55 protein-coding genes (2 of these 55 running past the window's edge) are annotated in these 57,132 nt (G+C 53.3%); 28 read left to right on the forward strand and 27 right to left on the reverse strand.

The genetic code is table 11. The annotated features are described in order from the left end of the window. Together glpD and CPA50_RS05640 are read right to left on the reverse strand one after the other, a co-directional pair. Positions 1-214 carry the 5' end (the start) of a glycerol-3-phosphate dehydrogenase gene (glpD, locus tag CPA50_RS05635; RefSeq protein WP_096781456.1) on the reverse strand. It extends 1,292 nt beyond the left edge of the window, so the window shows 214 of its 1,506 coding nt (coding positions 1-214); its start codon is at positions 212-214; its stop codon lies off the left edge, out of view. 62 nt (positions 215-276) lie between these two features. Continuing rightward, the gene (locus CPA50_RS05640) at positions 277-1,527 is read right to left on the reverse strand and encodes an ABC transporter substrate-binding protein (RefSeq protein ID WP_096781457.1); all 1,251 of its coding nucleotides are present in this window, start codon (positions 1,525-1,527) and stop codon (positions 277-279) included. A gap of 248 nt (positions 1,528-1,775) precedes the next feature. Here CPA50_RS05640 and CPA50_RS05645 point away from each other — a divergent pair, with 248 nt between their 5' ends. Together CPA50_RS05645 and CPA50_RS05650 are read left to right on the forward strand one after the other, a co-directional pair. Further along, complete coding sequence (locus tag CPA50_RS05645; protein WP_096781458.1) at positions 1,776-2,306, forward strand: methylated-DNA--[protein]-cysteine S-methyltransferase; 531 nt, start codon at positions 1,776-1,778, stop codon at positions 2,304-2,306. Then, positions 2,306-3,331 (forward strand): FAD:protein FMN transferase, encoded by a 1,026-nt coding sequence (locus CPA50_RS05650; RefSeq protein WP_227519497.1) that lies wholly within the window; start codon positions 2,306-2,308, stop codon positions 3,329-3,331. The genes CPA50_RS05645 and CPA50_RS05650 overlap by 1 nt, the downstream gene beginning before the upstream one ends. Positions 3,332-3,360: 29 nt before the next feature. Here CPA50_RS05650 and CPA50_RS05655 read toward each other — a convergent pair whose 3' ends face one another. The 3 genes from CPA50_RS05655 to CPA50_RS05665 are packed head-to-tail and all read right to left on the reverse strand — an operon-like array spanning position 3,361 to position 8,683. Then, on the reverse strand, positions 3,361-4,926 hold the full coding sequence (locus tag CPA50_RS05655; protein WP_096781459.1) for a general secretion pathway protein GspF: 1,566 nt from the start codon (positions 4,924-4,926) through the stop codon (positions 3,361-3,363). A 12-nt stretch (positions 4,927-4,938) separates the two neighbouring features. Next, on the reverse strand, positions 4,939-7,440 hold the full coding sequence (locus CPA50_RS05660) for a LamG domain-containing protein (protein WP_096781460.1): 2,502 nt from the start codon (positions 7,438-7,440) through the stop codon (positions 4,939-4,941). Between the two features lie 7 nt (positions 7,441-7,447). Continuing rightward, a complete protein-coding gene (locus CPA50_RS05665; RefSeq protein ID WP_227519498.1) occupies positions 7,448-8,683 on the reverse strand; it encodes a hypothetical protein in 1,236 nt (411 codons plus the stop codon). Positions 8,684-8,909: 226 nt separating this feature from the next. Between CPA50_RS05665 and CPA50_RS05670 the strand changes: the two genes are divergently transcribed. From CPA50_RS05670 to CPA50_RS05740, 15 genes are all read left to right on the forward strand, one after another. Further along, the gene (locus CPA50_RS05670) at positions 8,910-11,564 is read left to right on the forward strand and encodes a hypothetical protein (RefSeq protein ID WP_227519499.1); all 2,655 of its coding nucleotides are present in this window, start codon (positions 8,910-8,912) and stop codon (positions 11,562-11,564) included. Positions 11,565-11,585: 21 nt separating this feature from the next. Beyond that, positions 11,586-12,335 (forward strand): SH3 domain-containing protein, encoded by a 750-nt coding sequence (locus CPA50_RS05675; protein WP_096781461.1) that lies wholly within the window; start codon positions 11,586-11,588, stop codon positions 12,333-12,335. Then, positions 12,305-12,964, forward strand: a complete 660-nt coding sequence (locus CPA50_RS05680) for an outer membrane beta-barrel domain-containing protein (protein ID WP_096781462.1) — start codon at positions 12,305-12,307, stop codon at positions 12,962-12,964. Before CPA50_RS05675 ends, CPA50_RS05680 begins: the two co-directional genes overlap by 31 nt. 17 nt (positions 12,965-12,981) lie before the next feature. After that, positions 12,982-13,479, forward strand: a complete 498-nt coding sequence (locus tag CPA50_RS05685) for a TlpA family protein disulfide reductase (RefSeq protein ID WP_096781463.1) — start codon at positions 12,982-12,984, stop codon at positions 13,477-13,479. A 20-nt stretch (positions 13,480-13,499) separates the two neighbouring features. Continuing rightward, positions 13,500-13,736 carry a DUF4266 domain-containing protein gene (locus CPA50_RS05690; protein WP_096781464.1) on the forward strand — a complete coding sequence of 79 codons (237 nt, stop codon included), beginning with the start codon at positions 13,500-13,502 and terminating at the stop codon, positions 13,734-13,736. Positions 13,737-13,779: 43 nt separating this feature from the next. Next, complete coding sequence (locus tag CPA50_RS05695; RefSeq protein WP_096782347.1) at positions 13,780-14,883, forward strand: DUF3570 domain-containing protein; 1,104 nt, start codon at positions 13,780-13,782, stop codon at positions 14,881-14,883. A gap of 19 nt (positions 14,884-14,902) precedes the next feature. Further along, the gene (locus CPA50_RS05700; protein ID WP_096781465.1) at positions 14,903-15,448 is read left to right on the forward strand and encodes an AraC family transcriptional regulator; all 546 of its coding nucleotides are present in this window, start codon (positions 14,903-14,905) and stop codon (positions 15,446-15,448) included. 8 nt (positions 15,449-15,456) lie between these two features. After that, a complete protein-coding gene (locus CPA50_RS05705) occupies positions 15,457-17,457 on the forward strand; it encodes a tetratricopeptide repeat protein (RefSeq protein WP_227519501.1) in 2,001 nt (666 codons plus the stop codon). After that, on the forward strand, positions 17,450-20,404 hold the full coding sequence (locus tag CPA50_RS05710) for a tetratricopeptide repeat protein (RefSeq protein WP_227519502.1): 2,955 nt from the start codon (positions 17,450-17,452) through the stop codon (positions 20,402-20,404). Before CPA50_RS05705 ends, CPA50_RS05710 begins: the two co-directional genes overlap by 8 nt. Further along, positions 20,391-20,987, forward strand: a complete 597-nt coding sequence (locus tag CPA50_RS05715; RefSeq protein WP_227519503.1) for a tetratricopeptide repeat protein — start codon at positions 20,391-20,393, stop codon at positions 20,985-20,987. The genes CPA50_RS05710 and CPA50_RS05715 overlap by 14 nt, the downstream gene beginning before the upstream one ends. 15 nt (positions 20,988-21,002) lie before the next feature. After that, positions 21,003-21,320 (forward strand): hypothetical protein, encoded by a 318-nt coding sequence (locus CPA50_RS05720; protein ID WP_096781466.1) that lies wholly within the window; start codon positions 21,003-21,005, stop codon positions 21,318-21,320. Positions 21,321-21,458: 138 nt separating this feature from the next. Beyond that, complete coding sequence (locus CPA50_RS05725; protein WP_096781467.1) at positions 21,459-22,178, forward strand: MotA/TolQ/ExbB proton channel family protein; 720 nt, start codon at positions 21,459-21,461, stop codon at positions 22,176-22,178. A 24-nt stretch (positions 22,179-22,202) separates the two neighbouring features. After that, positions 22,203-22,724 (forward strand): ExbD/TolR family protein, encoded by a 522-nt coding sequence (locus CPA50_RS05730; protein ID WP_096781468.1) that lies wholly within the window; start codon positions 22,203-22,205, stop codon positions 22,722-22,724. After that, the gene (locus CPA50_RS05735) at positions 22,721-23,227 is read left to right on the forward strand and encodes an ExbD/TolR family protein (RefSeq protein WP_096781469.1); all 507 of its coding nucleotides are present in this window, start codon (positions 22,721-22,723) and stop codon (positions 23,225-23,227) included. Before CPA50_RS05730 ends, CPA50_RS05735 begins: the two co-directional genes overlap by 4 nt. After that, positions 23,224-24,216, forward strand: a complete 993-nt coding sequence (locus tag CPA50_RS05740) for an AgmX/PglI C-terminal domain-containing protein (protein ID WP_096781470.1) — start codon at positions 23,224-23,226, stop codon at positions 24,214-24,216. The genes CPA50_RS05735 and CPA50_RS05740 overlap by 4 nt, the downstream gene beginning before the upstream one ends. A 52-nt stretch (positions 24,217-24,268) precedes the next feature. On the opposite strand, the gene CPA50_RS05745 is transcribed toward CPA50_RS05740, so the two are convergent. Then, a complete protein-coding gene (locus CPA50_RS05745) occupies positions 24,269-26,068 on the reverse strand; it encodes a PHA/PHB synthase family protein (RefSeq protein ID WP_096781471.1) in 1,800 nt (599 codons plus the stop codon). A gap of 152 nt (positions 26,069-26,220) precedes the next feature. Between CPA50_RS05745 and CPA50_RS05750 the strand changes: the two genes are divergently transcribed. Together CPA50_RS05750 and CPA50_RS05755 are read left to right on the forward strand one after the other, a co-directional pair. Further along, positions 26,221-26,541 carry a TraR/DksA family transcriptional regulator gene (locus CPA50_RS05750; protein WP_096781472.1) on the forward strand — a complete coding sequence of 107 codons (321 nt, stop codon included), beginning with the start codon at positions 26,221-26,223 and terminating at the stop codon, positions 26,539-26,541. 125 nt (positions 26,542-26,666) lie between these two features. Then, positions 26,667-28,130, forward strand: coding sequence for an SLC13 family permease (locus tag CPA50_RS05755; RefSeq protein WP_096781473.1), 1,464 nt, complete (start codon positions 26,667-26,669; stop codon positions 28,128-28,130). 62 nt (positions 28,131-28,192) lie between these two features. Here CPA50_RS05755 and CPA50_RS05760 read toward each other — a convergent pair whose 3' ends face one another. Together CPA50_RS05760 and CPA50_RS05765 are read right to left on the reverse strand one after the other, a co-directional pair. Continuing rightward, a complete protein-coding gene (locus CPA50_RS05760; protein WP_096781474.1) occupies positions 28,193-29,224 on the reverse strand; it encodes a polysaccharide deacetylase family protein in 1,032 nt (343 codons plus the stop codon). Beyond that, entirely contained in the window at positions 29,221-29,934 is a 714-nt protein-coding gene (locus CPA50_RS05765; protein ID WP_096782351.1) for a DNA-J related domain-containing protein, read from the reverse strand. The genes CPA50_RS05760 and CPA50_RS05765 overlap by 4 nt, the downstream gene beginning before the upstream one ends. A gap of 178 nt (positions 29,935-30,112) precedes the next feature. On the opposite strand from CPA50_RS05765, the gene ttcA reads away from it, so the two are divergent. Continuing rightward, on the forward strand, positions 30,113-31,033 hold the full coding sequence (ttcA, locus tag CPA50_RS05770) for a tRNA 2-thiocytidine(32) synthetase TtcA (protein ID WP_096782352.1): 921 nt from the start codon (positions 30,113-30,115) through the stop codon (positions 31,031-31,033). 49 nt (positions 31,034-31,082) lie between these two features. Here ttcA and CPA50_RS05775 read toward each other — a convergent pair whose 3' ends face one another. The 5 genes from CPA50_RS05775 to ccoG are packed head-to-tail and all read right to left on the reverse strand — an operon-like array spanning position 31,083 to position 36,459. Next, positions 31,083-31,778 carry a sulfite exporter TauE/SafE family protein gene (locus tag CPA50_RS05775; RefSeq protein ID WP_096781475.1) on the reverse strand — a complete coding sequence of 232 codons (696 nt, stop codon included), beginning with the start codon at positions 31,776-31,778 and terminating at the stop codon, positions 31,083-31,085. After that, positions 31,775-32,029, reverse strand: coding sequence for a cbb3-type cytochrome oxidase assembly protein CcoS (gene ccoS, locus CPA50_RS05780; protein WP_096781476.1), 255 nt, complete (start codon positions 32,027-32,029; stop codon positions 31,775-31,777). Before ccoS ends, CPA50_RS05775 begins: the two co-directional genes overlap by 4 nt. A 16-nt stretch (positions 32,030-32,045) precedes the next feature. Further along, positions 32,046-34,466, reverse strand: coding sequence for a heavy metal translocating P-type ATPase (locus CPA50_RS05785; protein WP_096781477.1), 2,421 nt, complete (start codon positions 34,464-34,466; stop codon positions 32,046-32,048). Continuing rightward, the gene (locus tag CPA50_RS05790; RefSeq protein ID WP_096781478.1) at positions 34,463-34,978 is read right to left on the reverse strand and encodes a FixH family protein; all 516 of its coding nucleotides are present in this window, start codon (positions 34,976-34,978) and stop codon (positions 34,463-34,465) included. The genes CPA50_RS05785 and CPA50_RS05790 overlap by 4 nt, the downstream gene beginning before the upstream one ends. 50 nt (positions 34,979-35,028) lie before the next feature. Beyond that, complete coding sequence (ccoG, locus tag CPA50_RS05795) at positions 35,029-36,459, reverse strand: cytochrome c oxidase accessory protein CcoG (RefSeq protein ID WP_096781479.1); 1,431 nt, start codon at positions 36,457-36,459, stop codon at positions 35,029-35,031. On the opposite strand from ccoG, the gene CPA50_RS19425 reads away from it, so the two are divergent. Further along, positions 36,458-36,613 carry a hypothetical protein gene (locus CPA50_RS19425; protein ID WP_179397155.1) on the forward strand — a complete coding sequence of 52 codons (156 nt, stop codon included), beginning with the start codon at positions 36,458-36,460 and terminating at the stop codon, positions 36,611-36,613. The genes ccoG and CPA50_RS19425 overlap by 2 nt on opposite strands. On the opposite strand, the gene ccoP is transcribed toward CPA50_RS19425, so the two are convergent. The 5 genes from ccoP to CPA50_RS05820 all read right to left on the reverse strand — a co-directional run bounded on the left by ccoP (position 36,595) and on the right by CPA50_RS05820 (position 40,357). Next, on the reverse strand, positions 36,595-37,485 hold the full coding sequence (ccoP, locus tag CPA50_RS05800) for a cytochrome-c oxidase, cbb3-type subunit III (RefSeq protein WP_096781480.1): 891 nt from the start codon (positions 37,483-37,485) through the stop codon (positions 36,595-36,597). The genes CPA50_RS19425 and ccoP overlap by 19 nt on opposite strands. Next, the gene (locus CPA50_RS05805; protein WP_096781481.1) at positions 37,482-37,667 is read right to left on the reverse strand and encodes a cbb3-type cytochrome oxidase subunit 3; all 186 of its coding nucleotides are present in this window, start codon (positions 37,665-37,667) and stop codon (positions 37,482-37,484) included. The genes ccoP and CPA50_RS05805 overlap by 4 nt, the downstream gene beginning before the upstream one ends. Before the next feature lie 4 nt (positions 37,668-37,671). Continuing rightward, positions 37,672-38,280, reverse strand: coding sequence for a cytochrome-c oxidase, cbb3-type subunit II (gene ccoO / locus CPA50_RS05810; RefSeq protein WP_096781482.1), 609 nt, complete (start codon positions 38,278-38,280; stop codon positions 37,672-37,674). Positions 38,281-38,294: 14 nt separating this feature from the next. Then, on the reverse strand, positions 38,295-39,725 hold the full coding sequence (gene ccoN, locus CPA50_RS05815) for a cytochrome-c oxidase, cbb3-type subunit I (protein ID WP_096781483.1): 1,431 nt from the start codon (positions 39,723-39,725) through the stop codon (positions 38,295-38,297). A gap of 341 nt (positions 39,726-40,066) precedes the next feature. Beyond that, complete coding sequence (locus CPA50_RS05820; protein WP_096781484.1) at positions 40,067-40,357, reverse strand: antibiotic biosynthesis monooxygenase family protein; 291 nt, start codon at positions 40,355-40,357, stop codon at positions 40,067-40,069. Between the two features lie 84 nt (positions 40,358-40,441). Between CPA50_RS05820 and tusA the strand changes: the two genes are divergently transcribed. Beyond that, positions 40,442-40,681 (forward strand): sulfurtransferase TusA, encoded by a 240-nt coding sequence (gene tusA / locus CPA50_RS05825; protein WP_096781485.1) that lies wholly within the window; start codon positions 40,442-40,444, stop codon positions 40,679-40,681. Between the two features lie 34 nt (positions 40,682-40,715). Here tusA and dsbD read toward each other — a convergent pair whose 3' ends face one another. After that, entirely contained in the window at positions 40,716-42,596 is a 1,881-nt protein-coding gene (dsbD, locus tag CPA50_RS05830; RefSeq protein ID WP_096781486.1) for a protein-disulfide reductase DsbD, read from the reverse strand. 159 nt (positions 42,597-42,755) lie between these two features. Between dsbD and CPA50_RS05835 the strand changes: the two genes are divergently transcribed. The 3 genes from CPA50_RS05835 to pdxB are packed head-to-tail and all read left to right on the forward strand — an operon-like array spanning position 42,756 to position 45,802. Then, positions 42,756-43,337: an elongation factor P hydroxylase gene (locus CPA50_RS05835; RefSeq protein ID WP_096782353.1), complete on the forward strand. Its 582-nt coding sequence runs from the start codon at positions 42,756-42,758 to the stop codon at positions 43,335-43,337. A gap of 6 nt (positions 43,338-43,343) precedes the next feature. Continuing rightward, the gene (locus CPA50_RS05840; RefSeq protein WP_096781487.1) at positions 43,344-44,630 is read left to right on the forward strand and encodes a DEAD/DEAH box helicase; all 1,287 of its coding nucleotides are present in this window, start codon (positions 43,344-43,346) and stop codon (positions 44,628-44,630) included. 17 nt (positions 44,631-44,647) lie between these two features. Further along, positions 44,648-45,802, forward strand: coding sequence for a 4-phosphoerythronate dehydrogenase PdxB (gene pdxB / locus CPA50_RS05845; protein ID WP_096781488.1), 1,155 nt, complete (start codon positions 44,648-44,650; stop codon positions 45,800-45,802). A 70-nt stretch (positions 45,803-45,872) separates the two neighbouring features. Here pdxB and htpX read toward each other — a convergent pair whose 3' ends face one another. The 3 genes from htpX to CPA50_RS05860 form a co-directional block, all read right to left on the reverse strand. Continuing rightward, positions 45,873-46,757 carry a protease HtpX gene (htpX, locus tag CPA50_RS05850; protein ID WP_096781489.1) on the reverse strand — a complete coding sequence of 295 codons (885 nt, stop codon included), beginning with the start codon at positions 46,755-46,757 and terminating at the stop codon, positions 45,873-45,875. An 89-nt stretch (positions 46,758-46,846) separates the two neighbouring features. Beyond that, on the reverse strand, positions 46,847-47,317 hold the full coding sequence (locus CPA50_RS05855; protein WP_096781490.1) for a hypothetical protein: 471 nt from the start codon (positions 47,315-47,317) through the stop codon (positions 46,847-46,849). Between the two features lie 27 nt (positions 47,318-47,344). Then, positions 47,345-48,559 carry a pyridoxal phosphate-dependent aminotransferase gene (locus CPA50_RS05860; RefSeq protein ID WP_096781491.1) on the reverse strand — a complete coding sequence of 405 codons (1,215 nt, stop codon included), beginning with the start codon at positions 48,557-48,559 and terminating at the stop codon, positions 47,345-47,347. 273 nt (positions 48,560-48,832) lie between these two features. Between CPA50_RS05860 and CPA50_RS05865 the strand changes: the two genes are divergently transcribed. After that, positions 48,833-49,324 carry a glutathione peroxidase gene (locus tag CPA50_RS05865; RefSeq protein WP_096781492.1) on the forward strand — a complete coding sequence of 164 codons (492 nt, stop codon included), beginning with the start codon at positions 48,833-48,835 and terminating at the stop codon, positions 49,322-49,324. 3 nt (positions 49,325-49,327) lie between these two features. Continuing rightward, positions 49,328-49,789, forward strand: a complete 462-nt coding sequence (locus CPA50_RS05870; RefSeq protein WP_096781493.1) for a MarR family winged helix-turn-helix transcriptional regulator — start codon at positions 49,328-49,330, stop codon at positions 49,787-49,789. Here CPA50_RS05870 and CPA50_RS05875 read toward each other — a convergent pair. Then, positions 49,755-51,827, reverse strand: a complete 2,073-nt coding sequence (locus CPA50_RS05875; RefSeq protein ID WP_096781494.1) for an ATP-binding protein — start codon at positions 51,825-51,827, stop codon at positions 49,755-49,757. The two genes, CPA50_RS05870 and CPA50_RS05875, sit on opposite strands and share 35 nt — an antisense overlap. Positions 51,828-51,877: 50 nt before the next feature. Next, complete coding sequence (locus CPA50_RS05880; RefSeq protein WP_096781495.1) at positions 51,878-52,651, reverse strand: hypothetical protein; 774 nt, start codon at positions 52,649-52,651, stop codon at positions 51,878-51,880. A gap of 246 nt (positions 52,652-52,897) precedes the next feature. On the opposite strand from CPA50_RS05880, the gene CPA50_RS05885 reads away from it, so the two are divergent. Further along, on the forward strand, positions 52,898-53,908 hold the full coding sequence (locus CPA50_RS05885) for a LysR family transcriptional regulator (protein ID WP_096782354.1): 1,011 nt from the start codon (positions 52,898-52,900) through the stop codon (positions 53,906-53,908). On the opposite strand, the gene CPA50_RS19770 is transcribed toward CPA50_RS05885, so the two are convergent. The 3 genes in view from CPA50_RS19770 to purB are tightly spaced (at most 16 nt apart) and all read right to left on the reverse strand, a layout consistent with a single transcriptional unit that may run on beyond the window. Then, positions 53,897-54,865 carry a GNAT family N-acetyltransferase gene (locus CPA50_RS19770; protein ID WP_096781496.1) on the reverse strand — a complete coding sequence of 323 codons (969 nt, stop codon included), beginning with the start codon at positions 54,863-54,865 and terminating at the stop codon, positions 53,897-53,899. The genes CPA50_RS05885 and CPA50_RS19770 overlap by 12 nt on opposite strands. 4 nt (positions 54,866-54,869) lie before the next feature. Beyond that, a complete protein-coding gene (locus tag CPA50_RS05895) occupies positions 54,870-56,021 on the reverse strand; it encodes a cupin domain-containing protein (RefSeq protein ID WP_096781497.1) in 1,152 nt (383 codons plus the stop codon). Positions 56,022-56,037: 16 nt separating this feature from the next. Continuing rightward, positions 56,038-57,132: the 3' portion of an adenylosuccinate lyase gene (gene purB / locus CPA50_RS05900; RefSeq protein WP_096781498.1), read on the reverse strand. The gene runs 273 nt beyond the window's last position; 1,095 of the gene's 1,368 nt are visible here — the last part of the coding sequence; its start codon lies beyond the right edge, outside the window — the gene reads right to left on this strand; the stop codon is at positions 56,038-56,040.

A 57,132-nucleotide genomic window follows, 5' to 3' on the forward strand; every position in this document is an offset into this window, starting at 1 on the left:
CGGTCAGAGCTTCCCGAACTAACCTGAATTCATAGTGTTCCAGATAGCGCAAACCACCATGAATCAGTTTGCTGCTGTTGGACGAAGTAGCAGAGGCCAGGTCGTTCATTTCACAGAGCAGGACTTTCAGGCCCCGCCCTGCGGCATCCATGGCAATTCCGGTGCCATTGACGCCACCCCCTATAACGACGACGTCAAACGATTGCTGCTGCAAAGAAGAACCTCCGTCAGAAAGTTTTTATCACAGCTATTGTGCCTGAAATACAGGCAGTATTGTTACAAACTCAGCGGCTTGCCTGCCTCTCTGCGTCGGGACTCCCACTCTTCCCGGGTCTGAACAGCGTTATCGCCCTGCATCGACTCGACGATGCTGAAGTAATCCGAGCCGAACGGATCGGCCAAAATCGTTTCCCGGGGTTTGATTTTGACCACATAAACGGACTGTACATTCTGGTGGTCAAAATCACGCCAGTACTGCTCATCTTTCAGAAACGTGTACCTGTGTCCCTCGAGAGCGCGAATCAATGACTGGGTGTTGGTTGTTCCGGCACGCTCCACGGCATCCTTGTACTGATAAACTATGCTATAAGCGGATGCTGCGGCGGTGGATGGCCGCATTTCATAGCGTTTAGAGAAAGTTTCCACGAACTGTTTGCCGCGCGGGTAGTCCAACTCGTAGGGCACATTCCATACCCAGGGACTGCCGCCTACAACGCCCTCCATAATGGTTGGGCCAACCTGCCGGGCCATGCCCAGTGTCAGGTTGGGAACAACCACCTGCATTTTCTTGGTCAGACCCATCTCGTAAGCCACGTTAAGTGCACGAACCATGTCTTCCCCAAACAGAACCAGCATCAATACTTTCGCGCCGCTTGCGTCGGCCTGGCTCAGGGCCTTCTGAAAATCGTTCACAAAGGCTCTGGGAAACGGCGTTTTTACACCGGCATGGCGCTCGGTGTCTTCGGTATCGGTAAATTTTCGCACCGATTCCTCAACTGACCAGCCCCATGTGTAGTCTGCTGTAATATAAAAGTAGTCATCATCGGCGTGATTGCGGTTCAGATATTGGCTGAGAACCTTGGCGGTCATCCAGGCGTTGTAGGGCTCACGGAACATATGGCTATGTGCTTCGCTTCCGGTCGTCGCGTTGGAGTAGGTGAGGGTGCCAAAATAGAGTCGGTTGCGGTCACGTGCAGCCTTGCCTGAGGCAATGGCGACGCCGCTGGATACTCCGCCGAACACCATCTGGGCGCCTTCCACGTCAATCAGTTCTGCAGTATTTTTCGCTCCTTTTCCCGGATCGCTCCGGCTGTTTCGGATAATGAGTTCCAGTTGTTGCCCTCTCACACCGCCTGCCTGATTGATTTCATCCACAGCAAGAAATGCACCCAACCGCTGTTGCAGGCCCTGATCCTTGTAGCGGCCAGTCTGCGGATAGTTCAGGCCGATTTTGAGAGTTTCTGCGGCAACTGTGCTTGCAGCAAGGGTCAGCAGACATGCTGCAAAGAGTGCTTTTCCGGGATTCATGAAAACTCCGTTTGCTTTTATTAGGTGTCACGCGAAGAGCAGGCACCCTGGCTACTATTGTTTATCAGGCGACTGTCTACCGTTCAGGGAGAAGGACAACCATGCATGGGATTATAATCACGGCAAGCAGACTAAAGTGGAAATTCACGTAAAAAATTGTACGCTTGCACCCGTACCGACATGAGCCATACTTCTCTTGCCGGCGAAAGCAGGAGCTATAAAACTCAGGAATCCGGGAGGAACCATCAATGTCGGGCAAAAATGCAGTAGGTGAAACTATCGCCTGGCAGACAGGTCATTGTTACCTCGGTGAGGTTCTGGTCGCGCGTACATCAATGGGTGTATGTGCCGTGTTACCAGGTGGATCTCCGGAGGAGCTGGTCGTGGAACTCGCCCGTCGATTCCCGAATGCCATACTTGAACATGCTAATAATTCCCGGGCTGACTGGTTTTCTGATGTTATGAATTACCTGATTGACAGCCGCAAGCCGCTGTCAGTGCAGCTTGACCTTCGAGGTACGGATTTCCAGTGCAGAGTCTGGCGTGCACTCCAGGAGATCCCCTCTGGCAGTTCCGCCAGTTATGGGGAAATTGCCCGGCGCATGGGGATACCTTCAGCCTCAAGAGCTATAGCCGGTGCATGTGCTGCCAACCCGTTGGCTGTTGTTGTTCCGTGCCATCGTATCCTTCGTAGCGATGGCAGCCTTTCCGGGTATCGCTGGGGGGTCAGGCGTAAGCAGGCAGTATTAAGTCACGAACAAGGGTTGTCTGAGCGTTAATGGAAATAAACAAATTCATGAAGTCCCTGGCTAACAGCCGCGAGGCCTGTTTGCGGCCACTCCTGTGGTTTCTGCTACTGGCTTTTTCGTCGTCTGAAGCCCATGCCCAATGGTACAAGTACTCGGATACCGCGATGACAACGCCGGTAGAGCTGGAATTCTGGTTCAGTGATCAGAGTGCAGCGGATGCCGTGGCTGAAGAAGTTCTGGCGGTATTTCATCAGGTTGACAGGAACATGAGTCGTTATCGGGAAGATTCCGAACTCTCCGGTCTTAATCGCCACGGGGCAGATAACCCGGTAAAGGTCAGTCCCGGTCTTTTTCGGGTATTGAAAAAAGCGCGTGAAGTGTCCGAACTCAGCGGCGGGGCATTTGATGTCAGCTTCGGGTCCGTCGGCTATCTTTACGATTACAGGGCGCACCAGCAACCATCAGAGGAAGATATCCGGTCACGGCTTGGCCATATCCATTATCAGGATGTGGTCCTGAATGAAGACACGCACACGGTTTTCTATCGTCAGAAAGGCCTGTTGGTTGATCTTGGAGGCATTGCCAAAGGTTATGCGGTAGATCTGGGTATTGAGCGCCTTGTGCGTGCAGGTGTCCGCCACGCGCGGCTCAGTGCCGGTGGTGATTTGCGTCTTTTGGGGGACAAACGTGGAACCCCATGGATTGTGGGTGTCCGGGATCCGCGCTCGGAAGATCGCAGTGCTGTTGTGCTACCACTGGAAAATGTCGCCATATCCACGTCAGGTGATTATGAGCGGTTTTTTATCAATGATCAGGGTGAACGTGTTCATCACATACTTTCGCCAGGCACTGGTAAATCTGTACGTGGAGTGCAGAGCGTTACGATCATTGGTGACAATGCGCTGACAACGGACGGGTTGTCTACTGCAGTTTTTGTGCTGGGTCCTGAGAAGGGTCTCGAGATGATCGAAAGGCTACCCGGTATCGATGCGATTATCATAGATGATAAGCGGGTAATGCACTTTTCTGAGGGGTTGGCACCCCCGGAATCATGAAGCTGATGCCGGGGTGCCTGATCGGCGTGTCAGGGTTGAGGCGGAATTGTACCGCTGACGATATTTTCAAAAGCAATTAGCCTGTCCTGACTGGCTGCATTGCCCAGTCCATGGCCCATAAACGTTGAAGCGAAGTCCCCCTGTTCACCGTGCAGTGCCATGTAGTTGAGCAAAACGGTCTGGACGAGCTGGTTTACGTTATTTGCAGCCGGGCTTGATGCTGTTTCCACGGAGCCATCAGCACGCATGAAGCCAATCTGGTTACGTGCGGCAACCGGGCGCCCGGCCGGGTTGTATACAAGGAAAAATGAAGCGGCGGTCTGCTGGTTATCACCGGTCCACTCGCCTTTGCCACGGCCGTCCTCAGAATCATCGATCCGGCCGTTACTGGAGTTGGATCCATCACTGAATACATACAGCATCAGTGGCATTCCTACCCGTGCAGCGTATTCCAGGCACGCACCCATGCATCGGCCAGCCTGTTCATCCCTTCGTTCACCTGTTGCCCGCTCGCCAGTGTGATAATCATAGCCACCCATGGTGATGGTGCCAGCTCCTGCATAGCCGTTAAGCACCAGCTTCATGACAGAGGCTGTTTTGCGGAACTCACTGTTACTATCGAATTCTGCGCTTGAAAATATTCCACCTGGTCCGACGATGTCGGTATCGGCCATAGGGTCGAGTGCTGCCGGATTGCCGAAGCGGTCTGCAAGGTCGGCGCTCTTGATATAGCCACAGCGAACCAGTTCTTTTACCGCTTCATCTGTAGTGATGCGGGTATTCACCTTGCTCATTTTTTTATCGCTGATGCGCTGTATGGATTCCATAACCGCTACAGCATCTTTCTGGTCAAGAATGCCAATCAGATCACCCACGTCTACCAGGCCGGTTACATCGGATGGCTGGTCAATCTTGGTGGGCCTTACCTGGGGGTTGATCAGACTCATGGGTGCCAGAGAGTTACCTCCGGATTCAGTACTTCGGGAGCCGACCAGGGAAAGTAAAGACCCATCCGCGCCGGCTTTGTGGATGCCGTACATGGGGTTGTGAGGATTGTTGCCAGTGTCGTTTTCTGAACGTGCGGCGATTATTGCGCCATTAGTAGCGGCACGGGTGCCAGCGCTGGTGCTTTGCTGGATGCCGCGCAGAAATGCACTGTCGGAATGGAATGCCAGACCCATTTCTTCATTCACAAAGGCTGGGTCGTTTGGCAGCATGTCACCGGGCAGACCCAGTTTGCTATAGCCCGCAGTGCTCAGAAAGTCCATCTGACCACCGGATTTGCCCAGTAGTACGTTGGAACCGGCAATGCTGGCCCCGCCTGCCAGATCAAAACAGATAAAGGGGATCTTGCCTGCGCCCTGTACAGCAATGCCGCAACTGTTCTTCAGGCCTTCCAGATCCGGAGAAAGTGCAGCAGCCGCCATCCTGGGATTTGCGAACAAACTGAACAATGAGGCGCCAAATACGGTTGCGGTGCCTGCCATCATGCCCTGAGCAATGAACTCTCTGCGCGTACGTGGCCGCGAGTGATCATCGTGTAAGAGGGGCTCTCCATTGGCCAGGGGCCGTTTACGGGATTTACGAATAAGCATGAGCTTTGTCCTCTACTGAACAAGGGTGGTGGCGCTGCCAAGCACAGCGGCACAACTTGCTTTAACAATCGTTTCGGTGCGGTCGTTTGAACAACCGCCAGTGCCACACTGGGACAGCTTGTCAATCAGGCTGCTCAGTTCTGTTTCAATTTCCAGTGCGGCCGGCTGTGTAGCCAGATTTTCGCCCACAAAACGCTCTAACAGCCGGTCGGTGATCAGGCTCTTTCCTTCGTGATCAAAGGCGGATCCGACAGCTGCAGAGAAATCAAAGCCAGGGAAAAAGGCTGCTCTTGCCGCACCATCCGAGATAAGGGCATCGCAATACTGAATTGCCATCTGGGTTACAGCCATCTGGTGAGACGATAAAAATCCGCCAATATTTTCAACTGTTGGTAGCTGTTGCTTAACGGTATTGAAAGTATTCAGGACCGCTGGCTGAGTTTTCGCGATACCGGTCATGCGGGCCATGGACTCGTTGATCTCGTCGAAAGTCTTGAGGCCGATGTCTGATGAGGCGGGCAGGTCCGGTGGAGATTCAACGCTGGGCAGCGTGGGCTCTGTACGCGAATAGGTGGTGCTGCCCAGACGGTCAAATGTCAGGAAAAACTCGTCGGTTTCAGGGCCGTTTTCCAGGGCGATTATAGTGCCCAGGCGGGATAGTGGCTGGCCTGTTCCGGGTTCGTAGAACTCGCTGTCGAGGACCACGTCCAGATTGGCCCAGGCCTGACCGACGGCTGCCTCTTTGCCATTTATTCCAAGGCGCATACCCTGAAGCGGGATGCTGGAAGGCTCGACCGTTTCATCGAGGCTTATAAAAAACGGGCTCGTGAAACGATAGCTGAAGCTGTCGAACTGACTGACTTCGAAAACAATGTAGCTTTCGTCCAGATCAACAAGGTCAGATACGCTGAACAGCAGGAAGAACTTCTGGCCAACACCTACTTCAAAGTTGGCCTGAACCTGCTCGGGAGTCAGCGCCCGGTTATGGATGGCGACCAGACGAATGACGCCCTGCCAGGCCGAGTTACCATCGGTTTCATTGCCCAGAACCAGGGCAAAGGTGTCGTCCCACTCGGAGAGCAGGCCTGGATCGTCAGGGTCAATGTCTCCGGACGGTTGGCCGTTTACAAAGATCTGCCGGCCGGTTCCAGGGGAATAGTTTATGACAACGTGTTGCAGGGTCGCCTGCAGGAGTTTATCGCCATCCTGTGTTGCGAATGGAGTGTTTTCATCGCTGGTAGTACTGCGGTGTAAAACTTCATAGCGTTGCAAAGACTGGCTCAGCGTCATGTTACGCGTGGTGGCGGAGCCGGAATAAGTAACAATTCTGGCGTCTTCCTGAGTGATATTGCCGGGGGCCACCCAGGCTTCGATAGCGTATTCACCGGTACCTGTCAGCAGTGTGTGCAGCTTGCTGCTGTCTGCGGTGGAGCCCTGAGCTTTGCCGGCAGGCACAGTACCACCCTGGTCAGTTTGCACGGGCGGGCCCATGTCTATACCCCATCCTCCGACCCAGTCCACATTCCCGCTGAGTGTCAGGTTGAGGGCAGGGGACACACCGCTGGTATCGAATGCTGTCTGGCCTTCACCTGCCTTGAACTCATAAAGAGCGATGATATTTTCTTCAAAGCGCCCGCCTGAGTTGGCCAGAAGGCCATCACTGTCCAGAACCAGGGCTTTACTGGTCACCAGGTTTGGATCGACCGGCTGGAGTTCCTGCAGCGCGGACAACTCCAGTATTTTTGTTTCCATAAGGGCTGCATCATTCGCACAGTCAGCCGACCAGCAATTGTGAGCGTCAAACGCCAGTCGCACCACCAGGCGTGAATTGGCAGGTGTGTTCAGGTTAATCCTGCTCTTGGACTGCTCATATGCGGTTTCAACATTGCTGCTGGCAATATAAGGAGTCTGTCCGCTGTCTCCATGGCAGTCGCTGCAGAAGTCCTGCAGCACCGGGTAGACGGTGTTGCTGAAGTCAGTAGAGTCGGCAGGCAGGCTAACCGTATTCCCGGGATCCTTAATGGCTGGTGCATTAAGTTCTATGGTCTTGGCCGAGTTTGACGTACCTCCGGCCCAGTTCGAAATGTAGGTGGTGAGAATGTCTGCACAGGCGGATTCACTTGTTGTCCAGCAGTTGTGGCCGCCGGCAACCTTGGTAACCATCAGCGACTGGGAAGGGTCGGACAGATTTACGATCGTATTGGCCTGGGCGTAGGCCGTGTTGATATTCTGGCTGTCGACAAATGTGGGTGACTGTCCTCCGGTGCCGTGGCAGGAGCCACAGCGGTTGTCTTGTACGAGGTTGTCCCAGACACTTAGCTTGAAGTTTTGTACATCTTCACTCGCCGCCGCTGGCCCGGTGTAGTTAGCAGCTCCGGAATTGGAGGCCGTATTCGGCAGGGGTTCGGTAGACTCTCCTCCGCAGGCACTGAGAAGTAACGTGCTCAGGGCCAATGTTGCGATGGAGGCCGCTGAGCGCAGAGATTTTTTTTGACGACGGATTTTTTTTATCATGGCTCTCTTACTCCCCGGCACAGTAGACGGCAGACTCTGCGAATACCTGCTTCAGGTCGAAACCTTTGGTCCTGAAGCTGGTTACCATCGCTGCGATCTGGTTATGATCATCGCTGTCCGAAGGTGGTCGAAGACATACGTTGCTGAAGACTTTCTCCACCTGACATTCGGCAAAGGCTTCTGAATTAGCCCACTCCTGGCCCAGACTTTTTGCACCATTACCCGAGCCGGGCAGATTCGGGTCCCATCCCAGACGGCGGTTGGTGCCTTGTCGCCAGTAGTTGTCCCACTGGTCGTCGGGTGTCACATAGCCTTGTTCAAAAGTGGTGGAGTTAATGTGGTACTTTCCCTGTACCCGCGATTTGGTGTCGGGATCTATGTCGTTGACTGTGTTGTAAACCAGCCTGCCAAGAGTTCCATCCGGATCACTGTCCGGGTCGAAGTCAAAGTCGTAGTAGGCAAAAGCCTGGGTCATTGGATCCATACCTGTGTGACAGCCCACACAGTTGTTCAGAAATACTCTGCTATCGCCACCAGGGCTTCTGGAAACATCCTGACGAATCCTGTCCGGAGGCAGGGACACATCGGCAACCTGTTCCAGATCTCTGCACATATGGTTGATCAGGGTGAACCGGAACATCGCCCGGTTGGTGCCGGCGCTGAAAAATGCTCTGGCTGCCGCGCGCGACGTAATTACTCCGGCGGTGGCGCTGGGTGGAAGTCCGTTGAAAGCAGACTGGTTTACCCGCTGGAGAGCGTCTTTAAGAGGTGCGCCACTTTCCTCGAGCTCTTCGTAATGGGTGTTGTTGGATGGGGAATATGAAGTCAGGCCGAGCCCTGAATCGCCGATATAGAGCACGTCGCCAAACAGCACCTCGCGAAAATCTGCGCCATCCCGTACCAGGCCAATTACGGTTGCTGTGTAATCATTAAGTGGAACGAACGGCGACATGTCTTCATTGGTCCAGGGCGCAGCAAAGTTCTTGAGGGTTGCATCGTAGAAAGCCGGATCATCCATTGCGAGCTTTGCGGCTTCGAGAGCGTTCCCATCAGCAATATGACCTTCCATTACATCAAGAACAGAAGCGGACGGTGGCACGCCTGCAATCCTGTCGTGAATCCGCTTGGCCTGTTCCCGTGCACCTGCACCTGCAGTGGTGGCATAGGCGGTGATCAACAGAATCAGGAGTGACATACTGCATGCCTTGAATGCGCCTTGCTGCATTCTTTCCGGGGCTTTCATGTCGATGTCCTCGATGGCTTGGTTTTTAGCTACGGCACAATAGGCGAATTTTACAATTGTTGATAGTTTGTACTTGCAATTAGCATCGAATTTGTGGAGCGGGCCACGCAATTACATTTGCTTACGTAAAATCCGTAGTGCTTTATAAGGCCCACACTTAATTTATGTCATGAATTTCAACTACTGCAGGGTATTAATGCAGTTTTTTTCATTGGAGTCAGGGTGCGTGTCCCAAAAACCGAACAACAACATCATCATGGCCGGGTTGTGTATTGCCTTGATTGCCATGCTTTCCGGCTGTTTGTCCAGTAGTGATAGTCAGCAAGAGGATCCGGTGGTTGTTGAGAACCCGGTTGCCTATATAAAGCGGCCTTTGTTGTTTGATGAGGACAGCGGGGCTCTGATTGAGGACAATCTGGCAGACCCCTCAGAGTTCCGGCCGGGAGCCCGTCTGTTCCTTAAAGCCAGTGCATCGATTGATGCGGTTGCGATGGATGTGTCTTCCCGTGCGTTTTCCGGCCCGGAGTTTCTGGATGATGCCGGTCGCCTTCTCTATGACGTAAAAGATCTTCATGTTTCCCACGATGGTGGCCGCGTTCTGTTTGCCATGCGGGCACCAGAAATAGAAGGAGCCGATGAGGAAGATCAGCCCACCTGGAATATCTGGGAATATGATTACCCAACGGACCTGTTGCGCAGGGTTATTACTTCGGATGTGACAGCCGGGGCTGGCCAGGATGTTGCCCCTGCTTATCTACCGGATGGCAGAATTGTGTTCTCTTCCACCCGTCAGCGTGCTTCCAAAGCTGTGTTGCTGGATGAAGGCAAGGGCCAGTTTTCCGGTCTTGATGAAAACCGGGATGTTCCTGCATTTGTGCTGCACACAATGGACAGTGATGGCAGTAATATTGAACAGATTACGTTCAACCAGAGTCACGATCTGGATCCTCTGGTCACGGATGATGGTTCAATTGTCTTCAGCCGTTGGGATAACGCCGGCCAGACCGGCAATAACGGCGTTAACCTTTATCGTGTAAACCCCGACGGAACCGCGCTCGCCTTTCTTTATGGCCGTCATTCCCATGGCTCTGTCGAAGGCGCAATCAATGTGCAGTATCTGAAGCCCCGCAAGACGGACTCGGGTGCTCTCCTGGTCCAGTTGCGCCCCTTCGAAAGCGACGATTACGCATCAGTTCCTGCTGTGGTTGATGCCGCTGGTTATGTTGAGGCCGTTCAGCGCATTGATGGCAGTGAGGGATCGGGCCAGACCTCATTGGTTCCAGGGATCACTCTTGATGGTGAATTGTCATTGTCCGGACGCTATGGATCTGTCTCTTCCCTGCTGGATGGCACCGACAGATATCTTATGAGCTGGACGCCATGCAGGCTCACAGAGATCGCGTCTGGCCGGATACTGAGCTGCACTGAAGATCGCCTTGAGTCCGATGCTTATGTTCCTGCGCCGCCAGTTTATGGTCTCTGGCTGCTCGACCTTGCAAGCGGCACTCAGAGGCCGATAGTTGCGTCTTCTGAAGGTGAGCAGTTTGATGGGGCCGTGCTTTTGCGTGAACGCCCGCTCGAGACCTTTATTCCTGAGGCTCAGGTTGTCGGAAAGGCTGCTGAGCTGGCCGATAGAGGGTTTGGTATTCTGCATGTTCGCAGTGTGTATGATATCGACGGAATCGACACCGCACCGAATGGTATAGCAGCCACTGCCAACCCTTTGCTGACCGCCGCAGCCGATCGCCCTGCAAGGTTTTTGCGTCTGGAGAAGCCTGTGTCCATGCCGGACGAGGATGTGCGCGATTTTGATAACAGTGCTTTTGGCCGTAGCCGCGGTCAGCTCATGCGGGAAATTCTGGGTTATGTGCCCATAGAACCCGATGGCTCAGTAAAAGTGGCTGTGCCGGCGAATGTGGCCTTTGCGGTGAGTGTGGTGGATGCTCAGGGGCGAAGAACCAGCTCTCGTCATCAGAACTGGTTATCGGTTAAGCCTGGTGAAACCCTTGAGTGCAAGGGCTGCCATAACCCCACGTCGCCTGTTTCCCATGGCCGGCCAGACGCCAGCCCTGCATCTGTCTGGGCCGGTGCAAGCACAAACGGGCTGCCTTTTCCGGATACGGATCCGACATTGTTTGCAGACATGGGCGAAACTATGGCCGAGGTGTATGCCCGGGTGAAGGGTGTACGAGAGCCGTCTCCTGATCCTGTATACCATGCCGGTGAGTGGGTAGATTTCGACAGCAGAGTTGCGGACAGGTCCCTGGCCTACGAAAACCTTGAAACGCCACCTCCGGTTTCCGGTGCATGCGAAAATGAATGGGCAGCCAACTGCCGGGTAGTTATCAACTATGAATCCCATATCCATCCGTTGTGGGGGCTGAGCCGTGAAATTCTGGACGAAAATGATCAGGTGATTGACGACTACACATGTACAGGTTGTCACACCAGTAGTGACGCTGCCGGAGCACCTCTCGTTGCCGAGGCGCAACTGGATCTCACGGACGGTCCTTCAGACGCTGAACCACTACACTTCAAGGCGTATCGTGAGTTGCTGTTTCCAGATAACGCGATGGAACTCAACCCGGGCGGAGTATTGGTGGACATAATGGTTGATACTGGCGATGTCCTGAGGGATGAAGAAGGTAACCCGATACTGGATGAAGTGACTGGTCTGCCTACGCCTATCCTGGAACCTGTCCCGGTCAGAGAAAGCATGTCAGTCAATGGTGCTTTAGCCAGCACCCGGTTTATGAGTGTATTCAGTCCTGGTGGGACCCATGAAGATTTCCTGTCCGCTGCGGAGTTGCGCCTCATATCTGAATGGCTGGACATAGGCGCCCAATATTACAATAACCCTTTCGTAGCTCCGGAAGACTGATCAGGAACCGACACCAGAACCATGCCCATTGCCTTTCTGATACTGACACTGTGTTTACCTGTTACCGCCTGGGCTGGCTGGCTTTGGGGAGAGGGTGAATCCGCGCCCAGGGTCGAGGTTGTCGAACCTTTTGTTGTGTGGCGGAGTGGCCCGGCTGTGGGCTATCCGGTTTTTCACGCCAGTGAAAAAGGGGAATGGCTGAGCCTGCTGCAACGCAAAACCGGCTGGATGAAGGTCCGTGATGATAAAGGCCGGGAAGGCTGGGTTGCGGTGGCGGCAATTGCTCAAACCCGGGATGCAACGGGCGAAGCAGTCTATCTCAGTGTGCCGGACGTGGAAGCATTCAGAAGCCGGAACCTGGAAACCGGAATCATGATGGGGGAGTTTGAAGGGGCTCCCGTAACCTCAGTGTACGGAGGCTGGTGGTTTACGCCCAATCTGGCTGCCGAATTATGGGGTTCTCAGGTACTGGGCAGCGCTTCGGAAATACTCATGGTGAATGCCAATATTGTGCATCAGCCTTTTCCGCACTGGCGGGTTTCCCCATTTTTCACTCTTGGTGCGGGCCACATCTGGGTGGATCCAAAGGCGACACTCGCGGAGCCGGAGGAGCGTGACAACCCGGTCGGCCATGCGGGAGTAGGGCTGCGCGCTTATATAACCGATCGCTATTTTATCCGGGCCGAGTTCAAGGACTACAAAGTCTTTACCAGCCGATCAACCAACGAAGAAGCGACAGAATGGAAAATCGGATTAAGTATCTTTTTCTGACCGGGTTCTGCCTGGCTCAAGTCATTGCTTTTACGCCTGATGTGTTTGCGGCGGAAAACGCTGATCGTGACGACCGGCCTCTGATTGAGTCTGACGTACAGCCTGTGCCGGTTGATGAAGCACTGATTGATACCGAGAACTTTGAAATCGGAGCCTTCGCAGGCGTGCTCAATATTGAAGATTTTGAGTCGTCGTTTGTGTACGGAGGCAAGCTAACCTATCACTTGAGCGAATCGTTCTTCTTCGAGGCGGGAATCGGCTTTGCTGAGGGCGGCGAAACCAGCTTTGAAAACCTGGCAGGTAACGCACAAGTACTGACCGATGGCGAACGTGATTACCTCTATTACAACATTAACCTGGGCTACAACATCCTGCCCGGGCAGGCGTTTCTGACCGAGAACTACGCCTTCAATACGAACTTTTATTTGATTGCAGGCGCAGGTTCTACGGATTTCGCTGGCGATACCCGCTTCACCCTTAATGCTGGCGCGGGCTATCAGGTTCTCCTGACCGACAGTCTTGCAATTCATCTGGGTGTGCGCCAGCACTACTATCGCATTGATGTAGTGGGTGCCGAGAAGACGTCCATGAACACGGAAATCAGTTCCGGACTGTCGGTCTTTTTCTGAATACGGGAGCCTTTAATATGAATAACCCTGTTACAAGTATTGCATTGGCACTTGCCCTGACTGGTGCGGTGTTCACGGTACAGGCTGATGCCATCAACGTTCCGGCCCCGGATTTCACGCTGGAAAGCCGTTCCGGAGATAACGTCCGGCTTGAAGACCATCGCGGTGAAGTGGTCATGCTGAACTTCTGGGCATCCTGGTGTGGACCCTGCAGGCAGGAAATGCCTTTGATGGATGGCATTTACAGCCGTTATCAGGATTTGGGCTTTACGATTCTTGCGGTAAATGTCGATGAGAATCGCGATGAAGCCTTGCGCTTTCTGGACAAGGTGCCGGTTAACTACCCGGTGCTTTACGACCCGGAAAGCTCGGTAAGTGAGCTATACGAAGTACCGGCCATGCCGACAACCGTGATGATCGACCGTGATGGCACGGCCCGTTACATTCATTATGGCTACAAACCTGGCTATGAAGACGAGTATGAAGCTCAGATCAGAGAACTGGTTCGAGAGTGATTCAAAGGCAGGTAGGTGTTATGCGCAAATTAACCATGATCATGCCATTGCTGCTGGCGATGGTGCTGTCGGCTACTGCGGGATGCAGTTCTGTCAAACCCTGGGTTAAACCCTATGAAAGGGATCGCCTGGCTGATCCGATCATGAGCCTGAGCCGCCACGGCAAGGCAGATTCGTACATGCACCACGTTTACCAGGCCCGGGAATCTGCCCGTGGGGCTGAAGGCGGTTCAGGAGGTGGTTGTGGGTGTAACTGATCACAGTCGCCAGACGCCTGTGTTGTGGGCCTTTCTCGTGTTCATGGTGTCGTGCCCGTTCGCTCGTGCGGCAACGCTGCCAGTGGATAGTGTGGATGTGCTTTACCACCGTTATGACGGTGGAGGCATGGTGATTGATGGTCCTGTGGTACTTGCACGCAAAAGTGTCGGGCCGCAGGTGTCGGTGACTGGCCAGTATTACGTGGATGCGGTATCAGCCGCCTCTGTAGATGTTCTGGCAACTGCAAGTGCTTATACCGAAGAACGCACAGAGTATACGGTTGGCGTTGACTATCTTTATGATCGTTCGATCATGAGTCTCGGCTATACGAACAGTTCCGAAAACGACTTTGAAGCCAATACTGTGTACTTCACTGTCAGCCAGGAGTTCTTTGGTGGTATGTCTACGGTCACGCTCGGTTATGCCGAAGGCTGGGACGAGGTAGGCAGGATCGGCAATGACAACTTCAGTGAAGACGCTGATCGCCGTAACTTCCAGGTTGGTGTCAGTCAGGTGCTTACCCGCAACACATTGGTTGGGCTTGACCTTGAAGTGGTTACGGATGAAGGTTTTTTACAGAACCCCTACCGTCAGAACCGCTATCTGGACCCTGACGACACAACCTCGTTTCTTTATCAGCCCGAACGCTATCCTGAGACACGAACCAGCACGTCTGTAGCTGCCCGGGCCATCTATCATTTGCCATTCAGGGCCTCGATCCGCGGGGAATACCGGTATTTCAGTGATACCTGGGGCATCAAAGCCCATACGTTGGAATTGGGCTACGTTCACGCTTTGAATGAACGCTGGACCCTTGAAGGCTCGGTTCGCTATTACAGTCAGGGAGAAGCGGATTTCTATAGCGACCTTTTCCCTTATGAAAACTCTCAGACGCACCTGGCCAGAGACAAGGAAATGAGCTCCCTTTCGGGCACCACCCTTGGAACGGGGGCGGTTTATGAGTGGAAGCAGACATCCCTGCCGGGCATAAAGCGGCTGCAATTCAGCCTGCTGCTGGACTGGCTGAATTTTGACTATGACAACTTCCGGGATGTTACAGCTTCGGGCAGTTACCTGCCGGGCGAAGAGCCGCTTTATTCTTTTGATGCGCTGGTTACCAGGGCATCGGTGATTCTCGAATACTGAGTTTGCAGGAAATCTGATTATGACGGATTCATTCAAAACACTGTTGGCTGGCGTACTTGCGGCAATGATCCTGTTTATGAGCACAGCGGTGCTTGCGGAACAGGAAGACACCACTGACGGCAAGGCTGTTGCTGAGCGGGTTGAAGAGCTGAAAAAGAAAGTCATCGGACTTAACAGGGATCTCTTTATCCTGGAAGAAGATCTGCTGTTTCCGGCCAGCACGCAGTTTGCCGTTTTCCTCAGTGTTGATACGGGGGAATTCCTTAAACTGGACGCGGTTAAACTAAAGGTGAATGGCGATATTGTGGCTTCGCACCTTTATACGGATCGGCAGGTTACAGCGCTTGAACGCGGTGGCATGCAGCGGTTGTTTATTGGCAATCTTAAAACCGGTACCCACGAGATAACGGCTTTTGTAGAAGGCATTGGTCCTGACAATCGTGCTTACAAGCAGGCAGCAACCCTGGCTTTTGAAAAAGGTACCGAGACAGCTGCGCTGGAAATCCGGATTGAGGATCGTTCCTCGGATTATCAGCCCATGGTCTCCATAGTGGAGTGGGAGTGACACGGCCTGTGGCATTCATTACAAGGGCATTCCATTCCAGCAAGGCGGCGCGTTGCGTTGCCGCAGCCGCCAGCCTGCTGCCGTTCGTACTCAGTGCACCGGTACTAACTGCCGGTGAGGCACCGGAACGGGCCCGGGACCCAATGTATGGCTGGGTCCTTTACAACTATCACCAGGGCGAGTCCTTTGAGGCGCTGACTTTGCTGGATGTCGCCCGTGAACGTGGTGGCATCAGTGGGCACGGTGCCTATCCGGAGCTGATTGAAGGCGGTCTTATGCTTTCTTATGGCATGACCCGCGAAGCCCGTGAATTGTTCACCCGCTTGCTTGCAGAGACAAATGCCAGCGCTACTGATGCCCCGGCAGGTAAAGGCTCACCTGTAACCCTTGAACCCGAAGTTCTTAGCCAGGCCTGGTTCTATCTCGGAAAAGTATTCTATCTCGAAGGCGACTATGCGCCGGCCTATGAGAACCTTATGCGGGTTGATGAAGAAGTGCTTGAAGAGAGCGAGCCCGGGCTTTATGAAGAATGGCTTTATCTCAGAGCCCGGCTGGCTATGAAATCCGACGATTTCGCTGGCGAACCGGATAGCGAAGTTCTGGTTAAACGCCTGCTTGAACAGCTCAGCCAGTCTGGTCCATGGGCATATTATCTCCGCTACAACATAGCCATGGCCGGGATTGATGCCGAAAACTTTACGGAAGCTCAGGAATACCTGCGAAAGCTTATTGCCGATATGGGTTCCGAAACTCCGGAGGAAGTTCTGCTGTCCGAGCACCGTGCGCTGCTGGATAAAAGCAGGTTATCCCTTGCTCGCCTGTACCTGAGAGACGCCCGGTTTGATGACGCACTGGCTTTGCTGGGGACCATGCCATTAGACGGAGTGTTTTCTGACAGAGCACTGTTTGATTATGCGGTGGCCGCGGCTGGTCAGGGCCAGATGCAACGGGCTCTTGATGCACTTGATGCTTTATCGCAACGCACACTGTTTCTGGCCTGGCGGGAACAGGTTCCTTATGCCCGGGGTTATGTGTTCGAGCAAATGAACCAGCCCCGTAAGGCGTTAACCGCGTTTATGCAGGCTGCGGAACATTATGAAGCACGGGGTGAGGAGTTGATCGCAGCCAGGCAGGCACTGACCGAAGATAATCTGATGGCTCGGTTGAGTTTTCTGGGCGACAGCAATGAAATTGTTACCGACGCATACGGCCGCTTGCAGGTGATGCCTGCTGATTTCGGACTCTCGGAAGTGCTGGCAACGGAATCTTTCCAGCAAGCGCTTGGGGAGCTGCATGAACTTTACCAGATGCAGGAACTGCTTGCGCAGCGAGAGGAGCAACTGGCCACTTTCGAAACCATGCTCGAAACACGGCGGATACAGCGCGAGCGTCGAATTCGCGAGGCTCGTTTCGAGCTTGAGCAGCAGCAGGCGGATGACTGGGCGGAGGCTCACGCATCGTTTCGTAAAGATATTGAAGCAGCTCTTGCCGGAGATAATGTCGGTTTTTTCATGACGACTGAACAGAAAGCCCTGAAAACGAGGTTAGATAAGGTTGCAGCCACGCTCGAACAACTCCCCGATGACCAGAGTACGGCCCGGCAACGGGAAACCTACACACGAATGAAGGCTTACTTTGACTGGAGTGTGGCTAACGATTACGCCGTAAATCGTTGGGCGGCCCAGAAGCAGTTGCGCGAGCTGGACAGGGAAATGGAGCTGTTCCTCAACCAAAGAGCTGCTATAGAAACCCTGATGGCCGGAGACAGGGAGCATAGTGAACTGGCTGGACGTCTTGCCCGCAAGGCCGCGGAGCTTCAGTTGCTGAAAAACGAGGTGGAAGATGCGTTAGCCCTGGCAAGGAGCATGCTTATGGGGCGCCTGGGTGAGGCTCTTGAGCAACAGAACAGCGAACTCAGGCGTTATCTGGTGGCCTCCCGACATGCACAGGCACGGCTCGCGGATCAGCTGTTCCGGGCTGATAGTGATGCGGAGGCTGCCAATGAATAAAACGCCGCTTTTTGCACTGCTATCCGGCCGGGGTCGGGTTTTGAGTTATACACGCGCATTGGTACCGATATTGTCAGCAATGCTGACGACCGGGTGCCAGACAATGTGGTGGGGGCAGGGCGGCGAAATACCGGAAGCACGCCCCGGAACACTGGCGTCTTTAAGCACCGGAAATACGACAAGTACGGCAGATCTTGCTGTTGTAGAGGGCAAGTCTGCGGAAGCCACTGAGGAAGCTGTTTCTCTTGAATCAGTGATGCGCAGTTACCGGGAGTTGCTGCCATTGGTGGATGACCCCTCCAAGCAGATCACCATCCGGCACAGGCTTGCCGATCTTGAGTTCGCTCGCGCTGAACGCATAATGACAGACACAGCAGAAGATGATCTGTCCGGAGCGATTGCAGCATATACCACTTTGCTGGCGGAATATCCGGAGCGTGAAGGTAATGACCAGATTTACTATCAGTTGGCCCGCGCCTGGGGATTACGTGGCAGGACCGAAGAGCAGCTGCAATCTCTCGATACACTGGTAACGACCTATCCCGGATCGGATTATTGGGTTGAAGCCCAGTTTCGACGCGCGGATATTCTGTTTGTTAACGGCCGCTATTCTGAAGCGGAGCAGGCCTTTGATCAGGTTACCCGTGCCAGCGGAGAGCAAAACGCTGACCCTTCCTTCCTGATGAACGCCCACTATATGAAGGGCTGGAGTCAGTTCAAACAGGGTGACTATCAGCAGGCCCTGCTTAGTTATGTTGAGGTGCTGGATCTGATTATGCCAGGTGGCCGGACTGCAGAGGCAGAGGCGCCGAATCAACGTTACCAGACGCTTACTGAAGACCTCTTTCGGGTTGTCGGCCTTTCACTGTCCTATCTTGATGGCGCGGAAACCCTGCAGGCCCTGTTCCGGCAGACCGGGAGCCGGCCTTACGAAAGCCTTGTTTATGATCGCTACAGTAAACTGCTGATTGAGCGTGAACGTTATAGTGATGCTGTTGATGTCTTTGAGGTATATGTTCACGAGCACCCAGACAGCCCCTGGGCGCCGCGTTATCACATGCGGATAATTGACACCCTGGCGTTGGCGGGTTTTGACAAGGCCATACCGGATCGTAAAGCGGAGTTCATCAAACGTTATGGTATCAACAGTGGCTACTGGCCAGAGGCCGACCCCGAAACACTGGCCTATATCAAAAACCAGTTAGAGATTCTGCTGCCGGAGTTGGCTGATCGCCATTACTTGCTTGCCGGCGAAGTCCGAAAGCAGGGGCAGAACCCTGGTAACCAGCAGAGTTTCGGAGCGGATGAGCATTTTCGGCAGGCAGCAGCCTATTACGCAGAGTTTGCCGCTACCTTCCCTGATCATCCCCGCACACCTGAGCGGCTGTTCCTGCTGGCGGAAACCTATATTGAACTACAGGAATGGCCTGATGCCATCCAGGCATTTGAGCGGGTAGCTTATGACTTCTCTGTGAATGGGGAACAAAACGAGCGTGCTGTTGAAGCGGGGTATGCCTCAGTTCTTGCATTCCGGGAGTATTCGCGAACCTGGTTGAATGACACAAATGATGATCTGTTTGCCTTGCAGGAAATGCAGCAACTTAACCGTTTTAGGTTTGTGAATGCCTTTTCGCAGGATTCCCGCGCCCCCGGTGTTTACTATATCGCTCTGCAGCGGGAGTTCGATCAGCAAAACCTTGATGAAGTTATTCCCATGGCTGCTCGCCTGGCAGCCTGGCAGCCGGCTGCAGATCCAGTGCTGGTTACCGAGGCTTTGTTGATGGCAGGGCATAGCCTGTTTGAACTCACACGCTATGCCGAAGCCGAGCAATCCTACCGGGATGCCCTGGCAATGATGTCAGTTGAAGATGAAAGGCGGGCAGACATACAGGAAAATATGGCTGCGTCTGTATTCCGTCAGGCAGAACAATTGGCAGAGGCGGGCAATGTTGATGCGGCACTCAGTGAGTATCTGCGTGTAGGGTCGGTAGCTCCAGCGTCAGTCCTTTATGCAAATGCTCAGTATGACGCAGCGTCCCTGCTGGTCAGCGCAGCACGATGGGACGAGGCAATTGATGTACTGAATAGCTTCCGTTCGCGCTTTCCTGAGCATGAACTGGCTGATACCGTTCCCGCCAAGCTTGCTTTTGCCTATAGGGAGACAGGCCAGTGGGAGAAAGCCGGGGATGAAATCAATCGCATGGTTGCCATGGCTACCACCCCGGAGGAACGACGGGAGAACCTCCAGATCGCGGCTGAGCTATACGACCAGGCAGGGAATCTGGACAAGGCGATCGATACCTGGAGCCAATACGCCAACAACCATCCGGAACCAGCGGCGGTTTATATGGAAGCTGCGAACAGGCTGGCAGAGCTTTACGAATCCCGTGACGACCTCACAAGTCGTGATGTCTGGTTGAACAGACAAATGGAGAAAGTGGATGAGAATCCGGAAGCTGCGGACGACCGGATGCGCTACCTGGCAGCCTCTGCCTCTGCGACATTGGCGCGGGACGCTCTGGCGTATTACGACAGTATTCGTCTGACATTGCCACTGAACGAGAGCATGGCAGCAAAAACACGCGCGCTTGAAGCTGCAGTCCAGGCCTACCAGACAACGTCGGGTTACGGGATATCATCCTTCTCCACAGAAGCAGGCTATCAGATTGCTCATATCTACAGCCGCCTCGGTGCAGACCTGATGGACTCCGAACGCCCGGAAGGGCTCAGTGACCTGGAACTCTCCCAGTACGAACTGTTGCTGGAGGAGCAGGCTTATCCATTCGAAGATAACGCAATTGATATCCACGAACAGAATATCCGTCGTGCCCGTGATGGCATATTCGATGAATGGGTACAGCGTAGTTATGAGTCGTTGCGAAGTTTGCTGCCGGGACGCTACAACAAACCCGAAGTTACAGTCGGAGCGGTCCATGATCTGGGATAAAAAACTGAGTGCGATGGCAGTTGCGGGTCTTTTGCTTTTGGCTGGATGTGCGTCGGGGCCTGAGCGCCCGGCCGCCTCCCATAGCGGCGGCTCGTCAGGTGAGACGGTTGCAGCCACAGAAGCTCTGCATGAAGCTTTTATCGAAGCCGTCGTATTAATGGAAAACGGTGATACCGATGAGGCAAAGCGGCGTTTTGAACAAATGGCCGTGCAGTATCCACAACGTACCGGGCCTCTGGTTAACCTGGGCATAATCGCATTTCAGGCTGGCGATGCCGAACTCGCCCAGACCAGGTTCAACGAAGTGCTTGCTCTTGATCCGGAACACGCAGTTTCACTTAACCACCTTGGCGTAATCGCACGCAATGCTGGTGATTTTTCAGCTGCTGAACACTATTATCGGGCAGCCCTTTCCGCAACCCCGGAATACTTGCCGGCATTGCTTAATCTGGCATTTTTGCTGGATATTTATCTTGGCGCGCCTGAGCAGGCGTTGCCTTTATACGAACAGTATAAAACACTTGCTGCTGAGCCCGACCCGAAGCTGGAAGACTGGATATACGATGCGAAAAACAGAATCTGATATGAGGGCAGGGCTATGAGGCAATTGGAGAAACTGGCTTTTCTGGCGGCCGTGTTATTGCCCTGCTATGAAACCGTCCATGCCCAGGATTCGGGACTGACCCCGGAAGTGGTCACCATTGAGGGAACCCGCATTCAGGGGGATCAGGAGGTTCCGACCGTCATGTATCTCGTGCCCTGGCAGCCGCCAAAAGTAGGCGAGCTTCGGGCACCGGATGAACAGTTGATGGTTGAGCAGGCATTTGCGCCTCTGGAGCGCTACGACTTTCAAAGACTTGTCCGCTACCATGACGCATTCATCGACAAACCAGCGGCAGCAGAAAGGGGTAATTAATGAGATATGTGTCACAGAGACTCTGTGGCTGAGTGCAAAGTACAACAAACCGCAACAAAGACTTCCGCTAACTTAACCCCTTTGGGGCAGAGCTGCGCTTAGACTGACTCAAAACCCGGACCATGGAGTGCCCAGATAATGATCGATACCGCCGTTCGCTTCTTTCAGGAAGGTGGCTTTTTTATGTTTCCGATCGCAATTGTGCTGATTGTCGGAATCATTGTGGCCATTGAGCGATATGTATACCTGTCTGCTCAGAAAATCATCAATCGCAGAGACTTCAACCGCCTGCACCAGATGATTGCGAAGCGTGATTTCAAAGGTGCTCTCAATTACGCCCAGGAATCTGGCAGTGCCATGTCTACAATGATTGGCTTTGGTCTGCAGCGACTGGCTCGCAGGCAGGGTCGTGAGGACATTGAGTATGCCATGGAAGAAGGGTTGCTGGATGTTATGCCGCGTATTGAAAAACGTACACAGTACCTCGCAACGCTGGCTAATATCGCAACGCTTCTGGGCCTTCTGGGTACCATCATTGGCCTGATTGCGGCGTTTACTGCAGTTGCGGCAGCGGATCCGGCGCAAAAGGCCAGCCTGCTTTCCCAGAGTATCTCGGTAGCCATGAACACGACCGCATTCGGTCTGATGTCAGCGATACCCATTCTTCTGATTCATTCTGTTCTGCAAACGAAAACCAATGAGATTGTTGATAGCTTCGAAATGGCGGGGATCAAAGTGCTGAATCTGCTCAGCGACGGTTCTGGCTCTCGTGCAGGTGTTCAGCCTCAGGCGCAGGCCGCCACGGCGGCAACACCGGCCGCAGCTCTTGCTGGCGCTAACGCCCGTACCCCGGTCTGATAATCAGCTAAAGGATTTCAGGCTATGAGGCGGAAACATCGTCGATTACAAAGCGAACCGGATCTTGATATCACTCCTTTCATGAATCTTATGATCGTGTTGGTGCCGGTGTTGCTTTTGAATATGGTGTTTGCTCACACCAGCGTTCTGGAGCTTAACTTCCCAACCGGCGAAAGCATGACTCCGGACCAGGCTGAAGAGTTACAGATTCAGGTGGTTATCCATATGGACCGCCTGGTGGTTTCGGACAATCAGGGTGGAGTTATCAAGGCCATTGCCCAGAAGGACGGAGAGTACGATTTTGCTGTACTCAAAGAGGTAATGAAAGAGATTAAAAGCCGCGTTCCTGACAAAAAAGATGTGATTATCATGCCCTCACGTGAAACCTCTTATCAGGCACTTGTGACGGTTATGGACACGGTCCGGTCCTACGACGCAGTCGTTGCAGGGAATCTGGTGGAGGCCGAACTCTTTCCTGAAATCTCGCTCGGCGATGCACCTTTGGCTGAAGCATCAGAAGCGCAGAAAGAAGGGGGGCAATCATGAAAGAGTCTGCCAAAGCCCGTCGACTGAAGCGTCATCACAGGCGTAACAAGGGTCAAAGCAAGATGAACCTGGTGTCGTTGATGGATATCTTCACGATTCTTGTGTTCTTCCTTATGGTTAACTCTTCGTCTGATGTGCAGGTTCTCAACCAGAACAGTACCATCAAACTGCCTGATTCGTCGGCGGAGCAGCCCCCCGGTGATGTGCTCGCACTGACCGTTACCGACCAGGATATCCTGGTGAACGGGCATGTTGTTATCAAACGGGCGGTGCTGCAGGCACTGGACGGACAAATTGAGCCAGGCCTGAAGCAGGAACTGGACTATCAGGCCAGTCGTTCATCGCAGCCGGCACCTGAAGCAGGGAGGGCAATTACTATTCTGGCAGACCGTGAGTTGCCCTACGATTTGCTTAAGAAAATCATGTCTACCTGCGTGGATGCGGGATACGCCAGTATATCTCTGGCGGTTAACCAGCGTGCAAAAGAGGGAGCGGGAGCATGATGGATCACCGGTATGGACTGCCATGGAGTGAGGAGCAGGGTGAGCGCAGACGCTTGATGTTAGTGGCGTTGGTTGTTGTGCCCCTGTTTGTGATCTTTGCCGGTTATGTGAGCTGGATTGAATTGCCTGAGCGGGACCGACAGGAACGCGAGGCCTTGCCGCCGCAGCTGGCCAAGCTGGTTATCGAGAAGAAGGAGCCGCCGAAACCGGTTATGCCAGAACCCGAGCCTGAACCAGAGCCCAAACCGGAGGAAAAACCGGTTGAGCAGGCCATGCCAGAACCGAAACCTGAGCCTGAACCAGCGCCTGAACCAGAACCACCAAAGCCCAAGCCCAAGCCCGAGGTAAAGGAACCGCCCAAGCCTGAAGCTGTGGCCAAGGCTCGTGAAAAAGCGAAGAACAGTGGAATTCTGGCTATGGGGAACGAGCTTTCAAAGCTCAGCGCACTGGCCAGTTCCGTAAAGCTGGATGCGCCCGTAACCCGCACAGCCAAGCCCATTGCACGTAAGGCCGAAGATACACTGGCCGCCCGTGCAACAGCCAATGTGCGCAGTTCAGGTGTGAATGATGCTGCACTTGAGCGCGAAAGCCGCGAGGTTGCCCTGGCGGGGCGTGAAAGGGCGGAAGTGGCGGAGGCAGAGCGTGTCGCTGAAGTTAAAGAAACGGTCCGGCGTGAAAAGCAGGAAACCGCTTCCCGGACGCGCAGCAAAGAAGAGTTGCGGCGTACCATGGATGCGAATAAATCTGCGATTTACAGCATATACAATCGCGAGCTTCGTCGAAAACCATCGCTGCAGGGTAGTATTACACCTGAGCTGGTGATCGAACCCAGTGGTGCTGTATCACGATGTTCTGTTGTCGAATCAACGCTCGGAGAACCGGGTCTGGAAAACAAGATCTGTAATCGTCTGTTGCTTGTAGACTTCGGCCCGCGGCCGGGAGTAGGCCAGACGACGATCCGCTACCCGATTGAACTGCTGTCCGGTTGATAGCTCTCTGCAGAGCTGTCTGCCCCGGACAGTTGTTCACTTCAGATGCGCGTTATTCCGCAGCTTCTTTGGCCTTCACCAGCACGTAACTGCCCGGAGCGTCCTCAATTACGGCAAGCTTGCCGTCTCCGGGTGTTCTTGCGGCAACCTGCTCGCCAGCATATTGCTGAATCCATTCGAGCCAGTGTGGCCACCAGGAACCATGATGCTCGTCTGCGCTTGCAAGCCACTTATCCGCATCCGGTTTCATGGGGTCATTCGTCCAGTAACTATACTTTTCCTTGTAGGGAGGATTAATGACCCCTGCAATATGGCCGGAACCGGATAGTACGAAATGAACATTGCCACCATGGGCCAGAGCCCCTTTATAGGTGCTTTTCCATTTTGCGATATGATCCTGCCGGGCGGAAAGAAAGAACGACGGTACCTCTATTTCGCCCAGATTAATTGTCTCTCCAGCGAAAGTGAGAGCATCAGGCTGCACCAGCCGATTATTAAGATACATCTCTCGCAGGTAGAAGCTGTGCATTTTTGCGGGCAGGTTGGTGCTGTCGGTGTTCCAGTACAACAGATCAAAAGCCGTTGGTTTCTGCCCCTTGAGATAACTGTTGGTCCAGAACGACCAGAACAGATCATTCTCCCGTAAAAGGTTGAACGTGAACGCCATTGCCCGGCCATCCAGATAACCCTTTTTATTCATCGCGCGTTCAATACCACGGATTGAATGCTCATTGATGAATACACCAATGCCGCCGGGATCAGAGAAGTCCAGCAGGCTTGCAAGGTATGTAGCACTGACAACAGGATCCCTGCCTTTCTTCTTCAGCCAGGCCAGAGCTGATGCCAGAAGCGTCCCTCCGATGCAGTATCCGATCAGATTCATCTGCTCTTCGCCGGTGGCCGCAGTTACTGCCTCCATGGCCGCCAGAGGCCCTTCAGCCATGTAGTCGTCCCAGCCTTTGTCTCTCAGTTCGGGCCCTGGATTGCGCCAGGATATGATGAATACGGTCTGCCCCTGGCTGACAAGCCATTGGATAAAAGAATTTTTCGGGCTGAGATCAAGAATGTAATACTTATTGATCCATGGCGGGACAATCAGCAGGGGCCGTTTGCAGACAGTATCCGTGGTAGGTGTGTACTGAATGAGTTGCATCAGGTCATTCTGAAATACCACTTTTCCTGGTGTCGTGGCCAGGTTACGGCCGACCTCGAATGCGGAGCGATCGGTCATGCCAACATTGAATAGCTTCGGGTTCTGACGGAAATCATCGATAAACTGCTTCCCTCCATCGACCAGATTCATGCCCTTGCGCTCCCAGGTTATTTTGAGAGCCTCTGGGTTCGTTGCCAGAAAGTTGGAAGGAGCGAGCGCGCTGGTGAGCTGGCGAGCGTAAAAAAGCATCTGTTCGTGGCCGGCCGGGGGTATGCCTTCCATGTTCTCTACCCAATCCAGAAACGCTCGGGAGTTAATCAGGTAGGCCTGATGCAATACATCAAATGGCAGGTGCCTGTGCCACTCTTCTGCCCTGAAGCGCCGGTCATCACTGTCTGCGGGCGCAGCCGGCTCTTTGTCGATTCCGTTCAGTCTGGCGACCGTGTAAGAGCCTAGATCGGCGTATTTTCGGGCCAGTTCCAGCTCTGCTCCCGCGAGACGCCAGGGGTGAAGCAGCAAATCTTTTGCCATGGTGCGGTAGGCATCTGACATTTCAGACAATGTGGAGCTCTTGGCGTAATCCATAACGCCGGTATCTCCAAGCAACTTTTCCAGGTGTTGCTGGCCCTCACGTACTTTTGTTTCAAACGTACTTGCCAGTCGATTTGCGGTTTTTCCAAGCTTGTCCAGACCCAACATGTGCAGCCCTCAGTTAGGATGACGGGGAGAACCCTATTCTCTCTCAAGCACATTGACACAATTGTGATCAGCATCAATCCTGATCAGGGTTAAAAGGCTAATGTAGTCTATAGATAAGCTGTAAACCGTAGGCAGGAAACAGGAGATGTTATATGAGCAATCGCAAAGCGGAACTTGAAACACTGAAAGCGGATCTGATAGCACGCCTGGAACGTTATGAGGCACACCAGCAACGTAAAGGAGGGGCTCTCGACAAAGACTCTGAAGAGCAGGCTTCACAAATTCAGAACGATGAGGTTGTGGATTCACTTGAAGAAGAGACCCGGGTGGAGCTGGCGCAGATAAAAGTGGCACTTGAGCGCATTAACCAGGGGAAAGGTGAGGAGTGTGAGGTCTGCGGCAAGCCTATTGATCCCCGAAGGCTTCAGGTGCTGCCTTACACCACTGTTTGCGTGGATTGCGCTAAAGGCTGAATCCGGAAAGACCCTATACAGAACTTTTGGAAGGCTGACCGGGACTATTGCTGTCTGCAGAGTATCGCTTTGGTGGCTGAGTTCATGCATTATCCTGCCCCGAATTTGCGACGTGGAGTGGTTGTATGTCTGAACAACAGCAGATAACTGACAATCCGGAAGGGTATTCCAGAAGCCAGCTGGCTGGCCTGTTTCTCGGTGCGGGCTTTCTTCTGATAACGGTGCTTTTGTCTCCACCGGAGTCCATGACGGCCGAGGCGTGGTCAGCGATGGGACTTATGTTGCTCATGGCTACCTGGTGGTCAACAGAAGCCATCCCGATTCCCGCTACTGCACTTTTGCCGGTTGTACTTGTACCCGGGCTTGGCCTGGGGAGTATCTCTCAGGCGACATCTCCTTATGCGCACCCGATCATTTTTCTCTTTCTTGGTGGCTTTACACTGGGGCTGGCGATGCAGCGCTGGAACCTTCACCGGCGCATTGCACTGATGACGCTCAAGACGGTTGGTTCTGAGCCTAAATGGCAGATTGCAGGCTTTATGCTGGCGACAGCCTTTCTGAGTATGTGGGTAAGTAATACCGCAACTGCAATCATGATGCTGCCCATAGGCTTGTCTGTCATCGGAATGGCGGGTAATGGTCAGTCGGAAAATGTTCAGCGCTATGCCACGGCGCTTTTGCTGGCCATAGCATACTCCGCCAGTATTGGCGGTATCGCTACTCTTATAGGCACGCCGCCCAATGCTCTGCTGGCAGCCTACCTGAATGAGACCCAGGGTATATCGATCGGGTTTTCCCAGTGGATGTTGCTTGGCGTCCCTGTTGCAGCAGTGATGCTGGTGCTGGTCTGGTGGTGGCTGACCCGCAGAGAGTTTGGCCTGGTGGAGCAGGAAGACGCGGGTCAGGTTATACATGATGAACTTGCTGCTCTGGGGCCCATGAGTCGTGGCGAAAAGCTTGTATCCGTGATCTTTGTCCTGACGGCCGGTGCCTGGATTTTCCGGCCGCTGTTGTCGGTGAACATTGCACCATGGTTGACCGATACGGGGATTGCCATATCGGCGGCCATTGCCATGTTTATTATCCCGGTTAATACCCGTGAACAGAGTTTTGTGCTGGACTGGGATACAGCAAAAGGCATTCCGTGGGGGGTTCTTTTGCTGTTTGGTGGCGGTCTTGCCATGGCCGGAGCTATCAGCAGTTCCGGACTGGCCGACTGGATAGCAGCAAGTATGCATGTTGCAGGCGCATTACCGGTGATCGTAATGATCGTGCTGGTCGTGACGGTGATTATTTTCCTCACGGAAGTGACCAGCAATACAGCAACTGCGGCTGCTTTTTTGCCATTGCTGGGCGCATTGGCAGTTTCTCAGGACGCATCACCACTGCTTCTGACAGTTCCCGCTGCTATTGCCGCCAGTTGTGCGTTCATGATGCCGGTGGCTACGCCACCGAATGCGATTGTTTTTTCCAGCGGGCACATGAAGATAGGCGAGATGATTCGCACAGGGTTTGCGTTGAACATCGCCGGCATCATAGTGGTTACTCTGCTTTGCTATTTCCTTATGGGCATGGTTTTTACCCAATGAACCCTGTGCGGGCGCTACTTTTTGCGTCCGCACTCCCTCATACCGGTACAACAGAGGTCGGTTCAGTCTTCTGGTTGGCTGAGATCCAGCCATTGCTGGGAGAGCCAGTAGAAGCTGCCGTCTTCAGCCGGGTGAGTGCAGTTGTAGCGGAACCGACGGCTGTTGAAGGGTTTTGGTGCTTTGACGATGATTTTCTCATCGGTGGCCTCAAAATCTATTCTCCCCATGCCGGAAGCGAAACAGGTCAGCTTTTCCGGTTGAATCGCTTCCGATGCGGGTAATGTCAATGTCGGAGGGTTGGCTGCAATAATGCCATCCGGCAGCTCGCTGGCATCGACGGGAAAGACTTTGCTGTAAAGCTTGTCTTTGAGACCGTTCAGCTGCCCATAGGCATTGGCCATGGGAAATCTGGGCAGTCGGGTTTTTCCCGAGAGCGGTCCGACTGCTCCTGACTGTTGTCCAAATCCGAACCAGCCGCGTGCAGCGACTTCTGACTCCAGCGCTTCATCAAACTCACCATAGGGGTAAGCGAACAGCGGCAGGCTGGCTGCAAGTTGTTTTTCGAGTGTTGCCTGCGCTGTATCCAGGCTGTGATTTATCCGCTGCTTCCAGTCATTTTGTGTTTCATCCGGCCTTCTGACTAGATGCCCATGCCCTGCCGTGTGGTTGGCTACGCTGGCGCCATCCTGCTCAGTCAGTTCCCGTAACTGTTCCCAGGTCATATAGCCGTGGCTGCCTATGGCTGCTGTGTCTACAAAAATGGTATAGGGCAGGGAGCGCTCACGAAGAATGCCAGCGGCCTGGTTGTATACTGACTCATAGGCATCATCGAAGGTGATAGCAACACGCCGGCCAGTTGGTTGATTGCCCGAAAAGATACTTTGTGTTGCTGTCGCCAGGTCAACCACATCAATGTCCAGCTCCCTTATCATATCGAGCTGGGCCTGAAACAGGGAAACAGACGTACTGGTAGACGGGGGTGTGGCATCGCTGATGTGGTGATACTGAAGAATGACGAGATCGGCCCTTGCTGGGAAAACTGCCAGCGAGAGTGAAAACAGGATTACGGATATCCAGAGTTTCCGGGCTCTCATATCTGTTCCATTACGTGGTGAAAATGCGCTTTCAGAACGGCGAATGCCCCATTGAGCTCCTGAATAGCCTCTGTATCTCCCCCCCGGTCCGGATGTGCCTGCATGACAGCGCGACGAAACGCCTTTTTTGTTTCGGAGAAACAGGACGGGATCTCTGTAAATCCAAGTGTCTTTGCAGCTGCCAGTGTTTCAGGGGCGCCGGGCCCTGAGTTTTGGTAGCCGCTCCAGAAGCTCTCCATCATCTGCTGAATGGCATCTTCAGGAAGTTCATATTGGGACAGATCCAGATAGAAATTGCGCAGGCTGTCCAAGGCTCCGGGCAGGCCGTTTCCGCCGATGGTATCCTGATGTCTGATACTGATTTTCAGGGGCGAAATCATCAGATTTTCACCCGCCTCTGCCAAGGTATCCCTCAGACGGTACAGCACGTGAAAAAGCAGAAAGTGCACAGGGTAGAGCTTTTTCGGTTCGTGAAATTCCAGATTTCCGATCAGTTGCCAGGGAGGGCTTTGCAGTTTTCTGATCAGGGTGAGCTCGTCGATCCCGTCTGGTGAACTTCGAAGTTCATGCTCAGTGGCCACCAGCAAATGCTGAATCTGCTGTTCAAGAATCTCTCCTGACTCAATGGGCGGTGCTGGCCGGGACTGGTTCCGGGAGGTTTGCGTGTTGTTTTCAGAATCAATATCAGTGACCGGGCGAATGTTATTCATGGTTCTGATAGCTCCGGGGGCTGGTGCATTCGCTCTGCAAGCACGAGAGATGGATTTCTGTTTCCGTTTGCCAAGGGGGATTTTATTTGAACTCAAGATCTCCATGCCGGCATCCTGTCACTGAAATGACGGGATGCGTATAATCAGTTCTACCATTTTCCAGACGAATATAGTTTATATGTCCCAAGTGATAACCGATAGCCCGAAACAGCTCTCGAATAGTGAGTACGAACGTTCCTGCAAGGTAGAGCAGAATAAACTGCAGAAGCGTCTGCGCCGGGAAGCCGGTCGGGCCATTGCAGATTTTTCGATGATCGAAGCAGGAGACAAGGTAATGTGTTGTTTGTCCGGGGGCAAAGACTCATATGCCATGCTGGACATTCTGCTTAATTTACAGAAAAACGCACCCGTATCGTTTGAGTTGATAGCTGTTAACCTGGACCAGAAACAGCCAGGTTTCCCTGAGGAGATCCTGCCTGGCTATCTTTCAGAACTGGGCATCGAATATCACATTGTCGAGAAGGATACGTACAGCATCGTCAAGGACAAGGTGCCAGAAGGTAAAACCACCTGCGGGCTATGTTCGAGACTGCGTCGCGGTATTCTCTATAACTTTGCCGAAGAGCATGGCGTTACCAAGATTGCATTGGGGCATCACCGTGATGATCTGCTGGAAACCCTGTTTCTGAACATGTTTTACGGAGGCAAACTTAAAACAATGCCACCGGTACTGCACAGTGATGATGGGCGGAATACGGTTATTCGTCCTTTGGCCTACAGTCGTGAGAAGGATATTGCGCGGTACGCAGCTCTCAGGCAATTCCCTATCATCCCCTGCAACCTTTGCGGTTCCCAGGAAAATCTGCAGCGCCAGGTTATCAAGGAAATGTTCCAGCATTGGGATCAGCAGCACCCGGGTCGGCTTGAAACCATGTTCAAAGCCTTGTGCAATGTTGAGCCCTCACATCTGGCTGATACCAGTCTGTATGATTTTCGCGAGGGCAAACGTCTGGGCGAAAAACAACAGGTAGTTCAGACAGCCGCGCCAGAGCAGGAATCAGAACAGAGTTTTGGTCGCCTGGACGTTCTTAACATCTGATGGTTTGATTGAGTGTTTATGAGAGGCCGGCGAAGAAGGTAATTCCGGCTCAGTGGCTGTGACCGATTACAGCAGTGATCGGCAGAGTCCATAGCCCGAAAAGTATCAACAGGACGCCCGTTAGTTTACGGAACATCTGATTGTTTTTCATTCCATTGATCCAGCTTGCTGCGTAACCGGTCGCAAGCATGGATGGCAAGGTACCAAGCCCGAAAAAAACCATGGTGAGCGCGGCCGAGCCAATGGTTGGCTGCAGAGCTGCCCACCCAAGGGTGCTGTATACGAGCCCACAGGGTAGCCAGCCCCACAGAGCCCCTAGTGCCAGCGCCTGCCCTGCGTGATTGACGGGCAGGAGCCGGCGGGTAAGCGGTGACAGTTTTGTCCATAGCGGCGCTCCGATACGCTCCACGTAGCGGATTCCCTGCCACCACTGCCCCATGGATAACCCCATGAAAATCAGTAATAAGCCGGCTATAGAGCGCAGAACAACGCCGAGTCCGGCCCATTGATTTGCCGCAGAAGTACTCAATATTGCCACTAATGTTGCTATCAATGCATAACTTGCTATCCGCCCTGAATTGAAGGCGATCAGAAGCAGCGACTGGCGCAGCCGGAATCCCTTTCCGACGCGTAAGGCCATGGAGAGAGAGGCACTTATACCGCCGCACATGCCTAAACAGTGGGTGCTGCCAAGAAGACCTATAAGAAATGCACTGGGGTAGCTGAGATAGAGTTCCGGATTCATGGGTGGTCGGGTTTGCCCTCGGAGTTGTTCCCGGGGCTGGAATTCTGCTCAGGGGTCGGGTTCTTTGCCTGCAGCGGTTTGTCCGTGCGTGCTTCTTCCGGAATCATGTCTTTGTCGTCATCATACAAAATGCGGTGTGCTGGGCCTTCAAGGTCGTCATATTGGCCATTTTTAACTGCCCAGGAAAACAGGAAAATACCCATCACCACCAGGATCAGCATCACCGGTACCAGAATCATTACGATTTCCACGGATTAAACCTCATAGTCAGAGCTTGGTATTTACGGTGCGGGTTTCGGTTCCAAGACGCAAGGCGTTGAGCACAACTATCAACGAACTGAGTGACATACCAATTGCAGCGAGCCAGGGTGGCACCAGGCCGGCAGCGGCAAGGGGAAGGGCGCACAGGTTATATACAAGCGCCCATGCCATATTCTGGCGAATGATTTTTCGGGTTCGGCGACTGGTATTGAGAGCTTCAACTAACTGCATCAGCTGACCGTTGAGCAGAACTGCATCCGCCTTGAGCTGAGTCAGGTCAGCTGCCGAGCCCATAGCCACAGAAATGCCGGCACCAGCCATAGATGGGAGGTCATTCAGGCCGTCACCGACCATCATTACCTGATGCCCCTCCGATCGGAGCCTGTTCAGTACATCCAGTTTGTCCTCTGGCGAAGCCTGCCCAATGGCCTCATCAATGCCCAGAATGTCTGCAATCTGACGGACATGGCCGGACCTGTCGCCGCTTAACAGCAGTGTACGAATACCTGCGGCCTGCAACGCTTTTACTGCTTCTGCAGCATCGTCCCTGGGCTGGTCATCAAGCTGGAAGCAGGCCAGCCATTCGTCTTCTGATGCCAGCCAGATCTCCATTCCTGAATGAGATTCCGATTCAGGTTCCGGCGCAGAAATGTGTCCGGCAACAAAGGCTTTGTGACCAATAAAAAATGCCTGGTCGCCAGATTTTCCGGAAAGTCCTCCGCCCATATGGTTGTTCACATGGTCAATAGCGGCCGCTGGGTGATTATGGAATACGCGGGCTATGGGATGTTCTGAATGTCGCTCCAGGCCCGCAGCCAGTCGCAGGCAGGTGTCTTTATCTTTACTGCCGACAATCCGGGTATCAATCAGACTCAGCTCCCCGCGGGTCAGAGTGCCGGTTTTATCGAAGACCACGGTATCGATGGAGTTCATCGACTCCAGCGCATGGCCGCGGGTCGGGAGAAAGCCGAGTCGTCGCAGCTTGACCGTGGCCGAGGTGATCGCCGTGGGTGTCGCAAGCGACAGGGCACAAGGGCAGGTTACAACAAGAACCGAGAGGGTAATATCGAAAGCATTGTCTGCGCCGGCCAGCCACCAGCCGATCCAGACTACAGGTGCAAGAATGAGTACGCGCCCTACGAACTTGCCGGCAATACGGTCTGCCATACGGGCAACTGGTGGTTTTTCCGACTGCACCCGGTCCAGTATCCGAAGAATCCCGGAAAGCCGGGTCTGTGCACCGGATTTTTCCACCCGTACATCTAAAGGGTTTTCTCCGTTGACGCTTCCGGCATGGACGGTATCTCCGGGTAAACGGGTTTCAGGAAGGTACTCGCCAGTAAGTGCGGATTCGTTGAGAGTGGACTGGCCACGCAAAATTACCCCATCGACGGGCAGGGTTTCACCGGGCCTGATCCGGACGACGTCACCGGGTTTAATCTGATGGGCGGGAACAATTTCCGTGTTTTCTCCATCCACCCGGGTTGCTACTGTAGGATGAAAACCCGCCAGTGCGTTGCCCGTAAGCCCTGCGCGGTACCTGGCCTGAACTTCAATGTAGCGACCCAGCAACAGAAAGAATGTGAACATACAAACAGATTCAAAATATACTTCTTCGCCGCCCATAACGGTTACCCAGGCGCTGGCCAGATACGCAAGGCCAATAGCGATGGCAACCGGAACATCCATTGTCAGGTGGCGGGTTTTTATATCGCGCAGCGCATTGCGGAAAAAAGGCCCTGCGCTGTAAAGCACAACCGGCGTTGCAACCAGTAAGCTGAACCAGCGGAAAAAGCTCACAAATTCATGTGACAGGTTGCTGACCAGTTCAAAATAAAGTGGAAACGCCAGCATCATGCTCTGGAAGGTGCCTATGCCCGCTACGGCCAGGCGGATCAACATGGAGCGGTGCTCCGCTTTCAGCTGATCTTCTACAGCATCTGACTGATAGGGGCGGGCGGTGTAGCCGAGTTCATGAATTGCGATCAGCAAATCGCTCAGCAACGCCTTGTCCTGTGCCCAGACGAGCCGGGCCCGCTGGGTTGTGTGATTTACGGAGAAGGAAAGTACGCCTGGTTGCTTCTTCATGTGGTTTTCCAGCAACCAGATGCAGGCAGCGCAGGTAATGCCGCCAATCAGAAGCTGAGCTTCCTGCCCACCTTTAACCGGTGAGACAAAGGCCTGCTGGACCAGAGGGTGATCCAGCTCTCTGATCCTGTCCAGCTCGGATTTGTTTAGCTGGCGGGGTGTGACTGCGGTTTCCGTCCGGAGTTGGTAGAAGCCAGTCAAACCTTCGTTGTGAATGGTTTCACAAACAGCCTTGCAGCCTTGGCAACAGAAAAAACGGCTTTGCCCATCAAGCTCAAGCGTAATGGGCGGCTCACCATCAGCTGGTTCGCCGCAGTGGTAGCAATCCTGGGGGGTCACCCTTTTGCGGCGCCTTTCGGGGTCATGTGGAGATTGCCATCGAGTGGTAACCAGACCTCACCTTTGAGACGCCAATGGTTCTCTGGGCCTCGAAGCTCATAATACCAGCGACCGTCGATGTCCTGCAGCATGGTTCCGGAATAATGCCCATTGCCATCACTCCGGAACTGGATTGTACGATCGTTCTGGGCCAGTGTCGGGTGAAAGAGGGTGAGTACCAGATAGGGGGAATCCAAGGGTCCCTGCTCGGCGTTAACTTTCAACAAAATGCTGCGATCCTCGAATACCATGTCGGCAGTCAGGCCCATCTTTTTTGCGGCCTCATCGCGGGCTATTTCAAGGTTGATACCCCTGCCTTCTTTTGAATAGTCATCAGTAACCATTGTATCTTTCATGTTCGATGCTACCACCAGCATGCACATGCTGAAGGTGATTGCAGATAGCGGGGCGATGGTCAGGAACCAGAACCAGGGCTGCCGGTACCAGGGCGCTACGGGTACTTCGTTATTCATATTGCTCAGTCTCGTCTAATACAGGTTGCTCACAGTGGCCCGCTAAGGCCTTACTGTGTTGGACCGACAAATCGGCTTTCAGTTTCCAGCTTGAGTGAAGCGTCCGTTTCAGACTGTGCGTGGAATATTATTTCGTTGTTTGATTGTGGTATGGATTCAGGTGGAACATCCACAACGGTAGGCAGGGACCGGTTTTCACCGCTGTCTACAGTTACCTGGGTCTGGGTCAGAATGCGTAAGCCATCCAGCCCTGTTACGGATAGCGTAAAGGTTTGGGGAACTTCCGACATGTTGGCTATTTTCAGGGTGTAAGAGTTCTCAATGCGTCCTTCACCATTAAAGCTGAAAAGTGTGCCACGATCTCTCAGTGCATCCATCTGGGCAGGCACCCGGGTTGCAATTACGAACACGATGGCAATGATCATTGCTGTTAAAACTGCGCCGTAACCAAATGTACGAGGCCGCAGCAATTTCGATTGTTTGCCTTCAAGCTCATTTTCAGTGGTGTAGCGGATCAGGCCCCGAGGGTAGTTCATTTTGTCCATGACTTCATCACATGCGTCGATGCAAAGCGCACACCCGATGCACTCATACTGAAGGCCGTCACGGATATCAATACCGGTAGGGCATACGTGCACGCACTGCCCACAATCAATACAGTCGCCAAGGCCAACTTCTTCCGGTTTCACGTCTTTTTTGCGGCCACCGCGAGGCTCCCCGCGGTTGGGGTCGTAGGAAACAACCCGGGTATTCGGGTCAAACATGACCGACTGAAAGCGAGCATACGGGCACATATACAAGCACACCTGCTCACGCATCCAGCCAGCGTTCAGATAAGTAGCTATGGTGAAAAACGCAACCCAGAAATAAGCCCAGCCATTGGCCTGAAAGGTGAAGATGTCAACAATCAGTTCACGAATCGGATAGAAATAGCCGACAAATGTAAGCCCGGTCATCAGGGCGATAAGCAGCCAGAGTGTATGTTTCAGAGCTTTCTTGACTACTTTTTCCTTTGAGTTTGGAGCCTTGTCGAGCTTCATTCGCTTGTTGCGGCTCCCCTCAATGCGCTCTTCAATCCACATAAAGATGAACGTCCATACTGTCTGAGGACAGGTATAACCGCACCAGACACGGCCAAACAGTGTGGTGATGAAGAAAAGGCCGAAAGCGCAGATGATCAGCATGCCTGAAAGCAGGAAAAAGTCTTTTGGATAAAAAGTGATGCCGTAGAGATGGAATTCCCTTGCTGGCAGGTCAAAGTGGATCAGAGGGCTTCCATCCAGGGTGAGCCACACGAACAGAAAGTACATGCTCATAAGCAACAGCAAGCTGACCGTTCGGATACGCTGGAAGAGGCCTTTCACTTCCTTGACGTAGATTTTCTTACGACTTGCGTAGAGTTCGACGGTTTCTGCTTTCTTTTTTTTGCCTGAGGGTTCTGAAGAGGGATCGATCTGTTTGACCGGAATTTCATTGCTCATGGATATCTCCAGATGGAGTAGTAATGCTGGTGCGGTGCCTTTTCAGGCTTATGCTGATCTTCTCAAGCCTGTGTCCGCACGCAGACACAGGGTTGAACAGACCATGCCGGGCTTTGAAGAAGCCCGGCTGGAAAGTCAGTTAGACAAGCTGTAAACGTATGCAGCCAGAATCTGGATCTGATCGTCTGACAGGCGACCACCCTGAGCTGGCATTTCGTTCTGGCGACCGTGCAGTACGGTCTCCTTGATCCACTCATAGTTGGAACCATACAGCCATACGTTGTCTGTAAGGTTCGGCGCGCCGAGGGCCGGATTGCCTTTGCCTTCAGGGCCGTGGCAGGCAACGCAGGCCTGAGCAAAGACGCCCTGGCCGGCAGTGGCTGCAGCAGCATCGATTTCACGACCACTGAAGCTCAGAACGTAATTCACCACCTGGTCAACCTGTTCATTGGTCATATTAGGCATTACACCTTTTGCAGGCATATTGCCCATACGACCGTTATGCAGGGTTTGCAGGATAAGTTCCGGTGTACCACCCCACAGCCAGTCATCATCGGTCAGGTTAGGGAAGCCTACCTGGCCGCGAGCTGCGGAACCGTGACACACAGAACAGTTGTTGGCGAACAGGCGCTGACCAATCTTCAGCGCGTCTTCATCCTTTGCCAGCTCTGGTACCGGGGTCTGACCATACTGGGCATAGATTGGACCGTATTGCTCGTCAGCTGCGGCGACTTCCGCCTCCCACTGATTGGCGGATGTCCAGCCAAGAAGCCCTTTGTAGTTACCAAGGCCAGGATACAGAGCCAGATAACCCAGAGCGAAAATGCATGTAGCGACAAACAAGTAGAACCACCATTTTGGCAGCGGGTTGTCGTACTCTTCGATGCCATCGAAGGAATGGCCCATGGTGCGGTCAGTTTCCACATCAGTTGTCTGGCTCTTACGTGTTGCGAAGAGTAGCCAGGCACAACCAAAAACGGTACCGAGCACGATCACAGTGACCCAGATGCTCCAGAAGGTACTCATTGTTTTTTCTCCGTTTTTTCCTGTTCAAGAGTACGCCGTTCCACCTCGTCATCATCGAACGGGAGGTGGGCTGCTTCTTCGTTTGCCTTTTTGCGGTGGGCGCTGAACGCCCACCAGATGATGCCTATAAAAACCGCCATCAGCACAAGGGTATGAATGCCGCGTAACTCGTTAATGTCCATCAAATCACCGTTTGTCTGAAAGTACCGTGCCCAACTGCTGCAGGTACGCGACCAGGGCCTCGATTTCAAACTTGCCTTCCACTTCACCGGGTGCAGCAGCAATCTGTTCGTCTGTGTAAGGCACGCCCAGCGTCTGCAGGCCGTTCAACTTGGCCGCAGTGGCTTTGTGGTTTACTACATCTTCGAACAGCCACGGGAAAGCAGGCATATTGGACTCAGGAACCACACTGCGCGGGTTATACAGATGCTGACGTTGCCAAGCATCAGAATAACGACCGCCAACACGGGCCAGATCAGGCCCTGTGCGTTTGGAGCCCCACAGGAACGGGCGGTCGTAAACAAACTCACCCGCAACGGAGTAGTGGCCGTAACGCTCGGTTTCTGCGCGGAAGGGGCGGATCTGCTGAGTATGGCAGACGTGACAACCTTCACGGATATAGATGTCGCGGCCTTCCAGTTCCAGAGCCGACAGAGGCTCAAGACCTTCTATAGGCTCGTTGACTTGTTTCAGGAAGAACAGCGGCACTACTTCTGCGAGGAAACCGCCACTGATGGTCAGGATGATGAAAACGATCATCAAGCCTATATTTTTTTCTACGATTTCGTGTTTCATCTGGTCTCTCTCCGTTACGCCGCCTGAATTGCTGCGTTGTCCTGCGCAACCGCTTCTTTTTGGCGCACGGTCATGTAAACGTTGTAGGCCATGAACAGCATGCCGGACAGGAAGATGACGCCGCCAAGGAAGCGCACGAAATAACCCGGGTAGGATGCTTCAAGAGCTTCCACAAAGCTGTAGGTCAGGGTGCCGTCTTCGTTAACCGCACGCCACATCAAACCCTGCATAATGCCGTTGACCCACATGGCAACGATGTACAGAACGGTTCCGACAGTCGCCAGCCAGAAGTGCACGTTAATCAGGCTTATGCTGTACATTTCCTTGAGACCCCAGACTTTGGGAATCACGTGGTAGATCGCACCGATACTGATCATGGCAACCCAGCCCAGAGCACCGGAGTGTACGTGGCCGATGGTCCAGTCAGTGTTGTGAGAGAGTGCGTTCACCGTTTTGATAGACATCATAGGGCCTTCAAAAGTGGACATGCCGTAGAACGACAGGGAAACCACCAGGAAGCGCAGGATTGGGTCAGTGCGCAGTTTGTGCCATGCGCCGGACAGGGTCATCATACCGTTGATCATGCCGCCCCAGGAGGGAGCAAGGAGGATCAGGGACATAACCATGCTGGCAGTCTGGGCCCAGTCTGGCAGTGAAGAGTAGTGCAGGTGGTGGCCACCGGCCCATACGTAGGTAGCAATGAGCGCCCAGAAATGCACGATGGACAGACGGTAGGAATACACCGGCCGGCCGGCCTGCTTGGGAACAAAGTAGTACATCATGCCCAGGAAGCCAGCAGTCAGGAAGAAGCCTACTGCGTTATGGCCGTACCACCACTGGATCATCGCGTCGGTTACGCCGGCGTAAGCAGAGTAGGACTTGAAAGCACTGACTGGCAGCGCCAGGTTATTACCGATGTGAAGTACTGCGATGGTAATAATGAAAGCGCCATAGAACCAGTTGGCAACGTAGATGTGTGAGGTGCTGCGCTTGGTAATTGTTCCGAAAAACACCAGTGCGTAAACAACCCAGACTATGGTAATGGCAATATCAATTGGCCATTCCAGCTCAGCGTATTCTTTGGTGCTGGTCAAACCCATTGGCAGGGTAATTGCCGCAGAAACGATGATTGCCGTCCAGCCCCAGAAGGTAAAGGCTGCAAGTTTGTCGGAAATCAGACGTGTCTGACAGGTGCGCTGAACCACGTAATATGACGTCGCGAACAGGGCACTGCCACCAAATCCAAAAATAACGGCGTTGGTATGCAGCGGTCGCAGGCGACCGAAATGAGTAAACGGCAGATCGAGGTTGAGGGATGGCCAAACCAGTTGTGCTGCGATCAACACCCCTAGTGCCATGCCAACAATACCCCATACCACTGTCATGATGGCGAACTGTCTCACCACCTTATAGTTATATGTCAGGTTCGGATTTTGTGTGCTCATAGCCTTACCAATGGGTTCAAAGTGGGGAAATATGCGGGCGCAAGTATGGAGAAACCATTAGCTGTTTGCAATGACCCGGATCAACTCCTGATATCTGTCAAATGCGCCCGAATCAACCGCATGGCGTCATTTCGTGACGTTTTGCAGGCTGAGGCTCTATGATAGCCTTGGAGTGGGTTGAGGTGAACTTGGCAAAGTTGATTAAGAACAATAAAAGCAGTGTTGAAACGAAAGTAATTGCTATGTGATCAGGCCCGGCAGGTTCGATTCCGTATCGGGCTTTCGATTTATTGGCGAAATCGGCGTGACGGGCAAGTGACGCCAGGCAGAGCCTGAATTGATTAAATGCCGCTCTGCTTGAGTACCGTTATGGTTTCATCCTTGTCCATCATAGGTATCAGTTCGGCCATCAGGTTGCGGCGGTCCAGGGACCGGTGCCAGCGGTTCCAGTCGGCTTCTGAGCGCCAGTTGGCAAGTGTGATCCGGTGATTGGTGTCATGACTGTCGACCAGTGTTTCTCCGGAAATAAATCCAGGCGCTGCCACTGCCCGTTGAAGAACCCGGCGAGAACGTTCTTCGTATGCAGTTTCAAGTGACTCGGCTATGTGGCGCTCAATCAGAACCCGGATCATGGAAACCTCCAGATGTTTTAATGGTATAAACAGTAATTTAGCACGTATTTCTGAAAAGTCAGACTGGATAGAAGGAGAAGCTTTGTGACTGCGGTCGAATTTGATGCAGAGATGGATACATGCGGGTTGTTTTGCCCGGAGCCCGTGATGATGCTGCATAATCGCATCAAGGATGTGGCGCCGGGAAAGATCCTCAGGGTTATTGCAACGGACCCCTCAACAACACGCGATATTCCCCGGTTCTGCCAGTTTCTCGGGCATGAACTGGTCAGCCATACAGAGCAGGGCGAACGTTACATTTATCTTGTGCGCCGCGGCGTCTGAGCCTTCCCCTCTCCTCCCTCCCGGGGCTGGATGTTCAGATGGCTGGCTTTACACCGTTGATATGATTCATGAACTCTTCCCGATCCATTTCGCCCAGAACCCTCTGTCGCGCCATTTCTTCGCCGTTAGAGTCGTAGAACAGTATGGCTGGTGGTCCAAACAGTCCCAGATCGTCCAGCATTGCCTGTTGAGCAGGTGTGTTCTCGGTTAAATCAATCTGCAACAGAGTGAAGGGACTGAGCGCACGAACCACCTCGGCGTCACTGAACACATTGCGTTCCATGACCTTGCAGGAGATGCACCAGTCTGCATAGAAGTCCAGCACAACGGGGCGTCCCTGCTGGCTTGCCTGCGACAATAGAGCCTCAATTTCGGATGGGGCCTTAACGCGCGCAAATTCTGCATGAAGGCTCGTATTGCCTGGCGATCCGGCAGGAATGGCTTTGGCAATGAACGGGTCCAGTGGTGCGAGCGGGTCATCGGCGCCGGCAACTGCTCCTGCCAGCAGAGCGAGCCCATAGGCAAAAAAGATCAGCCCCAGTCCTTTCCGTGTGCGTTCCCAGCCCGCTTTTGCTGCGTCAAATGCACCTAGTTGTACGCCGGTTATGGTGATCAGAGCCCCCCAGAGCGTCAGCCCAATCCAGCCTGGAACAAGGCGCTCTACCAGCCAGATGGCCACAGCTATCAGCATGACGCCATAAAAGTGTTTTACAGTGGTCATCCAGTGTCCGGTAGAAGGCAGAAGCGTACGCCCACCTATAGCTACGAGTATCAGCGGGATTCCCATGCCAAGGCCAAGGGAGAAAAGAGCTATTCCACCGATCACGGCATCCTGGGTTGTTGATATGTACAGCAAGCTGCCTGCAAGCGGAGCGGACACGCAGGGGGATACAATCAGAGCGGAGAGGGCGCCGATGCCGAAAATGCTGATAACACGTCCGCCAGTGAGTTTCTGGCTTGCATTATTCAGTGGCTCGCTGATAAAGCGCGGAAGCTGAATTTCGAACAGGTCAAACATGGAAAGGGCAAACACGGTAAACATCAGTGCGAAAACACTGAGCACCCAGGGTGACTGGAGCTGTGCCTGCAGGTTGAAACTCGCGCCCAGAAGGCCGGTAAGCACTCCGGCCCCCGCATAGGTAAGTGCCATGCCCAGAACATAGCTTCCTGAAAGCAGCAGAGCATGCCAGGTTGTACGTGTGTTTTGTCCCGAGACCAGAGAAGAAATAATCGGAACCATTGGCAGTACGCAGGGTGTGAAGGTCAGCCCAAGGCCCAGCAGGAGAAAGACGCCGGCAATAACAAGGGTTGATTGCTCGGACAGAAAACCGGCAAGCCCGGTTGCGGATTGGGTGTCTACCTGAGGCGTTGCACTGATCTGGCTGGCTTGAGCCTGGCCGGATCCGGCGTCCTTGCTTTGGTAAAAGAGCACTTCGCGAGTCTGCGGCGGGTAACAGAGACCAGCTTTGGCACACCCCTGATAAGTGACTTCGAACCTTGCTTCGCGAGTGTTGTCAGGAAGCTTCACCGGAATCCGCGCTTCTACCGGATCGAAGAAGACGGTGGTCTTGCCAAAATACTCATCCTCAATTTCAGTTCCCGGGTATGAGAACTTTGCTGTGCCAGCGCTGGCGCCGTCATCCAGGGCTTTTACGCTGATGCGGTCGAGGTACAGGTAATGCTTGGGTGTTATATCCCAGTAAAGGACAATGGCGTCACCATCGGTGGTGTGACTGAATGGAAGGGCTTCATCTACCGGAAGAAACTGATTGCCCTTGTTTCCGAAAAGGGAATTGTTGCTGCCCAGTGCCCCGGACGCATTTGCTGCCGTGAGTAGCAGCAATAACATGAAAAGAAGGCTGTATGGCCTGTTAAGGCCGAGGGTGCTGCCGGATTTGGTGAGTAGAGCTATCATGGAATGCGCAGTTTCCCGGTTTGTATCATGTCAAAGTAAGCAGGCGATCATGCTGAGTCAGCCGCCGGTCTGATAATGTTCAGGGAGCTGGTGGACACTCTGGGCCAGCGAAAGTTCCCTCTGGCATTGGGCGCGTTAAAGTCGCACAATAGCCTCCCAATGAATCACAGTCCAAACGATCTTGTCATGCTGTTTAATGACCTGTTCCGGGAAGCTTACCGGACAACGCTGGTCAGAGGCGACGAAGAACCTGAATACATACCTGCAGGCGGGGCCAGGGAGCTGGCCCATGTGGTGTTCGCTCATGGCTATTATGCCAGTGCTCTGCATGAAATTGCTCATTGGTGTATTGCCGGTGAGCACCGGCGCACACTTCTCGATTATGGCTACTGGTATTGTCCCGATGGTCGGACACCAGAGCAGCAGAGAGAATTTGAGCTGGTTGAGGTGAAGCCTCAGGCTATAGAGTGGCTGTTTTCAGTAGCCGCCGGCTCGTGTTTTCATATCAGCGTGGACAACCTGTCGGGAGGCGGTGCGTCTGACGAGCGTCGCTTCCGGCGCAGGGTGCTGGATCAGGCAGAGTATTATCTGGATAGAGGTCTTCCTGAGCGAGCGCAGGCCTTTTTTGATACGCTGAAATTGTTTTATGGAACCGGTGATTCCTTCAGAGCGGCCTGGCAGGATGATGTCAGGCGTGTGGTTCCGTTATATTCCGCAAAAGAACACTATGAGGCAAACTGAGACTCCATGACATCTGACCCAAAGCACACCGGCGATCTGAGATTCAGTGATCTGAATCTGGACAAGCGCCTGCTGGACGCCATTGCTGCCATTGGTTTCGAATACTGCACTCCGATACAGGCAGAAACTCTGCCCTGGACATTGGCGTGTGAAGACCTGATCGGCCAGGCCCAGACCGGAACCGGCAAAACAGCGGCATTTCTTATAACCGCAATCCAGAGTCTTCTGGAGACGCCCATACCGGAAAGCGATCGCTTTGCTTCGGAGCCGCGCGTTCTTGCTCTTGCGCCAACCCGCGAGCTGGCCATGCAGATCGCCAAGGATGCCGAGGAGCTATGCAAGCATACGGGCCATAAGGTGGTAACCGTTGTTGGTGGCATGCACTATGACAAACAGCGTGAGCAGCTACACAACGGTATTGTTGATATCCTCGTAGCTACCCCGGGGCGTCTGATTGATTTTCTGGGCTCTCAGGATGTATTCCTTGATCAGCTTGATATTCTTATTCTGGATGAAGCTGACCGAATGCTCGACATGGGCTTTATTCCTGATGTGAAGCGCATAATCCGGAAATGCACCCCCAAGGATGAGCGCCAGACGTTGCTGTTCAGTGCTACGTTTAATCAGGATGTTCTCAACCTTGCTTCCATGTGGACCAATAACGCCGAATTTGTTGAAATCGAGCCGGAGCAGAAAACTGCTGAACGGGTAGAGCAGACGGTTTACATGGTGGGTGACGACGAGAAACTACCAGTGCTGGTGAATTACCTTAAGCGGCCGGAAGTAGAGAAGGCCCTGGTATTTGCCAATCGGCGGGATCAATGCCGGGATCTTGAAGAGGATCTTCGTAATCAGGGCGTTAAAGTAGCTCTTATGTCCGGTGAGATTGCCCAGGCCAAACGCCTGAAGACTCTGGATCAGTTCAAGGCCGGAAGTATTCAGGTTCTTGTGGCCACCGATGTTGCCGGGCGTGGTATCCATGTGGATGGCGTTACCCATGTTTTCAATTACAGCCTGCCAGATAGCGCCGAAGATTATGTGCATCGCATAGGGCGTACGGGCCGGGCAGGAAAAACAGGCGTATCTGTCAGTTTTGCGGGCGAGGACGATTCATTTGGTCTTCCGGCCATTGAGAAGTACATTGGCCAGAAACTCAAAACAACCGTTCCGGAAGAAGAGTTAATGGCCGAAATGGATAACCCGCCTATTACCCGCAAGCGTGGCCGTCGCCCGCCGCAGGGGCAGGGCGGACGGGGAGCGGGTGGTCGTAGCCCGCGACCACGCAGGAACTGACATACCGGGAACCTATTATGTTGATCGTCGCAGATGAGAACATCCCGCTGCTGGAGGCTTTTTTCGGCGACATCGGTGAGATCCGGCGCGTCTCCGGCCGCACCATGAGCCCGGAAGATGTCCGGGACGCCGATGTGTTGCTGGTCCGGTCGGTCACACGGGTAAACTGTGCCCTGCTTGAAGGCAGTAATGTGCGCTTTGTCGGAACCACTACGATCGGAACTGATCACATTGATCTGGACTGGCTTGCGGCAAGAGGTATCCGTTTTTCTGCTGCACCAGGCTGTAATGCCAACAGCGTTGTCGAATATGTGCTGGCAGTTCTGTCCCTTTATGCAGAGCGTTGTGTTTTAAGTGACTGGTCGCGGCTCACTGTCGGTATTGTTGGTGTCGGGAATGTCGGCGCGGAGCTTGCTGATAAACTTCTTCGCCTCGGTTTCAGTGTCAAACTTTGTGACCCTCCCAGGGCAGAAAGTGAGCCGGAAGCCACCGATACCTTTGTTAGTCTGGATGAAGCCCTTGCGTGCGATGTTGTCTCCCTTCATACGCCCCTTACCCGTGACTCGGCACACTCTACATTTCACATGATTGGTGAGCATGAGCTCGCTGCACTCACATCTGAACAGCTGCTGATCAATGCAGGGCGAGGCGAGGTGATTGATGGTGCTGCGCTGTGTGAGAGGCTGGATCAGGCTGGCGCGCCACTGGTTGCTCTTGATGTCTGGGAGCAGGAACCCCGGATCAATCCGGAACTTGTGGACAAGGTCTGGCTTGCGACGCCCCACATCGCTGGTTACAGCCTTGAGGGCAAGGTGCATGGGACAGAGATGATTTACCAGGCACTCAGCAGATTCCTGGGGCTTCCGACGCGTAAGCAGGCTGGTCAGTTCTTGCCGGAGCCGGCTCTCAGTAAAGTTTCGTTTACGAGTGCGGCTGATGAGCATGCAGCTATCCGGATAGCGTTACGAGCCTGCTACGATCCGCGACAGGACGATGCACGTCTGCGTAAAGCCATGAGAGTCCCAGCAGACGAGCGCGGAAACGCTTTTGATCGCCTGCGGCGGGATTACCCTGTACGACGGGAATGCTCCAGCCTTAAAGTTCAGCTGAAAGGTACGAGTAAATCCTTGCAGGACAGTTTTCGTGCTATTGGTTTCAAGCTGAAAATCTGAAGTTTGTCTTGCTGCTTGTCGCAATAATCAAAACAGGGGCCCTGAGCCCCTGTTTTTTTGTTCCTGAAATCTACTGCAAGCTTGCTTGCTGCAGTGCCGCTATCCTGTCTTCAAGAGGCGGGTGGGTCATGAATAATGCGCTCAGGCCAGTTCGTGCACCACGGTTAATACCAAAGGCCTGGAGGCTGTCTGGCATCTGATCGGGTACCCCGCTCTCCTGTTTCAGTCGCTCAAGAGCGCCGATCATGGCCGCACGACCGGCTAACTGGGCGCCGGCAATATCTGCCCTGAATTCACGTCTGCGGGAGAACCAGAACACAATGGTACTGGCGAGAATGCCAAGTACCAGTTCTGCCACGATACTCACCACAAAAAATCCAATACCATGGCCGTTTTCATTTTTGAATACCACGCGATCCACAAATGAGCCGATCACCCGTGAGGCGAAGATCACGAAGGTATTCACAACGCCCTGGATCAGAGCAAGTGTCACCATATCGCCGTTGGCAACGTGCCCGATTTCATGGCCTAAAACAGCCCGAATCTCGTCTTTGCTAAACCGGTGCAAAAGACCTTCACTGACGGCGACCAAGGCGTTGTTTTTGTTCCACCCCGTGGCAAATGCGTTGGATTGGCTTGCCGGAAATATGGCTACTTCAGGCATGCCGATACCTGCGTTCTTGGCCATTTCTGCCACGGTCTGCACAAGCCAGCGTTCGGCTGGCGTGCGTGGGGAATCAATCACGCGGGCTTTGGAGCTCCACTTGGCAACAGGTTTGGATATGAGCAGGGAAACAATGGCGCCGGCAAAACCAAATACAGCAGCAAATGCCAGCAGGGAGCCATATTCGATTCCATTCTGGGCGAGATAGCTGTCTACACCCAGGAGTTTCAATGTAAAACTGGCAACGAGAATAACCGCAAGGTTAGTAGCCAGAAATAGCAGAATACGCATGGTGTTTTCCTGATCAGTTAAATATGAAAGACCTGCTTCAGACACCTGAATAGGGTCTGGGTTCGATGTTTCAATAGTATTACCGGGATTTAATGGCCTTGCTTGTCCGTAAATAGTGTGGCGCGGACAGCGCGGCTGATACGCACAGACTGACGGCTTTTCAGCGCTGTGCGCACAAGATGGATATGGCTGGACAGGTCTTCCTGTAATGACGGGGGCAAGGTTGCTTTGGTCGCATCCTCTGGCCCTTTGAGTTCTTCTATCAGAGTCTCAGGGGCTGGTGCGCTTAACCGGATAAATGCCTCTTGCGACAGCACGGCCTGATCGAGAGCTTCTTGTCTGATTGTATCGACATAACGCAGAAAACCCTCCTCTGCCAGCCAGAGTAATGCGCCAAAGCAGGCCATATGGCGTTTACTGTGTAAGCCAAATTCATCTGGTTCATCAGGGCCCGCAATATCTTCTACATACAGGTCTACCCGCCTCGGGAAGGCGCCGTAAAGCTGAACCAGAGCTACGGCTGCATCTTTGTAGAATTCTTCAACGTGGATATCAGCCATAGATAGCTTCCTTTGCTGCTGATGCCTTTATCGGCCGTATGTTGCCAGGAAGTTACCCAGCCGGCCCATTGCATCTTCCAGAGTGTCTTTGCGGGGCAGGAACACAACCCGGAGATGCTGTTTGTCATCAACATTGAAGGCAGACCCCTGGACCAGAAGAATTTTTTCCTGAAGCAACAGATCAAGGACCAGCTTCTCATCATTTGCGACAGGGAACTTTTTCGGGTCCAGGCGCGGGAAAAGATACAGTGCACCCTGAGGCTTCACGCAGCTTACGCCGGGGATATCGTTGAGCATCCGCCACGCCGTATCGCGCTGTTCATACAGGCGGCCACCGGGCGCCACCAGGTCATCAATCGACTGGTAGCCGCCCAGTGCTGTCTGTATTGCTAACTGTGCGGGAACATTAGCGCACAGGCGCATATTGGAAAGCATGTCTATGCCTTCGATAAGATCTTTGGCCCGGTGTTTGGCGCCGCTGATAATCATCCATCCCGAACGGTAACCGGCAGCACGGTAATTCTTGGAAAGCCCGTTGTATGTGAAAAAGAGCACATCATCGGCTAAAGAGGCCGTGGATACGTGCTGGGTGCCATCGTAGAGAATCTTGTCGTAGATTTCGTCTGAGAGCACGATCAGGTTGTGCTTGCGAGCCAGTTCAATCACCTGCTCAAGCAGTTCCTGGCTGTAGACCGCGCCTGTGGGGTTGTTGGGGTTGATCAGCACAATGGCGCGGGTACGGCGGGTTATCTTTTTACGGATATCGTCAATGTCCGGGAACCAGTTCTGTTCTTCATCGCAGTGGTAGTGCACGGGTTTCCCGCTGGAGAGTGTCACAGCGGCCGTCCAGAGAGGGTAGTCCGGTGCAGGAATAAGCACCTCGTCTCCGGTGTTGAGCATGGCCTGCATGGACATGACGATCAGTTCACTGACCCCGTTGCCCAGGAAAATATCGTCAATATCGACTTTATCGATACCTCGTTGCTGGCAGTAGTGCATTACCGCCTTGCGGGCAGAAAACAACCCTTTTGATTCCACGTAGCCCTGAGCCTGGTGCATGTTGTAGATCACGTCTTGCTGGATTTCTTCGGGAACATCCAGTTCAAAAGCGGCGGGGTTGCCGATGTTGAGTTTAAGTACCCGGTGACCTTCTTCTTCCAGACGGCGTGCTTCCCGCATCACTACGCCACGGATTTCATAACACACATTATCCAGCTTGGCGGATTTGTAGTAGTTCTGCATAAGACCCGGGCTTCCTCAGTCGGTAAACGTAAAACAGGCACCTGTCATTCAGGTAAACCACTATTCTAGCGGAGGCGGGGCCAACGGCAATAGGGAAATTGTGATCAATTATGGCGGTTTAGCTTTATCTTCCATTAATTCATCCTTCATAAAACATTTGCGTGAACAGGTTTCCCGGTATATTTTGGATTTAGGTTGCGCACAATATAACTGTGTACAATAAAATATTGCCTGTGATCATCAGGTAGCCGTCATTTTGCCAGGGAGAAACTTATGTCTGGTCACTCGGTTTATGATTTCACTGCACGGGATATCAACGGTAACGAGAAAAAGATGTCTGACTATCAGGGTCAGGTGTTGCTGATTGTGAATACTGCCAGCAAGTGCGGCTTCACGCCGCAGTTTGAGGGGCTGCAGTCCTTGTACGATGAACTGGGCCCGCGCGGACTGGAGGTTCTGGGGTTTCCCTGTAATCAGTTCCTGAATCAGGATCCTGGTGATGACGCAGCCATCAGTCAGTTCTGCAGCCTGAACTACGGAGTGAATTTCCCAATGTTTTCAAAGGTTGATGTCAACGGAGAGGGGGCGCACCCTTTATTCCAGTTCCTGAAAACAGAGGCAAAGGGGCTTTTGGGTTCGGAGCAGGTTAAATGGAACTTCACCAAATTCCTTATAGGCCGGGATGGAAAGGTGGTGCGTCGTTACCCACCAACGACCAAACCGGAAGACATCCGGGCAGATATTGAAAAGCTTCTCCAGAGCTGACCAATGGATGACATACTCGCACTGGATAACCAGATCTGCTTCAGCCTTTATGCAGCCAACCGGGCGATTACTGCAAGGTACCGCCCGCTGCTGAAAGAGCTGAACCTGACTTATCCTCAGTACCTGGTGATGCTCGTGCTTTGGGAGCGATCCCGCGCCAGCCAGGTAACCCGGGTTTCTGATCTTGGGGCCCGCCTGCGACTGGATTCCGGGACCCTTACCCCGCTGCTGAAGCGCCTGGCTATAAGGGGGCTTATCCGCAGAGAACGAAGCGTTGATGATGAGCGTGTGGTGACTCTTTCACTGACCGGGAAGGGTGCTGATCTTCGGGCGCAGGCTGCGCAGATACCTCAGAAGCTGCTATGCGGCCTTGAGGTTGCCCCCGAGAGGTTGCTGGCGCTGAGGGATGAGCTTAATGAAGTGTTAAGGTCTATTGAGGCGCGGGCGGAGGAGTCCAGCGCATAATTGCAGCATTCAACTGGCTGCGGCTGTATGGTTTCGTAATGTAATCATTCATGCCGCAGGCCAGGCAATCATCGCGGTCGCCCTGCATCACGTTGGCGGTAACGGCTATGATCGGGAGTTCGCTCCACTGTGGGTTTTTACGGATCAGTCGTGTTGTTTCAAAACCGTCCATCACCGGCATCTGGCAGTCCATAAGCACCAGGTCATAATGTTGCAATCCTAGCGCTTCAATCGCCAGTTCACCGTTTTCTGCCACATCTGCGTGATGCCCCATTTTTCTCAGTAACGTGCTCGCCACCATCTGATTCACTTCATTGTCTTCTACCAGCAATATGCGAAGCCCGGATTGCTGTGTCGTTTCCGGTTCATTGCTGGAGGAAACCTGAAGGTATTCCAGGGCCGGGGGGAGGCGGGCAGCGGAATGATCAGGCAGTTCCTCCAGCCCGGATAACTGCTCAGTGTTTTGCTGGGGGTCTTCGGTATTCCGGTTGTCGAGAACGGGCAGGGGCAGGGAGACAGTAAACCTGGTTCCCTGCTGTTCCTTTGATTCAACGGTTATTTCACCGTGCATACGTTCAACAAGTTGGCGGCACAGGGTTAATCCTAACCCTGTGCCGCCATACAGGCGTGTGGTCTGGGTAGCGGCCTGGGAGAAGGGTGAGAATATCCGGCGCAGACCTTCCTTGCTCATGCCAATGCCAGTATCGCTTACATCGATGGTGAGGGTGCCGGCCGAATAGCTTGCGGTGATACGTACGTTTCCGGTGTCTGTGAATTTGATTGCATTGCTCAGCAGGTTGTTCACGATCTGGCGGAGGCGGGTGGGGTCACCGAGAAAACGGTTCGGGAAGTTCAAGTCTGTTTCTGCAATCAGGTCAATGCCCTTCTTTCGTGCATGCTGAGTGTGCAGTGTGGCGCATTCGTCAATAAGCCCACGGATATCTACGGGAATATTTTCAAGGTTGAGCTTTCCGGCTTCAACCTTTGAAATGTCGAGAATATCATTGAGTATTCCGAGCAGGCTTTCGCCAGCCGACAACGCGATCTGCAGGCGATGACGCTTTGCGGAGTCCTGTTCGCCTTCCAGGACCAGCCCCAGCATGCCCAGCACTCCGTTCAGCGGCGTACGTATTTCGTGGCTCATGCTGGCAAGAAAGTTGGCCCTGGCCCTGGCCCTGCGCATGGCATCTTCCTTGGCCTTTACCAGTGCGCGGTTACCCCTTTGCAATGCCTTGTTTTTATCTGATATTTCCCGGGTCCGGCTTTCGACGTCATGTTCCAGTTCGCTGGAATAGTTCTTCATGGCGCTTTTTGCAGTGCGGAGCTGAGCCAGGCTGGAGTCTATTGTTTCCAGATGCTGATTGATGATGCCTACCATTGTGCCTATTTCATCATGTTGATGACCTTGAGGAACGGGTAAACGGATTTTTTCCGGTGAGCTGGCTTTGACCTCGATCAGAGCGCTGATAACACTGAGCAACGGACGGGTGAGAATCAGATAGAAAATAACCAGCAGCGACATGGAAAGTATCAGGCTTTTTAAAAGGCCACTGACCAGGGTGTAAGTTGCTCGTTCGAGAAACTGGAGGCCATAGTGATAGGTGTCGATGGTAACTACGAGTTGGCCAAGGGGAAGGTTTTTGAGCTGTGAAACGCTCAGTTCCTGGCTGAAAACCCGGGTAGCGCCAAACAGCTGATCACTGATCCAGCGACAGGGCGATACCGGGCTGCTCGTGCTGGCGGCGGCCATTGTGTTATTTCTGCTATCAACAATTCTGGCGTCAATGGTAGCGGGGTGTCTGAGGAGGCCATCAAGAAGCTCCTTCGCCAGGCGTACATCGATGTTATAAGCAATCTGGGCGGCCGGGTTGTGGCTTATTTCCATCAGCGCCTGGACATCGGCTTCCATGGAGTTCCGGGCGCTGAAATAGTCCAGAGTAATCTGTACAGCATTGAGAACCAGACCCAGCACCATGGCGATCAGAACGGTATCGCGGGTGAGTCGGTAGGACAGGCGGTGCTTGAGGCCTCGGATCACAGGTGTCACAGTCTCTGTATGCGGGCAGTCGGATTGCCCGGTTCATGCATTCAGTCGTCGTAGTCGGCCTTTTTCTTCCATTCTTCATCGTGAAGAAAATTGTCCCACTGCTTATCCATGCATGAGTGAGATGCTGTCGATTCTTTGCTGTTGCCATCTGCACTCGCAGTTTCCAGTTCTTTTATCCGCGTGCGGAAACTTTTGACCGCTTTCATTGCAAGAGGGTTGTCCCGGGATTTTCCCATTTCTGTGCTTGCCAGGTGATAGGAGTGAATTGCTTTTCGTATCTGGTTCTGGCGGATGTGTTCGCGGGCCTGAAAAACGTGAAGATCTGCGTGGGTTTTGTGAACCAGGAACAGGACGTACTTCAGGTTTTTCTTGGCAGTTGCACCATCTACGCGGCCACTTTTGTGCATGGACTCGATCATTTTGAACAGGTTTTGCAGAAGCTCTTTCACGTAGGTGGATTTTTCGGGTGAGTCAATCTTGGTGACCTTGACGTCGTCCCGATTTTCGCGAATCAGGGTTTTTCTCTGCAAGGCAGCCTCACGCCATTCATCAACTGGTAACCCTGACTTCAGTCCTGCGAGGTCATTGCAGATATCTTCAATGCGTTTCAGTAATAACAGCTTCAGATCCGGGGCCAGATATTGCCCGGGAAGCTCAGAGAGCAGGCGGTTGCACCTTTTGTAACTGTCTTCCAGCGCTGTAATCTTGCGAATGCGCTCAATCCGGGCTTTCTCTCGCATCTGGCTGATGACGATTACGGTGATAGAAATCACAACGATAGCTGCCAAAGCGAGGACAATATATATTGTATTCATGTTTGAGTAATGACTCCGGCGTATGGGTAAGTCATGCCCGATTCAGAATTATGAGCTGAACTGCCGGTTTCTCCGGCAACCCTGATAGAAAGACTAGCAGAAATAGAGCGTTGAATCCGGAATCAAATGTCAAAGATTGGCTTTCATATTGATTATATGAATTGTCAGTATTCTGTATATTACCATGGTGAATGGGCGTTTGGGTTGCGCCCGGCTAATAGTCGTTATCCTGCCCCGGAGCTGTTCATGGATATTTCCCGAATTGATCTCAATCTCCTTGTTTATCTTGATGTATTACTCAGAGAGAGGAATGTCACCAAAGCGGCTAACCATCTTGGCATTACTCAACCAGCCATGAGTAACAGCTTGCGCCGTTTGCGGGATCTGTTCTGTGATCCTTTGCTGGTCCGGACCAGCGAGGGTATGACTGCAACTGAGCGGGCGCGGGAGCTGCAGCCACTGGTCAGGCGGATACTCTCTGATATTGAACAGGCTGTGCAGGAGAAAACACCGTTTGCGGCGCTGGAGAGTCAACGGGTATTTCGCATCATGGCGAGTGATTACGCCGAGTCGTGTTTGATGCCAAGGGTGTTGCGCCGGATCCGGCAAGAGGCGCCACATGTGACTCTGGATGTACTGACGCCCAGCGATGTGAGCTTTCTGGATGTGGAGCAGGGTCGTCTTGATATGGCGATAAATCGTTTTGATAAGATTCCTCAGTCTTTTCATCAGAAGACGCTCTGGACTGAATACTTTGCCTGCCTTATGAATGCCCGTAACCCGATATTGAACGAGTCTTTTACATTAGAGTCCTATTTGGGTGCCAGCCATATCTGGGTCAGCAAAACCGGGTTTGGCGTGGGTGTGGGCGTAAACCCGAAAGACGTACAAAGGCTTGGTTGGGTTGATGAAGCCTTGTCGAGGCTAGGAAGCAAGCGGCAGATTTCTGTATTTACCCGCCATTATCAGTCAGCCATGCTGCTGGCGGAGCAGCACGATCTGATTGCTACGCTTCCATCCCGTGCTGCCTGGTTGCAAAAAGACAATGCCAATCTGGTGGTTAAGATTCCTCCGTTCGATATCCCGCCGTTTGAGCTTAAAATGGCGTGGAGCCCGTTGTTGCAGCACAACGCTGATCACCAGTGGCTTCGCAGGCTGATTACGGAAGTTGCTGAAGAGGTTGATGAAGAGTTTGCACCTTTTGGTGCTCGCTTCGAACCTGCGAGCGCTCCCTTGCCAAATCACTCAGATCGGTAGTTCGCGCAGCTCCAGCGACTGGTGCCCCGCATCCCACATGCGCTGGAAGTTTTCCGCGAGTAACCTGACCCGACCACTGTCTGCGAAGCCGGCAAACCCTGATGGCCCTGAAAAATCGTGCCGGTAAACCACTCCTTCCCTGTCAGCAATAAGATACGGCTGGTCTTCATGGGGGTAATCTTTGTTGACCAGTCTCAGTTCAATACGGCTAGGCAATCGCCTCATCAGTTCCACCAGTTGGTGGCGACGTTTTACGAGAGGCTTGTCATCATGGATTAGCAGGCGGACTTCGCTGAGCCTGTGGCGACGGGCAAGGCTTGATATTAGCGCACTTAACCTCTGGCGGTCATAACGGTCGTGATCCAATAGCTGGTCGTACAGCCACAATCGCTGGCCTGCCTGGCCAACCATGGAATCCATCAGGTCAATCATGCTGCTTTCGGTATCGAAGAGCCAGGGTTGTGTATCCGTGCCGAGAAGCATGGGCCTGGATCTTTTGTTATCCGCCTGATCCGCAAGAAGAGCCGGAGCAAGGTTTCGCATATCCAGATGAGGAATACCTGCATCATCGTAGGGTTCTGAACAGACATGGAACCCGGCGCGCTGGTAGAAGGGTATGGCGTGCTGCTGGGCAGAGAGTTTAAGCTCCTGATACTGCCCGGCAGACTCTTTAATCAGTTGCCAGAGCAAGGCTTCACCAATACCCTGGCCCCGGAATTCCGGCAGGATGGCCATTCGTCCGATGTGTCCGGTTTCTCCCAGCGTTGAGAACAGCCGCGCTACGCCAGCTGGCCTGTTGTCCGACGAAACTGCGAGAAAATGATCGGCAATTTCATCTGTGTCGTCCCATTCCAGCTCTGGTGGAACCTTTTGTTCTTCAACAAACACTTTCTGGCGGATGTCCCGGATATGCGTCGGCGCAAGCTGCCAGCTGTATTTTCGAATTTTGACTGTCATGGATTTACTCGAAATACACCGAGCCCTGATTATAGAGATTGGTCAGCAGGCCGAGCAGGGCAGGGTCTTCGGCAAACTGAGACAAGGCGCGCATATCTATACGCGCTCCGGCGCACAATAAGGGGGCCAGAGGGCGGGCGTCGCCTTTGAGCAGGAACTGCTCGCCGTCTGCGAACAGGGCGGTCTCGTCGTTTTCTTCATGGTATGCAAAGCGGGAACCTTCGTTCCAGCGAAGTTGCTCTCCAGCCCGGATGGCTTCAGCGAAGTCTTCATCAGAGGCAGGCTCTTCCGCGGGTACTACAACATCCATGCTTTTCGGTGCAGTAGCGTACTGGCCAAACCATAAGGCCAGTTGGCGTTTGTCTTGCAGTTTTTCTGCCAGAATGCCCTGTAGGCGGTCGATTACCACCGGTGCAATGGCGCCCGGGTTGTCCTGAACCTGAAGATCCGGATCGTTCATGTGGTCGGCAGCGCCAGGCTGGTTGCACAGAAAGTCAGTAAACCCGGTAAGCAGGTCGTCAACAGTCGGCGCTCTGAAGCCTACTGAAAGTGTAATGCAATCGTCTTCTGCAACTCCATGGTGGCCGAGGCCCGGAGGGAGGTAAAGCATATCGCCAGGCGCCAGGGTAACAGTTTCTTCGCCTTCCCAGCTACTGAGAATACGCAGTGGTGTGCCTTCTACCCGGGGCGAAGTGTGATCGCAGCGTCCACCAAACGTCCAGCGCCTGTGTCCCTGAGCCTGCAGCAGAAATACGTCGTATTGGTCGTAATGGGGGCCGACGCTACCACCTTTTGGCGCAAAGCTGGCCATGATGTCGTCAAGGCGCCAGTTGGGGACGAAACGGAAGTGCTCGAGCAGTTCTGCCACCTCTGGAACCCAATGATCAAGGCCCTGTACCAGCAAAGTCCAGTCATGCTCGGGAAGCTGGCTGAAACGTTCTTCGGAGAAGGGGCCGTTGTGCAGTTGCCAGGGTTTACCGTCGTCGTTTTCTATGACAATGCGTGATTCCACGCCTTCTTCACAAGCAAGGCCGGCAAGTTCGTCAGCATCGACAGGGCACTGGAAATCGGGGAATGCCTGGCGGATAACCAGTGGCTTTTTTTGCCAGTAATCCCTGAGAAATTCAGAAGGCGAAAGTCCGCCAAGCATATCCATTGTCTGGTTCCTCGGTTCAGATGTTGCGCGCCTGATCGACGGCGCTGCCAATATAATTACCCGGTGTCAGAGCCATTAGTTCTGCCTTTGCACTATCGGGTATCTCAAGGGTCTCCACAAAGCTTCTGATGACTTCCGGTGTCATGGCTTTGCCGCGGGTAAGCGCTTTGAGCTTTTCATAGGGCTTCTCAATGTTGTACCTGCGCATGACTGTCTGGATCGGTTCTGCAAGAACTTCCCAGGCCTTATCGAGGTCTTCATTGAGGCGTGCCGGGTTTATCTCCAGTTTGCCCAGGCCCTTGAGGGTAGCTTCATAGGCAATCAGGCTGTGGGCAAAACCAACGCCCAGATTGCGTAGCACGGTGGAGTCTGTCAGGTCGCGCTGCCAGCGAGAGATAGGCAGTTTGGCCGACAGATGGCCAAGCAGTGCATTGGCAATACCCAGGTTTCCTTCCGAGTTTTCAAAGTCGATCGGATTGACCTTGTGGGGCATTGTGGAAGAACCCACTTCGCCTTCAACGGTTTTCTGCTTGAAATAGCCCAGCGAAATATAGCCCCAGACGTCCCGGTCAAGATCAATCACGATTGTATTGAAGCGGGCAACGGCGTCGAAGAGTTCAGCGATGTAGTCGTGAGGCTCGATCTGCGTTGTGTAAGGGTTGAGGTCGAGCCCCAGTTTTTCAATAAATGCTTTGGCGTTGGCAGCCCAGTCTATTGCCGGATAGGCAGAGATGTGTGCGTTGTAGTTGCCCACCGCGCCGTTGATCTTGCCCAGAATTTCGATGTCACCGATCTGTCTGATCTGGCGCTGAAGGCGATAAACAACGTTGGCAAGCTCTTTTCCGACAGTGGTTGGAGACGCTGTCTGGCCATGGGTGCGGGATAGCATTGGCTGCTCAGCGTGTTCCCGGGCCAGCACGCTCAATCGGTCTGCAACCTGATTCATCGCCGGAAGCAGGCCATTGTCCAGGCCTTCGCGAAGCATAAGCGCATGGGACAGATTATTGATATCCTCAGAGGTGCAGGCAAAGTGAACAAATTCGGTGACTGCATGCAGTTCGGGAACGCCGGCGATTTTTTCCTTGATAAAGTACTCGACTGCTTTTACGTC

The organism is Marinobacter sp. ANT_B65, from assembly GCF_002407605.1.
Lineage (GTDB): Bacteria > Pseudomonadota > Gammaproteobacteria > Pseudomonadales > Oleiphilaceae > Marinobacter.

Coding starts and splice junctions, on each gene's coding strand:
- CPA50_RS05640 (WP_096781457.1), bottom strand. CDS start 1,527: ATGAATCCCGGAAAAGCACTCTTTGCAGCATGTCTGCTGACCCTTGCT.
- CPA50_RS05645 (WP_096781458.1), top strand. CDS start 1,776: ATGTCGGGCAAAAATGCAGTAGGTGAAACTATCGCCTGGCAGACAGGT.
- CPA50_RS05650 (WP_227519497.1), top strand. CDS start 2,306: ATGGAAATAAACAAATTCATGAAGTCCCTGGCTAACAGCCGCGAGGCC.
- CPA50_RS05655 (WP_096781459.1), bottom strand. CDS start 4,926: ATGCTTATTCGTAAATCCCGTAAACGGCCCCTGGCCAATGGAGAGCCC.
- CPA50_RS05660 (WP_096781460.1), bottom strand. CDS start 7,440: ATGATAAAAAAAATCCGTCGTCAAAAAAAATCTCTGCGCTCAGCGGCC.
- CPA50_RS05665 (WP_227519498.1), bottom strand. CDS start 8,683: ATGAAAGCCCCGGAAAGAATGCAGCAAGGCGCATTCAAGGCATGCAGT.
- CPA50_RS05675 (WP_096781461.1), top strand. CDS start 11,586: ATGCCCATTGCCTTTCTGATACTGACACTGTGTTTACCTGTTACCGCC.
- CPA50_RS05680 (WP_096781462.1), top strand. CDS start 12,305: ATGGAAAATCGGATTAAGTATCTTTTTCTGACCGGGTTCTGCCTGGCT.
- CPA50_RS05685 (WP_096781463.1), top strand. CDS start 12,982: ATGAATAACCCTGTTACAAGTATTGCATTGGCACTTGCCCTGACTGGT.
- CPA50_RS05690 (WP_096781464.1), top strand. CDS start 13,500: ATGCGCAAATTAACCATGATCATGCCATTGCTGCTGGCGATGGTGCTG.
- CPA50_RS05695 (WP_096782347.1), top strand. CDS start 13,780: ATGGTGTCGTGCCCGTTCGCTCGTGCGGCAACGCTGCCAGTGGATAGT.
- CPA50_RS05700 (WP_096781465.1), top strand. CDS start 14,903: ATGACGGATTCATTCAAAACACTGTTGGCTGGCGTACTTGCGGCAATG.
- CPA50_RS05710 (WP_227519502.1), top strand. CDS start 17,450: ATGAATAAAACGCCGCTTTTTGCACTGCTATCCGGCCGGGGTCGGGTT.
- CPA50_RS05715 (WP_227519503.1), top strand. CDS start 20,391: ATGATCTGGGATAAAAAACTGAGTGCGATGGCAGTTGCGGGTCTTTTG.
- CPA50_RS05720 (WP_096781466.1), top strand. CDS start 21,003: ATGAGGCAATTGGAGAAACTGGCTTTTCTGGCGGCCGTGTTATTGCCC.
- CPA50_RS05725 (WP_096781467.1), top strand. CDS start 21,459: ATGATCGATACCGCCGTTCGCTTCTTTCAGGAAGGTGGCTTTTTTATG.
- CPA50_RS05730 (WP_096781468.1), top strand. CDS start 22,203: ATGAGGCGGAAACATCGTCGATTACAAAGCGAACCGGATCTTGATATC.
- CPA50_RS05735 (WP_096781469.1), top strand. CDS start 22,721: ATGAAAGAGTCTGCCAAAGCCCGTCGACTGAAGCGTCATCACAGGCGT.
- CPA50_RS05740 (WP_096781470.1), top strand. CDS start 23,224: ATGATGGATCACCGGTATGGACTGCCATGGAGTGAGGAGCAGGGTGAG.
- CPA50_RS05745 (WP_096781471.1), bottom strand. CDS start 26,068: ATGTTGGGTCTGGACAAGCTTGGAAAAACCGCAAATCGACTGGCAAGT.
- CPA50_RS05750 (WP_096781472.1), top strand. CDS start 26,221: ATGAGCAATCGCAAAGCGGAACTTGAAACACTGAAAGCGGATCTGATA.
- CPA50_RS05755 (WP_096781473.1), top strand. CDS start 26,667: ATGTCTGAACAACAGCAGATAACTGACAATCCGGAAGGGTATTCCAGA.
- CPA50_RS05760 (WP_096781474.1), bottom strand. CDS start 29,224: ATGAGAGCCCGGAAACTCTGGATATCCGTAATCCTGTTTTCACTCTCG.
- CPA50_RS05765 (WP_096782351.1), bottom strand. CDS start 29,934: ATGAATAACATTCGCCCGGTCACTGATATTGATTCTGAAAACAACACG.
- ttcA (WP_096782352.1), top strand. CDS start 30,113: ATGTCCCAAGTGATAACCGATAGCCCGAAACAGCTCTCGAATAGTGAG.
- CPA50_RS05775 (WP_096781475.1), bottom strand. CDS start 31,778: ATGAATCCGGAACTCTATCTCAGCTACCCCAGTGCATTTCTTATAGGT.
- CPA50_RS05790 (WP_096781478.1), bottom strand. CDS start 34,978: ATGAATAACGAAGTACCCGTAGCGCCCTGGTACCGGCAGCCCTGGTTC.
- CPA50_RS19425 (WP_179397155.1), top strand. CDS start 36,458: ATGGATATCTCCAGATGGAGTAGTAATGCTGGTGCGGTGCCTTTTCAG.
- ccoG (WP_096781479.1), bottom strand. CDS start 36,459: ATGAGCAATGAAATTCCGGTCAAACAGATCGATCCCTCTTCAGAACCC.
- ccoP (WP_096781480.1), bottom strand. CDS start 37,485: ATGAGTACCTTCTGGAGCATCTGGGTCACTGTGATCGTGCTCGGTACC.
- CPA50_RS05805 (WP_096781481.1), bottom strand. CDS start 37,667: ATGGACATTAACGAGTTACGCGGCATTCATACCCTTGTGCTGATGGCG.
- ccoO (WP_096781482.1), bottom strand. CDS start 38,280: ATGAAACACGAAATCGTAGAAAAAAATATAGGCTTGATGATCGTTTTC.
- ccoN (WP_096781483.1), bottom strand. CDS start 39,725: ATGAGCACACAAAATCCGAACCTGACATATAACTATAAGGTGGTGAGA.
- CPA50_RS05820 (WP_096781484.1), bottom strand. CDS start 40,357: ATGATCCGGGTTCTGATTGAGCGCCACATAGCCGAGTCACTTGAAACT.
- dsbD (WP_096781486.1), bottom strand. CDS start 42,596: ATGATAGCTCTACTCACCAAATCCGGCAGCACCCTCGGCCTTAACAGG.
- CPA50_RS05835 (WP_096782353.1), top strand. CDS start 42,756: ATGAATCACAGTCCAAACGATCTTGTCATGCTGTTTAATGACCTGTTC.
- CPA50_RS05840 (WP_096781487.1), top strand. CDS start 43,344: ATGACATCTGACCCAAAGCACACCGGCGATCTGAGATTCAGTGATCTG.
- pdxB (WP_096781488.1), top strand. CDS start 44,648: ATGTTGATCGTCGCAGATGAGAACATCCCGCTGCTGGAGGCTTTTTTC.
- htpX (WP_096781489.1), bottom strand. CDS start 46,757: ATGCGTATTCTGCTATTTCTGGCTACTAACCTTGCGGTTATTCTCGTT.
- CPA50_RS05855 (WP_096781490.1), bottom strand. CDS start 47,317: ATGGCTGATATCCACGTTGAAGAATTCTACAAAGATGCAGCCGTAGCT.
- CPA50_RS05860 (WP_096781491.1), bottom strand. CDS start 48,559: ATGCAGAACTACTACAAATCCGCCAAGCTGGATAATGTGTGTTATGAA.
- CPA50_RS05865 (WP_096781492.1), top strand. CDS start 48,833: ATGTCTGGTCACTCGGTTTATGATTTCACTGCACGGGATATCAACGGT.
- CPA50_RS05870 (WP_096781493.1), top strand. CDS start 49,328: ATGGATGACATACTCGCACTGGATAACCAGATCTGCTTCAGCCTTTAT.
- CPA50_RS05880 (WP_096781495.1), bottom strand. CDS start 52,651: ATGAATACAATATATATTGTCCTCGCTTTGGCAGCTATCGTTGTGATT.
- CPA50_RS05885 (WP_096782354.1), top strand. CDS start 52,898: ATGGATATTTCCCGAATTGATCTCAATCTCCTTGTTTATCTTGATGTA.
- CPA50_RS19770 (WP_096781496.1), bottom strand. CDS start 54,865: ATGACAGTCAAAATTCGAAAATACAGCTGGCAGCTTGCGCCGACGCAT.
- CPA50_RS05895 (WP_096781497.1), bottom strand. CDS start 56,021: ATGGATATGCTTGGCGGACTTTCGCCTTCTGAATTTCTCAGGGATTAC.